Origin of the sequence: Citrobacter portucalensis (assembly GCF_002042885.1) — a bacterium.
GTDB classification, from domain to species: Bacteria; Pseudomonadota; Gammaproteobacteria; order Enterobacterales; family Enterobacteriaceae; genus Citrobacter; species Citrobacter portucalensis.
Genome location: NZ_MVFY01000018.1, coordinates 1 through 54,685, shown reverse-complemented (window position 1 = coordinate 54,685; position 54,685 = coordinate 1). Strand labels below are relative to the sequence as shown.

Genomic DNA, 54,685 nt, shown 5'->3' with positions numbered 1-54,685 from the left:
ATGGGGTGCCGAACCTCCGCAAGGGTGATAATTTGTTGATTTATCGTACGAGTGATGGGCAAGGGAGCGCAAAATATCGCTCAGTAGCCACTTCAATTTGTGTGGTCGAAGAATACAGAAACATTCACGAATTTTCGTCTCTCGCTGATTTTAAAGCATATTGTGCACCATATAGTGTTTTTAGTGATGCAGAGTTGAATGATCTATACCGTAAAAAAAATTACCCATTTATTGTAAAGTTCAGCTATAATTTTCCATTGAAGAAAAAAATTATCAGGCAGAGCCTTATGGATATTACTGGTTATACGGATAGTGATTATTGGGGTTTTTTGAAGCTTACCAATGATCATTTGACCGAGATCCTTAAGGCCGGAGGAGTTAATGAAAGTCTTATTGTCGATTAAGCCAGAGTATGCTGAATCTATCCTCTTGGGTAATAAAAAATATGAGTTTCGAAAAAGCATTTTTAGAAATAAAGATGTTAAAACGGTTGTCATTTATGCGACAATGCCAGTAGGGAAAGTGATCGGGGAATTTGAGATCGATGGTATCTTAGCTCTTGACCCAACCGAGTTGTGGAAAAAAACAAAACGTTATGCAGGGATTTCTAGAGATTTCTTTGATAGCTATTTTTCTGAAAGAGAACGTGGGTTTGCCATTCAGGTAAAAAATCCAAAACGATATGATATTCCTATGAAACTTCATGAGCTTGTACCGGGTGCCGTTCCTCCGCAATCGTTTCGATACATCTAATTATATACGAGCGCACTGCGCTCGTTATTTTTAGGAAAGAATTGATTCTACAATTTCGCTAAAACATTCTTTCGATGGTGAGTTTAGAATTACTAATGGGATTTTTAACTCTTTTGCGACGGCAATTGCATTCTTACGTTCAAGTGCCATAATCTCTTTCGGAGAAAAACTAATATTAGCTTTTCGCTCTATAAATCTTTTTAATATTGTGTCTTCATCGGATTCCACAAGAATTATTCCATCTATTTCCATATCATGAAATATTGAATGGTTAAGCTCGATAAATTTATTTTCTTTTGAAAGTAATACAAAGTGACCATCAAGAAGAAGATCTTGTTCTGTTTTTTTGAAATTAGTTAATTGTTCTATTAGTATTTTTTGATTTTCTTCAGCGTCGTCTGTTTTCTTATCTATCCCCCAGTTTTCTGTTCTTCCTTTTGCTATTAAACTACTGGCGCTATGATGTGCAATGTTATGATTTTCAACAAATTTTCCGCATAAATAACTTTTCCCAACGGCGTGGGCTCCCGCGATAAATAAAATCATATACCCTCCTAAGTCTCATTGTGTTCTTGGTATGAAAAGAAGTATCATGGATGCGCGGTAGTTTCAATAGTAATGGTGATGAAAATGAGAGAATATTCTGCCCTTTCGATTGTAAGTCCGGCAGTTGATAATATATTGTTAGGTTGCAAAAGTGTTGAAATTCGATCTTGGCTTCCTCCCGAGTTACCTATTTATGATTTATTGTTAGTGCAGAATAATAAGTATTTGAATGATGGTGATTCCGACCCCGACGGTGTTGCATTAGCGTTGGTTGATATTTTTACGGTATATGATTGGACGTATAATGATTACCTTCAACGGTCAAATGAAGTGACCTTAGGTAGGAAATGGAAAAAGGGTTATTATATTTGGGAGCTCGAAAATATAAGAAAGATTGAAAATAAGCCGAAGGCTGTAGCACAAAAGGGCATTTATGCTATCAATGTACCTGAGCTCATTCTATGTAAGTCTCAGCGATTGTCTTTCTGAGGTGCATATTAAGGTTTAATCGTGTGCATTGAGGAGCGTATCCCGACTATGCATGAGTTTGCATGCATTTTCATATCAAACTGACAGGACACATTACTAGTGCTATGGCTGCTTTACCGGATAAATGCACCTGCATTAAAACCGACCCATCAAGCGGGCAGGCGAGGCGGGGATAGCATTGCGCGCTGAGCGTGGGATTTAATTTATTTATTCAGCGCCTGAGCGCGTCTCTGTGGCGTTGTTGTGGTTGTGGGTGAGTCACGAGATGAAGCGAAGCGGCGACGGCTTGTCGTGGCGCTGAGGGTGCTGTGTTCGGTGGGGGTAAAGCCGCCACGACGGGCGGCTGTGGGTGGGGTTACTCGTCGTCGGCGAGGCTATATTTTTCAAAGCGGATAATTTCTTCACCCGCCCATTCGTTCAACTCCATAAACCGCGCCTGTAGCGGGGTCAGCTCGTTACGCACAAAGACCTTTGCCACCTTCTCAACGTCACCCACTGAGCCGACGTTCTCAGGTTTGCCGCCCATTAACTGGAATGGGATGCGATGTGCGTCGAGAAGGTCGCCAGCGCTGACTTTCTTGATATTAAAAAAATCATCCTTCGTGGCGACTTCGCTCAGTGGCACAATTTTAATCCCGTCGGCTTTACCATTCGGCGCATAGAAAAACAGATTCTTAAAATTGCCGAGCCCTTTCGAGTCACGCATCGCCTTTCGCAGTGCCTCGACGTCGGTGCTGCTTTGCGCGGCGTCGGTCACATACATGATGTAACCCGCATGCGCGCCGTTCTGATAATACTTGCGACGGAACAGGGTCGCCGATTCATTCAGCCAGGCTGAATTGAGTGCGCTCAGGTATTCCGGCATCCCGTAAAGCTCCTGATTAATATCGGGCTCGAGCAGGTGGAAGACGGAGCCGGGCGCGAACTGGTGCGGCTGTGTGTAGCTCTGAATGTACCAGTAAACGTCATCCTCGATGCCACGGCGGGTGTATTTCGCCGGTGAGGTTTCCAGTTTTAACGGCTTGCCGGTCAGGCTGCGACGCTCTTCGATAAACGCATTACCAAACACCAGATAGTCGAGCGCAAACCGGGTGAAGTCCTGACGGGATAACAGCGGGTGCGGGATGTAGGTCGACACCAGAATATTACGCTTCACGTAAATCGGTGAACTGTGGTGCACGGCGGCGCGCATGCTCTTCGCCAGCCCGGAAAAGCTCACCGGCGGCTCGTACCACTGGCCGTTATCGATACACTCGACGTAATCGAGAATATCGCGGCGGTCGAGTACCGGCGTCGGCTCACCAAAGGTGAATGCTTCCATGCTCTGAGCCGGTGCGGCGGTGTGGTTTTGGGTGCGCGGCGGCTGCTGGCGTTTGTTGCGTTTCTTGCTCATTAGTTCCACTCCATGATGCTGGATGACTGCTCACCGGTCGCGGCGGTCAGCGGCTCATTGATTAATACGTGCATGGTTGCCCAGGCGAGATCGGCGTGACTGGCTTCCTCGGTGCGGCTGGCCTCATAGGTCGAGCTGCGTCCGCTGCTGGTCATGGTTTTGCGGATAGACATAAATGACTGCGTGATATCGGTCGCGCTGACGTCGTACTCGAGGCACCCACGGCGAATGGTGTCTTTGGCTTTGAGCACCATTGCGGTTTTCATTTCCGGCGTGTAGCGGATTTCACGCGCGGCCGGGTAGAACGAGCGCACGAGCTGGAAGACGCCCTGACCGAGCCCGGTTGCATCGATGCCGATATATTCCACGGTGTATTTTTGTGTGAGCTCGCGAATGGATTCGGCCTGTTGGGCGAAGTCCATCCCTTTCCACTGGTGGCGCTCGAGGATGCGGAATTTGCCCCCGGCAACGACCGGCGGCGCGATGACGACGCACCCGGCACTGTCGCCACGTAATGACGGGTCGTAGCCAATCCACACCGGGCGGTGACCGAATGGCCGGTCGGCAAATGGCGCGTAGTCCTCCCATTTCTCGAGGCTGTCGACCATGCAGCGTTGCAGCTCTTCGAACGGGAATACCGACGCTTTATCGTCGACGAACTCGCACATAAACAGGTTGCGGAACTCATCGACACTGTTCTCGCGCTTCAGCGTATCGATGTTGAACAGTGTGCACCCTTTGGCGAGTGCGTCCTCGATGGTGACAATCTGTCGCCACTGGCCGTCAGAACAGGCGACGCCCTTCGCGAGTGCGGCGTGACTGATATCGATATCGACGCGCTCGCTCTTGTCTGAGCGCCCCTTGTTGAACTGCTCACCCGACCAGAACGGGTAAGCGCCGTGCGCCAGCGATGAGGGGGTCGAAAAATAGGTCGTGCGTAAATGCTCCTGTGACGACATGCCACCGGCGACGCGCTTCAGTTTCTGAAAGTTGGGGATCCAGAAAATTTCGTCGACATACAGGTCACCGTTGTGACTCTGTGCCGTGTTGGCATTGGTACCGAGAAACATCAGCTCCGCGCCATTGTTGCCGAGCACAATCGGGTCGCCGGTAAGCTCGACGTCAACCTGTCGGGCAAAGGCGATGATGTATTTACGGAACACGTAGGCCTGTGTCTTACTGGCCGATAAAAATATCTGGTTGTGACCGGTCTTCAGCGCCTGTAACAGCGCCTCACGTGCAAAATAGAACGTCGCACCAATCTGTCGCGATTTCAGGATGTGCCTGATGCGGTGCGCCAGTCCCGCGCGCCACCACTCGAGCTGATAGTCGAAAGACTGCTCGAGGAAAATCTCTTCGAGTTTCTCGATAGCCTCTTCGCTGAAAAAATTCTTTTTCGGCTTCTTCTTTTCCCCTTTGTTGCGGTTGGCCACGTTCGGGTTTAAATCCGCTTCGTTGCCGGTCTGGCCGTAACGGTTAACCCGCGCGAGGCGCTCCATCTGGCGCGCCAGAAAATCCGCGACCTTAAAGTCGTGAGCCGTCAGGTCTGGCTTTGCATAGAGCTGAATGAGTCGCGCCTCGAGCGTGAATTCGACCCGATTTAACGGGGCGGTTTCTTCCCATTTATCACGCTGTTTCCAGCTCTGCACCGTGGGGCGCTTGACCTGTAACTGCTCCGCGATTTGTGGCACGGAATAGCCCTGCCAGAACAAAAGCGCGGCCTGTCGGCGCGGGTCGCTGAGTAGTGATGTGTCGTTGGTAGTGGTCATAAAACCTCACTGTGATGAGTACACGGCAAGGCTAAAGATTCAGGGGGGATGAATCGCTAACCCCCTGTTGTGTCAGGGGTTGCACTTCTGTAACCGGTGGCTGACGAGGGAGGGAGTCGGGAAACTACATCCGACCCGATAACCCAACTCAGGACACCTGACTCATGGCTAAAAAAATTTCGAAATGGTTTCGCATCGGCGTCGAGGGGGACACCTGCGACGGTCGCGTCATCAGTGCGACTGATATTCAGGAGATGGCTGATTCGTATGACCCGCGCGTCTACGGTTGCCGTATTAACCTCGAGCACCTGCGCGGCCTGTTGCCTGACAGCGTATTTAAACGCTATGGCGATGTGGCTGAGCTGAAAGCCGAAGTTATTGACGATGATTCAGCGCTCAATGGCAAGCTGGCATTGTTTGCCAAAATCACGCCGACCGATGACCTCGTCGCGATGAATAAGGCAGGACAAAAAGTCTATACCTCAATGGAAATTCAACCGAACTTTGCCAACAGCGGCAAATGCTATCTGGTTGGTCTGGCCGTCACTGACGACCCGGCAAGCCTCGGTACTGAATATCTTGAGTTTTGCCGTACCGCGAAACACAACCCCCTCAACCGATTTAAAGCCAGCCCTGAGAATTTCTTCTCAGTGGCAACCCTTGCCGAGCTGGAATTCGAAGACCTGCCCGACACCCTGCTGACCAGACTCAGCGACACCGTGAAAGGCATCTTCAGCCGTAAACAGACTGACGACGATGCGCGTTTCGGTGATGTACATGAAGCCGTGACCGCCATCGCCGAGCGGGTGCAGACCGGCGGCGAAAGCGCCGAGGTGCGTTTCAGTGCTATTGAAGCCGAACTCGCCGACGTCAAAAAAGCGCTCGCCGAACAGGCCGACGCCACCTCGCAGCAATTCAGCACCCTGACCACCACGCTGGAAAACACCGAAAGCAGATCACAGGCGCGCCGCAAGTTAAGTACCGGCGGTGACGGTGATTCGGCGGTCTCCACGCTGACCGACTGCTAACCCCTGATAAACCCGAAGGAAAAGAAACGCCATGCGTAAAGACACCCGTTTTAAATTCAATCAGTACCTGAGCCGTATCGCCGAACTGAACGGCATCGAGGTCAGCGACCTCGACAAAAAATTCACCGTCGAGCCGTCGGTGACGCAGACCCTGTTTGACAAAATCCAGCAGTCGTCCAGCTTCCTGAAGCTCATCAACATGGTGACGGTTGGCGAGCTGACCGAGGAAAAAGTCGGCATCGATGTGACCGGCTCCATTGCCAGCACCGCTGATACCGACGGTGGCGTCGAGCGTAAGACCGCTGATTTCGCGAAAATGGATGCGTACCGCTATTTCTGTCATCCGGTGAACTTCGACTATCACCTGAAGTACAACAAGCTCGACCTGTGGGCGCGTTTTCAGGATTTCCAGATTCGGATCCGTAACGCCATCATCAAGCGTCAGGCGCTGGATTACATCACCATCGGCTTTAACGGCGTGAGCCGGGCGGCGACGTCTGACCGTAGCAAAAACCCGTTACTTCAGGATGTGGCTGTCGGCTGGTTGCAGAAATACCGCAACGACGCGCCTGAGCGTGTGATGTCCAGCATCACCGACGCTGACGGTACCGTGATTTCGAACACAATCAAAGTAGGTAAAGGGGGGCATTACGCCAACCTCGACGCGCTGGTCATGGATGCTTTCGAGTCGCTGGTCGCGGAAATTCACCGCGAGAACCCGGAAATGGTTGTCATCTGTGGTCGCCGTATCCTGACCGACAAATACTTCCCGATGATTAACAAGTTCCAGGCAAACAGCGAACAGCTCGCCGGTGAGCTGATTATCAGCCAGAAAACCATCGGCCAGCTTCAGGCGGTGCGCGCGCCATTCTTCCCGGCAAACAGCGTTTTCATCACCACGCTGGATAACATTTCGATTTATCTGTACGAGGACGGTCACCGCCGCCACATCGTCGAAAATCCGAAACTCGACCAGGTGGAAAACTACGAACAGGTCAAAGTCGATTTCGTTATCGAGGACTACGAGGCCGGTTGCCTGATTGAAAATATCGAGATCCTCGAACCGGAAGAACCCGCCACCTCGGAACCAGTGAGCGCGGAAGTCTTCGCGGCGGCAATGGTCAAAGCGATGCAGTCTCTGACAGGCAGCGCACCGGCTGAAACCGGCACAACTGACGGCAAGGAGGCATAACCGATGGCAACCCCCGCACAGCGTCATGCGATGCGGGTCTCGGCTATCAGGGCATCGCAGCGGGATAACGCCCCGCTGCGTCATGCCTCACCTTACGAGCAAATGCTCGTCAAGCTGGCCGCAGACCGCCGGACGCTATCAGCAATTCGTTCTAAAGAACGCAAAGCGGATAAAAAACGCGAATTACTCCCGCTGTACCTGCCGTGGGTCGCTGGCGTACTGGAAAGCGGCACCGGCGCACAGGATGACATTCTGATGACGGTGATGCTCTGGCGTCTTGATGCGGGGGATATCACCGGCGCGATTGAGATTGCGCGCTATGCGCTGCGTTTCGGTCTGTCGATGCCGGAAAATCATTCCCGCACCACCCCATACATGCTGGCCGAAGAGGTCGCACTCGCGGCAACCCGCGCCCGTATTGCCGGTGAGCCGGTCGACGCTGCGCAACTGCTTGAGGTCATCGGGCTGACCGATGCCGCCGATATGCCTGACGAAGTGCGCGCCCGGCTGCATAAGGTCACCGGTCTGACCCTGCGTGATGCCGGTCAGCTTCCTGATGCGCTGGTGCACCTGCAACGCGCCTTACAGCTCGACACCAACGCCGGGGTAAGAAAGGACATTGAGACCCTCACTCGTGAGCTGAGCCCGAAACCGGTCGTCGTCAAAAAAACGGCGCCGAAAGCCGCGAAAAAAGCACCCGCGAAAAAACAAGATTCACCGGTGAAACGAGGGCGGGGACGCCCGAAGAAAGTCGCCGGTTAACAGAACGCGCCCCGCGCCGGGCGGCACGCTGGTCAATGTCGGTGATTCACCGTAACTGCGACCGGCGTCCACCGCCCACCTATTTACTGAGGTACTCATGACCATGATTGTGATGAATAACCCGGCGCAACAGCGCGACCAGATGGTCATCCCGCCGGTGCCGGTCGACGAGCCGGTGATTAAAAACACGGCCTTTTTCCCGGATGTTGATCCGAAGCGTATGCGCGAAGAAATGCGCCTCGAGCAGACCGTGACGCCGGTGCGTCTGCGCCGGGCGATTAAAACCGCGATGGCCGAGACCAATGCCGAGTTAACCGACTGGCGCGACCTTCAGCTCGCCGCCGGTTATCAGCGCCTCGAGGATGTGCCGACGGATGAGCTCGACGGCGAAAGTGTGCGGGTTTTTCACTACTTCAACGCTGTTTGCTCGATGACGACCGCGACGCTGTACGAGCGTTACCGGGGCGTTGATGCCAGCGCCAAAGGTGACAAAAAGGCCGACAGCATCGATGACACCATCGATGAAATGTGGCGTGACATGCGCTGGTCGGTTGCCCGTATCCAGGACAAAGCGCGCTGCATCGTGGGGCAAATCTGATGAACGTCATCGCGCATCAGGGCGACACGCTCGACACGTTATGTAAGCGCCATTACGGGCGCACTGAAGGTGTGGTCGAGGCTGTATTGCTGGCTAATCCGGGGCTCGCTGAGCTGGGTGTCGTCCTGCCACATGGCACGGCGGTCAGTCTGCCTGAAGTCGACGCCGCACCGGTATCGGAGACCGTGAATTTATGGGACTGACTGTGGATAAAATCACAACCTTTCTGACCTACTGGCTGTCAGTGGTGCTGGCGTATTTCGGTACGCAGACACCGGAACGGCTCGCGCTTTATGTCGGGGGAAGCTGCGCCATTTTTACCGCGCTGGTTAACTTCTGGTACCAGCGAAAGAAATACCGCTATCTCGTCTCGATGGGGATTGATAAGGGGGTTATTCGTGGGCTCATTCGTTAAACGTTGCAGTGTGGCCGTCGTGCTGGCGCTGGCGGCACTGGTACCTGATTTTCGTTTGCTTCACACCTCGCCGGAGGGGCTCGCGCTGATTGCCGACCTCGAGGGTTGCCGGTTGCGCCCTTATCAGTGCAGCGCGGGCGTGTGGACGTCAGGCATCGGCCATACTGCCGGGGTGGTACCGAAACGGGATATCACCGAGAAGGAAGCCGCCGCGAATCTGGTCGCTGATGTGCTGAACGTCGAGAAACGACTCTCGGTCTGTGTGCCTGTTGAAATGCCACCCGCCGTCTATGACGCGCTGGTCAGCTTCGCTTTTAACGTCGGTACCGGCGCGGCCTGTCGCTCAACGCTGGTGTATCACCTGAAACACCGGCAATGGTGGCAAGCCTGTGACCAGCTCACCCGCTGGGTGTTTGTGAATGGTGAGCGTAATACCGGGCTCGAAAATCGCCGCTTTCGCGAGCGCGCCTACTGCCTGAAGGGGGCGAAATGAAAACGATAGTCGTGTTGTTAGTGCTGGCGGTGGCCGGGCTGCTCTGGATGCGCCACGAAAACACCACGCTGACCCGCTCCTTTGAGCGGGCGAACAAGGTCGCAGGTGAACAAAAAACGCTGATTACCATGCTGAAAAGCCAGCTTAAAACGGCCTCCCGTGTCCGTGGGGAAAATGAGACCGCTCAGGTCTTACTGCGCGGTGAGCTCATCGATGCCGGAGCGCGGGCGCAACGCCGGGAACAGACCATTACGAGGTTACTCAATGAAAATGAACAGCTTCGCCGCTGGTATAGCGCTGATTTACCTGATGCTGTGCGCCGGTTGCACCAGCGCGCCGCCTGTGCCGACGCCGGTGATTGTTTACAACGCATGCCCGAGGGTCAGTCTTTGCCCGATGCCGGGAAGTGACCCGACCACCAATGGTGACCTGAGCGCGGATATACGCCAGCTCGAAAGCGCCCTCGAGCGCTGTGCGCTACAGGTCAGAACCGTGAAAAACTGTCAGGATAAAATCGATGTACAAGCCGAAGAGTCTGCGAAAAGCCTTAACTGATGCCGTGCCGGTGCTTGCACGAAACCCCGATATGATGCGTGTCTTTATCGACAACGGGAATCTTGCCTCGACGCTGGCGACGTCGCTGTCGTTTGAGAACCGGTACACGCTGAATGTGGTGGTGACCGATTTCACGGATGATATCGAGCTGTTACTCGTCCCGATTCAGGCGTGGTTGCGCATCCATCAGGCTGACATTATGACGACCGATGAAGGGCGTAAAAAGGGATTCACCTATTTTGCCGATATCAACGACAGCACCGATATCAGTATCAGCCTTATGCTGACCGAGCGCACCCTCGTTAAAGAGCAGGGGGATAAGCTCCACGTCGAACAGGCAGAAGAGCCGCAGCCGCCGGAACCCGTTACCCGGCCAGTTGAGCTGTATGTTAACGGTGAGCTCGTGAGTCGATTGCATGAATGACTTTAAACCCTTTGACGATAAGCTCGCGGGGCTGATAGCGGCGCTGTCTCCTGCCGCCCGTCGCAGAATGGCCGCAGATATCGCGAAGACCCTGCGAGCCCGTCAACAGCGCCGGATTAAAACGCAGAAAGCACCGGACGGGACACCTTACGCCGCCCGAAAACGCCAGCCGGTAAAAGCCAAAAAAGGCTGGGTTAAGCGGGAAATGTTCGCCAAACTCCGTACCAGTCGTTTTATGAAAGCCACGGCGGGGAATGACTCGGCGGTCGTGGAATTTACCGGCAAGGTACAACGAATGGCGAATGTGCATCAGCACGGTCTCAAGGATAAGCCTGGGCGAAACAGTGCGCAGGTGCAGTACGACGCCCGACCATTGTTAGGTTTCCAAAGTGACGACTTGGCTATTATTGAAGTTATAATAGCCAAGGGCTTCGATATCTAATCAATTTAACTTGTCTAGAGTGTGTGGCTATTTATCAGGTCGCACACCAGTAAAAACAAAATATTCGAGGTGAATTTTAATGTTTTCTCTTCTTTGTTATAGGGTATGAACCTGAAAGAATGATCTGTTTGATCTCCATGCAGGTTTTTGTTTCTAAGGAAGTAGGCGTAATGATTACAAATTGCATCAACTACTTCGGCATCATTTCTTTGGTTGTTATTTATTTTATTTGCAATATCATTTATTGTTGTGGTTTTTAGGTTGGAGTCGGTCCAAAAGTTTTTTTCAATATCAACGTTCCTCTGAGACACTTCATTTAATCGAAAGTCTTGATATTGAGTAAGGAAGGTAGAGAAATTATTTTCTCGAGTTTTTTTATTTCCTCGTATGATAAATTTATTCTCTAACATCCTCCGCCACCGAGTGGAATTCGATATATCATTACCCGAAATGGCTTGAACGGCATTTACAGAAAGAGGGTAGTTTGCAGGGTTGCTTATTATCTTCCTCCCCATTTCATTAAGACATTCAGCCTCTTGCTTTTCATTGCTGATGACTCGGTAAATTGAGTTATAGGACTTCCATATCTTTTCGAAAATGTCGTTATTGTCGTCACTACAAAGTGAACGGATTAATGTACTCATAGCGTACAGGTATTTATTACTTTCAGGCGTGGCCTCAAAAATTATTGCCACTTTTGCCTTGTTTATCTTTCTTATATTTGGTGCGTTGTTTGACACGTTGAGATTTCGTATCTCATCACCAGAGTATACTTTCTCGATGCTGTCGTCGTTATTATGACATTCTATTTTCAATATTTTAAATATGTTGCCATTCGCGACGCAGTAATAAATATATGATTTAATTACCTGAAAATAAACCTCGCTTTGGTTATTGGTGAATATTTCATCGAAGTTAGGCTTTCCAGAACGGCTACCGGATATTGTGATGGTATCTCCAGTGATCTCTAGTTTGTCAGTGTGATTTCTGGAGAACTTATATTTTAAATTATGACATTCAGGTACGACGGTTGCTGAGTTGTTGTTGAGCGTAATAACTATTCTAAAAGCAATGCGTTTGGAGTTTCCCATTTTTTGTATCCATTTTTTTAGACTTATATCGATAAAAACCGCCTACAAGTTGTGCTAGCGAAGGTACAGCCCCTAGCCTTTGGCATTCGTAGGTAAATTTAGCATTCTAACGTCTATGACAACATTATCACGCATACAAGAAATTTCACGCCTTCTTCGCAACATGATCCGCACCGGCGTCGTCGTCGAAGTCGACCTCGATGACGGGCGCTGTCGCGTCCAGACTGGCGGCATTGTTACCGACTGGCTTCAGTGGCTGACCACGCGCGCCGGTCGCTCACGTGTCTGGTGGGCTCCGTCTGTGGGTGAGCAGGTTTTACTGTTGGCCGTCGGTGGTGAGCTCGACACCGCTTTTGTGCTGCCCGGTATTTTCTCTGATGACCACCCCGCGCCGTCGGCGTCGGCTGATGCTTTTCACATCACCTTTCCTGACGGGGCTGTTATCGAGTACGAACCGGAGACCGGCGCGCTGACTGTGAGCGGTATTAAAACCGCAGACGTTACGGCGTCGGATTCCATCACCGCGACGGTACCGCTGGTGACGGTGAAAGCCGAGACCCGCATTACCCTCGACACCCCGGAAGTCGTCTGCACCAACAAACTGACGACGACGACGCTTGAGGTACAACAAGGTGGCACCATGCGCGGAAACATCGAACACACCGACGGTACATTTAAATCAAACGGCGTGCAGGTCGACGACCACGGTCACGGCGGTGTGCAAAGAGGTGGAGCCTGGACGGAGGACACGAAATGACGACCCGATATATCGGTATGAACAGAGAGACCGGGCGCACCATCACTGACGCCGATCATATCCGTCAGAGCTGTGGCGATATTTTGCGAACGCCGGTCGGCTCTCGCGTGATGCGCCGCGATTATGGCTCGCTGTTGTTCTCCCTGATTGATATGCCGCAGACCGACGCGCTGAGGCTGCAAATTATGTGCGCCTGTTATATGGCGCTGCTGAAGTGGGAGCCGCGCATCAGCATCAGCTCGTTGACGGTAGAACGTCAGTTTAACGGTCAGATGATTGTTGAACTGACCGGCGAGACCCGGGACACCGGCAAAACCCTGTCACTGACTATCCCTGTGAGTTGAATTTATGGCAACCATCGACCTGAGCCAGCTCCCCGCACCTGACGTTGTGGAAACGCTGGATTTTGAAACCATCCTTGCTGAGCGTAAGGCGACATTCGTGTCTCTTTATCCTGAAGACCAACAGGACGCCATTGCCCGGACGCTCGCCCTCGAGTCTGAGCCGGTGGTGAAGTACCTGGAAGAAAACGCCTATCGGGAGGTTATCTGGCGTCAGCGTGTAAATAATGCGGCAAAGGCGGTCACGCTGGCTTACGCAGAGGGCAACGACCTTGACGTCATCGGCGCAAACTTCAACGTCGAACGGCTGGTTATCACACCGGCTGATAAATCGGCAATTCCCCCGGTGGCGGCGGTGATGGAATCAGACTCTGATTTTCGTCTTCGCATCCAGCAGGCTTTTGAGGGGATGAGTGTGGCGGGCTCAACGGGTGCCTATGAATTTCATGGTCGCAGCGCTGACGGGCGAGTCGCGGATATTTCAGTTATCAGCCCGTCGCCAGCCTGTGTGACGATTTCGGTGCTCTCCCGACATGATAATGGTGCCGCATCCGATGAACTCCTGACAGTCGTGCGTAATGCACTTAATGATGAGAACGTCAGACCGGTTGCTGACCGTGTGACAGTTCAGTCAGCTGAGATTGTTGATTACCAGATTCGGGCAACGATTTTTATCTATCCGGGGCCGGAAAGTGAGCCCATCCGGGCGGCGGCTGAAGCGAAACTAAAAGCCTATATCAGCGCGCAGCACCGGCTCGGGCGGGACATTCGGCTCTCGGCCATTTATGCCGCACTGCATGTTGAAGGGATCCAGCGTGTCGAACTTTCCGCGCCGGTCGCTGACATTGTGCTTGATAAGACTCAGGCGTCATTTTGCAGTGATTATCACATTGCGATAGGGGGCTCTGATGAGTAATGCGCGGCTGTTGCCGGTGGGCTCGTCGCCGCTTGAGGTGGCGGCGGCACGTGCATGCGCGGATATCGAAAACACTCCCGTCCCGCTGCGTCGTCTGTGGAGCCCTGATTCCTGTCCTGCAAACCTTTTGCCGTGGCTGGCGTGGGCGTTTTCCGTTGACCGCTGGGATGAGAACTGGCCGGAAAAGACAAAGCGGGATGTTATTCGCAGCGCGTATTTCATTCACTGCCACAAAGGGACGATAGGCGCGGTCCGGCGCGTTATTGAACCGCTCGGCTACATCATCAACGTGACGGAATGGTGGGAGACCGGTGACCCGGCGGGTACATTTCGTCTTGATATTGGCGTACTGGAAAGCGGCATCACTGAGGAAATGTATTTAGAAATGGAGCGGTTAATTGCTGATGCAAAACCCGCCAGTCGTCATCTGATTGGCCTGAATATTATCCAGGACATTCCCGGTTTTATGTATACCGGCGGTGTGAGCTGTGACGGCGATATTATTACGATTTACCCCGGATAAGTGAGGAATAATGAGCACGAAATTTAAAACTATTATCACCACTGCCGGAGCTGAAAAACTGGCAGCGGCCACCGTGCCGGGTGGTAAAAAAGTCAATATTACGGTGATGGCCGTCGGTGATGGCGGCGGTACGCTGCCGGAGCCGAACGCCGGTCAGACAAAGCTCATTAATGAGGTCTGGCGTCATGCGCTGAATAAAATTAGCCAGGACAGCAGAAACAGCAATTACATTGTGGCCGAGCTGGTTATCCCGCCGGAAGTGGGCGGTTTCTGGATGCGTGAGCTCGGTCTTTATGACGATGAGGGCGCTCTGATTGCGGTCGCCAATATGGCAGAAAGCTACAAGCCAGAACTGGCCGAGGGCTCAGGCCGTGCGCAGACCTGCCGTATGGTCATTATTGTCAGCAGTATCGCCTCGGTGGAATTATCCATTGATTCGACCATGGTGATGGCCACACAGGATTATGTCGACGACAAACTCGCCGAGCATGAAAAATCACGCAATCACCCGGATGCCACGCTGAACGAAAAAGGTTTTGTGCAGCTCAGCAGCGCCACCGACAGCACGTCTGAGGCGCTCGCCGCAACGCCGAAAGCGGTTAAGGCGGCGTATGACCTTGCCAATGGTAAATATACGGCTCAGGACGCGAGCACAGCGCAAAAAGGCATTGTGCAACTCAGTAGCGCGACTGTCAGCAGTGACGAGGCTCAGGCCGCGACGCCGAAGGCGGTTAAAATCGCGATGGATAACGCCAACGCGCGCCTTGCGAAAGACCGAAACGGTTCTGATATTCCTAATCCAGCTTTGTTTGTTCAAAACATTGGTTTGCAGGAAACCGTTAACAAGGCCGCTGGGGCAGTACAACGAAGTGAGGTCCAGACTTCGCAGGATGATGTTACTGTCGGAAAATTGCTGGTTAATGGTAGCGCTATTGCTGTTCGTAGTAGTTATGCTGGCAATGGAGGAGCAATAGACGATACTAATGACCTTCCGGGGAATGCTGTATCGTTTGTTTATGGTGGGGCTAAAAACTCCCCAGCCGGAAATTCAGGGTCAATTCTGGATGTTTCCGGGTTTGGTGGCGGTTATAACATCCAGCTCTTTGCTAATTACACAACAGGCGAAATACTGGGATTCCGCACACGTAATGGCGATAATAAGACATGGCATCAGTGGAATTTTGTATATCACACTGGAAATAAACCAACGCCTTCAGATATTGGAGCGCTGCCAATAACGGGAGGTGATTTAAAAGGGCAACTTTCCTTTTCATTCTTGCAACCCAGGGATGGTGCTAACCATTTAATATACAACGGCGATGATAATGGAGTACTGGCTTGCGGATATGGTTATTATCAGGACCGCTTCGATATCCATTTTTATGATGAAAAAGGTGCTTGGGCCTCAAACCCATTAACCATAGGACGCAATGGTAATACGACAGTTAGCGGGAATTTGTCAGGCCGTGCTGTTTATGAAGGTAACACTCGCGTTTATTCACCCAACAACCCGCAGCCCGTTAGCTTTGAGGGTTATGCAACGCAAAGCTGGGTATTGCAGAACTTTGTCCAGAATATCGACCTTACTGCACCGGCTGAAGTTGGATTCCGGGATGGTTGGGGATATCCACGTGGGACAGATGGCGCAGCTATGTACAACTTTAATATGGTTGGTGGGAGCAGCAACGTCGGTAATTTTATCATTCGTTATATGCGAAAACTTGTGAATAACACCTGGTATGTAATTAATTAAAGGTAAATAAAATGCAACGTTTCGGTAAATTCATCCCGTACACTCCTGACACTACTGACCGACCAAAAATTATAGATGGTCAGAATGTTATGTTTTTGCAGGATGACAAAGGTAATGACTGGTATGACGTTGTTGATTTATTTAATGAATCCACAACACTAAAAATCGGGTATGACGATGATGGTCGTGTAAGAACATTCACGACGAATATTCACGCGCTTTTCCCGGTCAATCTCAGTGTCGTCGAGCTTCCAGCAACAAAAGCTAATCTGCGCGTCACGCTGGGTGATGACTGGTTTTATCAAGACGGGAAATTGCAGCAAATTCGCGACTATCTGGCTGACGCTGAAACAGAACGCAACAGCCGCATGAGTGAAGCAACAGCGCGTATTAACTGGCTGGAGGATGCACAAAAAGATGGCGATATTTCAGCCGATGAAGAACAGGAGCTTACGGAATTACGTGCTTATCGTACCGCGCTGCGTCGTCTGGATCTGAGCACTGCCCCGAAAATAAACTGGCCTGATGCTCTGGCATGATAAAAGCGGGTGAAAACCCGCTGTCTTTTCTCTGGCCGGTTGTGCCAGTCCTTATCCAACCCTGACAAATAGCCCCCTGTAAACGTACACCCGACAATATCACTCACCCCAACTAACGGAGTTAAACGGATGAGTGATTATCATCACGGTGTCGAGGTCGTCGAAATTAACGACGGCACCCGCACAATCTCGACGGTATCAACAGCGGTCGTTGGCATGGTCTGCACGGCCAGCGATGCTGACGCCGGGGCATTTCCGCTCAATGAGCCGGTGCTGATTACCAACCCACAAAGCGCCATCGCAAAAGCCGGTACTAAAGGTACCCTGAAAAAATCCTTACAGCTCATCGCTAACCAGTCAAAACCGGTTGTAGTTGTCGTGCGTGTCGCAGAGGGTACCGGCGACGACGAAGAGGCACAGGCACAAACCATTTCTAACATCATCGGCACCACGGATGAGAACGGCAAATACACCGGGCTGAAAGCGCTGTTAACGGCGAAAGCGGTCACCGGCGTGAAGCCCCGTATTCTCGGTGTGCCGGGTCTCGATACTCAGGAGGTGGCGACCGCGCTTGTATCCGTGGCTCAGAAACTGCGCGCTTTCGCCTATGTCAGCGCGTGGGGCTGTAAAACCATTTCTGACGTCATTGCCTATCGTGAGAATTTCAGCGCGCGCGAACTCATGATTATCTGGCCTGAGTTCCTCGGATGGGATACCACGGCCAGCGCCACAAGGACCAGCTACGCGACCGCCATCGCGCTGGGTCTGCGCGCCAAAATTGACAATGACACCGGTTGGCACAAAACCCTGTCAAACGTCGGCGTCAATGAGGTCACCGGTATCAGCGCGTCGGTCTTCTGGGATTTGCAGGAAAAAGGCACCGATGCCGACCTGCTGAATGAGGCCGGTGTTACCACGCTGATTCGTTCTGATGGCTTCCGCTTCTGGGGTAACCGTAATTGCTCTGATGACCCGCTGTTTCAGTTTGAGAACTACACCCGCACGGCACAGGTCATCGCCGACACAATGGCCGAGGGGCATATGTGGGCGAACGATAAGCCCATTACCGCGACACTGATTCGCGACATTATCGACGGCATCAACGCGAAATTCCGCGAGCTGAAAAGCGGCGGTTACATCATCGATGCGACGTGCTGGTTTGACGAAGAGGCCAACAGCAAAGAATCCCTGAAAGCCGGGAAACTGTTTATCGATTATGACTATACGCCCGTGCCACCACTTGAGCACCTGACCTTACGCCAGCGCATCACCGATAAATATCTGGCGAATCTTATCTCGTCCGTCAACAGCAAATAAGGAGCCTGACAAATGGCATTACCGCGCAAGCTCAAACTGATGAACCTGTTTATCGACGGGGTGAGTTATCTCGGCGTCGTGCAGTCCGTCACGTTGCCAAAATTAACCCGCAAGCTCGAGAAGTATCGCGGCGGCGGTATGAATGGCTCAGCCTCGATTGACCTTGGCCTCGATGACGATGCGCTGTCAGCTGAAATCTCGCTCGGCGGTTTTCCTGATGATGCTGTCTGGTCGTTATATGCCGCCACCGGTACGGCCTCCGTGCCGCTACGTTTTGCCGGCTCTTACCAGCGTGATGACACCGGCGAGACCGTGCCGGTTGAGGTTGTTCTCCGTGGCCGTCAAAAAGAAATCGACCTCGGCGAAGCCAAGCAGGGCGAGGACACTGAGTCGAAAATTTCGCTCGAGTGCTCGTACTACAAGCTGACCCTCAACGGTAAAGATATGGTCGAAATTGACACCGTGAACCTCGTCGAAATGGTGAACGGTACCGACATGCTCGAGGCACACCGACAGAATATCGGCCTGTAATTATTGTTCCGGTCAGCATGGCTGGCCGGGCATCCTGAAACCTGAATTTAACGAGGAATATCATGGAAAAAACTAACGAAAATATCGTCACTCTGATTAAACCCATCAAGCGCGGTGAACAGGTTATTACCGACGTCACCCTGTTAAAGCCGTGTGCCGGAACCCTTCGCGGCGTTAGCCTGGCATCAGTCGCAAATTCTGACGTCGATGCGCTGATTAAAGTGCTGCCACGCATGACCATGCCGTCGCTGACCGAGCAGGAAGCCGCCGCGCTGGAGCTGCCCGACCTGCTGTCGTTTGCCGGTAAGGTGGTCGGTTTTTTGTCACCGAGTTCGGCGGCGTAACCTTCCCGAAAAAACTCTCGGTCGATGACCTGATGGCTGACATAGCGGTCATTTTCCACTGGCCGCCATCAGACCTTTATCCCATGAGCCTGACCGAGCTCGTCAACTGGCGCGAAAAAGCGCTACAGCGAAGCGGAAACACGAATGAGTAATAACCTCAAACTCGAAGTGCTGCTGAAAGCTGTCGACCAGGCGACCCGACCCTTTAAAGCGATCCAGACGGCGAGTAAATCGCTGTCTGGTGATATCCGCACGACTCAGCAATCCCTGCGTGATTTGAATGGTCAGGCATCGAAAATCGACGGTTTTCGTAAAACCAGTGCGCAACTGGCGGTAACCGGTCAGTCGCTGGAAAAAGCAAAACAGGAAGCTGAAGCGCTGGCGGTGCAGTTTAAAAATACGGAACGGCCAACAGCGGCACAGGCCAGAGTGCTGGAGTCAGCGAAACGCGCGGCTGATGGGTTACAGACGAAATATAACAGTCTCACGCAGTCAGTTAAGCGGCAACAGGCCGAGCTCGGTAAAGCGGGGATAAATACCCGCAACCTGACGAATGATGAAAACCGCCTGAAAAATAATATCAGCGAAACAACCGCACAGCTTAACCGCCAGCGTGAAGCACTGGCGCGCGTCAGCGCGCAACAGGCGAAACTGAGTGCAGTACAAAAACGCTATCAGGCAGGGAAGGCTCTGGCAGGGAATGCCGCCTCGATGGGCGCTGCCGGGGTAGGTATGGCAACAACAGGTACTCTCGCCGGTGTTGCACTAATGAAACCCGGTTATGATTTTGCTCAGAAAAACTCTGAGCTTCAGGCTGTTCTCGGCGTCGAAAAAGATTCAGCTGATATGGTGGCGCTCCGCAAACAGGCGCGTCAACTCGGTGATAACACAGCCGCGTCGGCTGATGATGCTGCCGGTGCTCAGATTATTATTGCAAAAGCCGGTGGTGATACCGCTGCTATTCAGGCGGCTACGCCAGTGACGCTTGATATGGCGCTCGCAAACCGTCGAACGATGGAAGAGAACGCCGGGTTATTGATGGGGATGCGCTCTGCATTCCAGCTCTCAAACGATAAGGTCGCCCATATCGGTGATGTTCTGTCGATGACGATGAACAAAACCGCCGCCGACTTTGACGGCCTGAGTGATGCGCTGACCTATGCCGCGCCGGTGGCGAAGAATGCCGGGGTCAGTATCGAAGAAACAGCCGCAATGGTCGGCGCACTGCATGACGCCAAAATTACAGGCTCGATGGCGGGTACGGGGAGCCGCGCTGTGTTAAGTCGCCTACAGGCTCCTACGGGAAAAGCGTATGACGCTATTAAAGAGCTCGGCGTAAAAACGGCTGATGGTAAGGGGAACACGCGCCCAATATTTACCATCCTGAAAGAAATGCAGCGGAGCTTTGAGAAAAATAATCTCGGTACCGGTCAGCGCGCTGAATACATGAAAACCATATTCGGTGAAGAGGCAAGCTCAGCTGCTGCTGTATTAATGACTGCAGCCTCAAGCGGTAAGCTGGACCAGCTTACCGCCACGCTTAAAGCATCTGACGGTAAAACGGCTGAGCTCGTCAAGGTCATGCAGGACAACCTCGGCGGCGACTTTAAAGAGTTCCAGTCAGCTTATGAGGCGGTCGGAACAGACCTGTTTGACCAGCAAGAGTCATCCTTGCGTAAGCTGGTACAAACGGCGACCGGGTATGTTTTAAAACTTGATGGCTGGATACAAAAAAATAAATCACTGGCGACGACGCTTGGGGTTATTTCAGCGGCGGCTATCGGTGTTGTGGGGGTTATAGGGGCAATCGGTCTTGTTGCGTGGCCGGTTATTATCGGTATTAACGCCATCATCGCTGCTGCTGGCGCACTTGGTGCTGTCTTTACGACAATCAGTGGCGGAGTTGTCGCCGCAATCGGTGCTATTACGTGGCCGGTCGTGGCCGTTGCGGCGGCGGTTGTCGCTGGCGCGCTGCTGATTCGCAAATACTGGGAGCCTGTCAGCGCCTTTTTCGGTGGTGTTATCGAGGGGCTGATGAGCGCCTTTGCGCCGGTCGGGGAAATGTTCGCGCCGCTGGCACCCGTCTTTGACTGCCTCGGGGAGAAACTTCGCGGCGTCTGGCAGTGGTTTAAAGACCTGATAGCGCCGGTAAAAGCGACTCAGGACACGCTGAACAGTTGCCGTAACGTCGGTGTCATGTTCGGTCAGGCGCTGGCTGATGCGCTGCTGATGCCGCTTAACGCCTTTAACAAGCTGCGAAGCGGGATTGACTGGGTGCTCGAAAAGCTCGGGATTATCAACAAAGAATCCAGCTCGCTTGACCAGACCGCGGCGAAAGCCAGTGCGGCGACGCAGAACAGCTACAGCCCGGCTATCAGCTCTTACAACAGCTATCTGCCGGTCACGGCGCCCGCCGGTAAAACCTACATCGACCAGAGTCGGCCAACCTATCAAATCAACGTGCCGGGAAACGGTATGCCGGGCGGTCGTTTAGGTAATGATTTGCAGGATGCACTAGAAAAATACGAGCGTGAGAAACGCGCCAAAGCCCGCGCAAGCATGATGCATGACTAAGGAGGCCGATTATGATGCTGGCACTAGGTATGTTTGTTTTTATGCGTCAGACGTTGCCCTATCAGAGCATGCAGCGCAGCGCGGATTATAGCTGGGCGTCAAACTCCCGCATCGGGAAGCGTGACGCTTTTCAGTATCTCGGTGAAGGGGAGGACAAAATCACCCTGAGCGGTGACCTTTATCCTGAGCTGACCGGCGGCAAGTTTTCGATGCTGACGCTTTATGCGATGGCCGAGCAGGGGCGAGCATGGCCGCTTATTTCAGGCTCAGGCTGGATTTACGGGATGTTTATTGTCAGCAATGTCTCGGAGACCGGCACGGTATTTTTTGAGGACGGGTCGCCACGAAAAATCAGCTTCACTCTGTCACTGACCCGTGTCGATGAATCGCTCGCGGCGGTCTATGGCGATATCGGAAAACAGGCCGAGAGTCTGGTAGGTAAAGCGGGCGATCTGCTGTCTAAGGTGGGGGCTTAATCATGCTGGATATTATCACCGGCGCGGGGGGCACACTGACGCCCGATTTTATGCTGACACTGGAAAGCAAAGATATCACCGGCAATATCAGCGACCGGCTGATTAATCTCTCGATGACGGATAACCGGGGCTTTGAAGCTGACCAGCTCGATATTGAACTCGATGATTCTGACGGGCTTGTCGCGCTGCCGATTCGCGGCGCGGTGCTGTCATTGTATCTCGGCTGGAAAGGCTTCGCGCTCGTTGGTAAGGGGCGATTTACCGTCGATGAGGTGGAGCACCGGGGGGCACCGGATACGGTGACCATTCGCGCCCGTAGCGCTGATTTTCGCGGAACGCTCAATTCACGCCGCGAGGAATCATGGCACGACACCACACTCGGCGTTATCGTCAGCGCGATAGCCGTTCGGAATAAATTAACGGCCAGTGTCGCGGATTCTCTTGCCGGGATAAAAATTCCGCATATCGACCAGTCGCAGGAATCCGACGCTGTTTTCCTGACTCGCCTCGCGGAACGCAACGGCGGCGCGGTATCGGTCAAGGCGGGTAAATTGCTGATGCTCAAAGCGGGAAGTGGTACGACGGCCAGCGGAAAAGCTATCCCTCAGATTACTATCCAGCGCAGTGACGGCGACCGGCATCAGTTTGCTATTGCTGACCGTGGTGCTTACACGGGCGTAACGGCTAAATGGCTGCACACCAAAGACCCAAAACCGGCGAAGCAAAAGCAAGCGGTGAAGCTGAAGCGCAAGCCAAAAGAGCAACACCTCCGGGCGCTACAGCACCCGAAAGCAAAAGTCGTGAGCAGTAAAACCGCAGCGAAAAAGAAGAAAGAGCAGGAAGCCCGCGAGGGTGAATATATGGCCGGTGAGGCTGACAACGTTTTCGCACTGACGACCATTTACGCGACAAAGGCGCAAGCGATGCGCGCGGCTCAGGCGAAGTGGGATAAATTACAGCGTGGCGTTGCGGAGTTCTCAATCACGCTGGCAACTGGTCGGGAAGATATTTATCCCGAAATGCCGGTCAGGGTCTCGGGCTTTAAGAGCGTCATCGATGACCAGTCGTGGATAATCAGTAAGGTGACCCATAATCTAGGCGGGAATGGCTTCACGACGACTGTAGAGCTCGAGGTCATGCTTTCTGGCATAGAATATGAGTCGGAAGAAAATGGTTCTCAAATGGTGAATAACTGAGTATTATTAATTCACTTTTTGTGAGTGCGTGGGGGGTGGCATGTTCCATTGTCCAAAATGCCAGCATGCAGCGCATGCTCGTACCAGTCGCTATCTTAGCGAGAATACTAAAGAGCGTTATCATCAATGTACGAATATTAATTGCAGTTGCACATTCGTAACGATGGAGTCTGTAGAACGTTTTATCGTTACACCGGGAACAATAATTCCGGCGCCACCTCACCCGTCGGTGAGTGGTCAGCGGCCATTGTGGCTCTGATAAATTTTCTTTAAAGACCCGCCGCGCGCGGGTTTTTTTATGTGCTCATGAAAGTGGTGGTAAAAAATCCACCGCCATTTCATCGCCACTCGAAAACAAGATAACAAAAAAGCCACTCGCTAGAGTGGCTTAATTATATGATTATAAAGCTAAAATTTGGTGGCCCCTGCTGGACTTGAACCAGCGACCAAGCGATTATGAGTCGCCTGCTCTAACCACTGAGCTAAGGGGCCGTGGCGGTGGATTATAAAGTAACTCCGCGTTGCAATCCAGACATAAGAGTACGGATGCTGTTTTTATAAACAATGTATTTTCAGTCCGTTATACTGGTTCCTCTGATGTATTATTCGGAGTAATTATGGTTAAGGACATACTGGCACCGGAGCTGCGGGTGGTGTTTTGCGGCATCAATCCGGGGCTTTCTTCCGCAGGTACAGGATTCCCCTTTGCGCACCCCGCTAATCGCTTCTGGAAGGTTATCCATCAGGCGGGATTTACCGATCGCCAGCTTAAACCTGAAGAGGCACAGCACCTGCTGGAATTCCGCTGCGGCGTGACTAAGTTTGTCGACAGACCAACGGTACAAGCCAATGAAGTGAAGCTACAAGAGATGCGTAGCGGCGGTCGTCTGCTTATTGAGAAAATAGAAGAGTATCAGCCAGCCGCGCTCGCTATCCTTGGGAAACAGGCATTTGAGCAGGGGCTTAGCCAGCGTGGGGCGCAGTGGGGAAAACAGACGCTGACCATTGGCGCGACGCAGATTTGGGTATTGCCGAATCCCAGCGGATTGAGCCGGATTACACTGGATAAGCTGGTGGAGGCGTATCGCGAGTTGGATTATGCGCTGGTCATGCGCGGGATGTAAAGAAAAACGCCACCTTGCGGTGGCGTTTGAACTTATACGGCGAGATTAATCGTCGAGGAAGCTACGCAGTACTTCAGAGCGGCTCGGGTGGCGCAGTTTACGCAGCGCCTTCGCTTCGATCTGACGGATACGTTCGCGGGTAACGTCGAACTGTTTACCCACTTCTTCCAGCGTGTGGTCGGTGTTCATATCGATACCGAAACGCATACGCAGAACTTTCGCTTCACGGGCGGTCAGACCAGCCAGAACGTCGTGCGTTGCGGCACGCAGGCTCTCGGTGGTCGCAGAGTCCAGCGGCAGCTCGAGGGTGGTATCCTCGATGAAATCACCCAGATGCGAATCTTCATCGTCGCCGATCGGCGTTTCCATGGAGATAGGCTCTTTAGCGATCTTCAGCACTTTACGGATCTTGTCTTCCGGCATCAGCATGCGCTCAGCCAGTTCTTCTGGCGTCGGCTCGCGGCCCATCTCTTGCAGCATCTGACGGGAGATACGGTTGAGCTTGTTGATAGTCTCAATCATATGTACCGGGATACGGATGGTACGCGCCTGATCCGCGATCGAACGGGTGATCGCCTGACGGATCCACCAGGTTGCATAGGTGGAGAACTTGTAACCACGACGGTATTCAAACTTATCAACCGCTTTCATCAGACCGATGTTACCTTCCTGAATCAGATCCAGGAACTGCAAGCCACGGTTGGTGTATTTTTTAGCGATAGAGATAACCAGACGTAAGTTCGCTTCAACCATCTCTTTTTTCGCACGGCGGGCTTTCGCTTCACCGATGGACATGCGACGGTTGATATCTTTAACCTGCTCGATGGTCAGGCCGGTTTCTTCTTCAATCTGCTGCAGTTTCTGCAGGCCGCGGTGAACGTCATCTGCAACGTCGTGCAGTTTTTCAGACCACGGTTTGTTCATCGCGATTGCCGCGTTGAACCAGGTTTCACTGGTTTCGTTGCCAGTGAACAGGGTGATGAAGTTTTTCTTCGGCATTTTGCACTGCTCAACGCAGAGCTTCATGATCAGACGTTCCTGAGTACGCACGCGGTCCATCATGACGCGCATGCTGTTTACCAGGTAGTCGAACTGCTTCGGCACCAGGCGGAACTGTTTGAACACTTCGGACAGCTTCTGAATTTCTTCCTGCGCGGCAGCATGGCTGCGGCCTTTCGCTTTGATGGTGTCGCGAGTGATTTCGTACTGAGTACGCAGTTCACCGAATTTTTCACGCGCTAACTCAGGGTCGATGCTGTTGTCATCATCGCTGCTGTCGTCGTCGCCATCTTCTTCATCTTCGTCTTCATCGTCATCCATCTCTTCCTGAGAGAGTTCAGAACCGACGTGGGTCGCCGTTGGCGCCATGTCTTCTTCCGCGTTTGGATCGACAAAGCCAGTGATCAGATCGGAAAGACGTGCTTCTTCAGCTTCTACGCGATCGTACTGCTCAAGCAGGTAGGTGATAGCTTCCGGGTATTCGGCAACGGAGCATTGAACCTGGTTAATCCCGTCTTCGATGCGTTTAGCGATGTCGATTTCGCCTTCGCGGGTTAACAGTTCAACGGTACCCATTTCACGCATGTACATGCGGACCGGGTCAGTCGTACGACCGATTTCGGACTCAACGCTGGACAGAACCTGGGCAGCCGCTTCTTCCGCGTCTTCATCGGTGCTGTTGGAGGTTTCAGCAAGCAGCAGATCATCGGCATCAGGTGCTTCTTCCATCACCTGAATACCCATGTCATTGATCATTTGGATGATGTCTTCGATTTGATCTGAATCGACGATATCTTCCGGCAGATGGTCATTGACCTCGGCATAGGTCAGATAGCCTTGCTCCTTACCACGTTGGACAAGAAGCTTCAGCTGTGACTGCGGGTTTTGCTCCATAAGACGGTATCCACACTTAATTCGTTTGATTGGTGTTGGGCGGTAAAACCGCCAACGGCAAAACGAGGGCATACTTATATTTTGCCGCTGCCTCTCCGTGCGGCTGTCGGGGGCTTCCCGATCGATATTCGGCAGTTAAGCCGTTAAATACTTCATCTTTCACGTTGTCTCTGCGTTAGCTGTGTTCGTTACTCGGCTCATCCTGAGCCTCGCCCCTTACGGGGCCGCCGCAAGCAGCGTTCAAATCCGCTCCCGGCGGATTTGTCATCCTGGTCATGTACTTATGTACACTCCCAGGCGTTCGTTCACTTGCTGCCTTGATACAACGCGAATGATTTTGTCTTTGTTTTGTCTTTCTCTTATTTCTTGGCCAGTTCCTGGTTCAGTGTCCAGAGTTCCCGGCGTTCTTCGCTGCTTAAACCGTGTGTGCGCTCACGAGCTATCAACTCTTCCTGGCGCAGTTCAAGCATCGAATCAAACATATGGTTGAGTGAGTCGGTGAAGGTTTTTTCCGCGATATCTTTATCTGCTATATCGTCCCACATCGACAGTTTTTCAAGGGTCGCAGCATCATTTGTGCCACGGTAGTGTTCTAAAAGTTGCCCGGTGGTCAGACCTGGCTGAGCCAGACAAGTGTTGACCAGTTCTCTGAATAAGCCAAGTCCAGGCAGCTTATTACTATCCAGTGCGCCTAACGGTGGAACCAGCGGGGCGAGGCCCGGGTTCTGTACCAGCAACCCTATAAGTATACGCATGGTCGTACGTTTTAGCTGTGGAACAGGGCGGGAAGCCCCATTTTCTGCCAGTTTAGGCATTAAACGTTCAAGCTGGCTGTCATCCAGAATGCCGAGCTTGTTCCCCAACTCCTGTCGCAAGTAAATGCGCAACGTTTCGCCTGGTACCTGAGTAATCAGCGGTAATGCCAGCGTACTGAGCTGTGCGCGTCCGTCCGGGGTACTCAAATCCACCTGCGGCAGCAGGCTGTTAAATAAAAACGCGGAGAGCGGCAGCGCCTGCTCCATCCGGGCTTCAAAGGCCTCTTTCCCTTCTTTACGCACCAGCGTATCGGGGTCTTCGCCGTCAGGTAAAAACATGAAGCGTAGCTGGCGTCCGTCTGTCATATAGGGCAGTGCGGTTTCCAGCGCGCGCCATGCTGCGTCACGTCCTGCTCGGTCGCCGTCGTAACAGCAAATTACGTTGTTCGTCGCGCGGAACAACAGTTGGATGTGATCGGCAGTAGTTGACGTCCCTAGGGATGCCACGGCGTAGTTAATGCCGTATTGCGCCAGCGCCACCACATCCATATAGCCTTCTACCACTAACAGGCGCTGTGGATCGGCGTTATCCTGCTGGGCTTCATAAAGGCCATACAGCTGGCGACCTTTATGGAAAATATCGGTTTCCGGGGAGTTCAGATATTTCGGCAGGGCATCGCCCAGCACGCGTCCACCAAAACCAATGACCCGACCACGTTTGTCGCGAATGGGGAACATCACCCGTTCGCGGAAGCGATCGTAACTGCGTCCCTGATCGTTGGTGACCAACATCCCCGCATCGACCAGCGATTTGCGATTCTCAGCATTGCCGCCAAACCGTTTCAGGACGTTGTCCCAGCCGGGGGGCGCAAAACCAATAGCAAAACGGGTGATAACGTCGCTACTTAATCCTCGCTTTTCCAGGTACTGGCGCGCAGGGGTAGCGGCGGGCTGCATCAAAGACTGTTGATAAAAAGTGTTCAGGCCGTCCATCAATTGATAAAGGCTTTGCCGTTGATGGCGCTCTATCTGACTGGGGCCACTGCCTGCTTCATAGGGCACTTCGAGGTTGTGCATTGCGGCCAGTTCTTCGACGGTTTCCACAAACTCGAGCTTGTCGTAGTTCATGAGAAAGTCGACGGCGTTGCCATGCGCGCCACACCCAAAGCAGTGATAAAACTGTTTTTCACCGTTTACGGTGAAAGAGGGGGTCTTTTCGTTATGGAACGGACAGCACGCGTGATAATTTTTGCCCTGCTTTTTCAGCTTTACCCGCGCGTCGATGAGATCGACGATGTCGGTTCTTGCCAGCAGGTCATTGATAAAAACGCGAGGAATTCGTCCAGCCATAAGCCCCTGTTTTTTGATGACTCATATACACAAAATCATTCAGGATGCATCAAGGCGGCAAGGAAGCGAATCCTCAGGAGCGTACAGCAGTACGTGACTGGGGTGAGCGACTGCAGCCAACACTGAGGCAGCTTGAATGATGACGTGTATAAACGAAAATAAGCCGCGCATTCCTTCCGGAAGCACGGCCTTACAACTACAACTCAGTCTGAATTGAGAGCTTTGGCTCTCAATGGATTAGTACAGACGAGTACGGCGTGCGTTTTCGCGAGCCAGTTTCTTCGCGTGACGTTTCACAGCAGAAGCTTTAGCGCGCTTACGTTCGGTAGTCGGTTTTTCATAGAACTCACGACGACGAACTTCCGCCAGAACACCTGCTTTTTCGCATGAACGCTTGAAGCGACGCAGTGCTACGTCGAACGGCTCGTTTTCACGTACTTTAATTACCGGCATGTAACTCTCACCTTTAATAAATTCGGTTTGCCGCTGGCATCAACGCCAGCTTATTTCAAAATGGTGCGGAATTTTACTGCAATTGCTGCTGCTTTGTAAAGCACCGACGCGATTTTGAAAGGGACTTTTATAAGGACAAGGAGTATACACGAGCGAAACTCCTGGGGCGAACAAAGTTTTACATCAACCCGCATTGGTCCTACACTGCGCGGTAATAGAGCGAGGTAAAACAAGTCATGCGTGTACTGGGTATTGAAACATCCTGCGATGAAACCGGCATCGCCATTTACGACGATGAAAAAGGTCTTTTAGCCAACCAATTGTATAGTCAGGTGAAATTACATGCTGACTACGGCGGCGTAGTGCCTGAACTGGCCTCGCGCGATCACGTACGTAAAACCGTACCGTTGATCCAGGCCGCGCTGAAAGAAGCGGGACTGACGGCAAAAGAGATCGATGCGGTGGCGTATACCGCAGGTCCTGGTCTGGTTGGTGCGCTGCTGGTTGGCGCAACCGTAGGACGTTCGCTGGCGTTCGCCTGGGGCGTACCGGCAATTCCTGTGCACCACATGGAAGGGCATCTGCTGGCGCCAATGCTGGAAGATAATCCCCCTGCGTTCCCGTTCGTCGCGCTGCTGGTTTCCGGCGGTCACACGCAGCTGATCAGCGTCACCGGTATCGGTCAGTATGAATTACTCGGCGAATCGATTGATGATGCCGCTGGAGAAGCGTTCGACAAAACCGCCAAGCTGCTGGGGCTGGATTATCCTGGCGGCCCAATGCTGTCAAAGCTGGCTTCGCAAGGCGTTGAAAAACGTTTTGTCTTCCCGCGTCCGATGACTGACCGTCCGGGGCTGGATTTCAGCTTCTCAGGTCTGAAAACCTTCGCTGCGAATACCATTCGTAATAACGAAAATGACGATCAGACCCGCGCTGATATCGCCCGTGCGTTTGAAGACGCGGTAGTTGATACGCTGATGATCAAGTGCAAACGCGCGCTGGATCAAACCGGTTTTAAACGTCTGGTGATGGCGGGGGGCGTGAGTGCGAACCGTACGCTGCGCGCAAAACTGGCCGAGATGATGCAAAAACGTCGTGGCGAAGTGTTTTACGCGCGTCCGGAATTTTGTACCGATAACGGGGCGATGATCGCCTACGCGGGCATGGTGCGCTTTAAAGCGGGTGCAACGGCGGATCTTGGCGTGACCGTGCGCCCACGCTGGCCGCTGGCGGAATTACCGGCAGCATAAGTTTTTTTGCCCGGTGGCGCTGCGTTTACCGGGCTTACAAAACCGTAGGCCGGGTCAGGCGAATCCGCCGCCCGGCGATAGCTCTCACTACATCCGCAACATTCCTTTCTCTTCCAGAAACGCGATAATTTTTTCCAGGCCTTCTCCAGATTTTAAATTACTAAACGTCCATGGATGTTCGCCGCGCATGCGCAAGGTATCGCGCTCCATCACCTCCAGCGATGCGCCGACGTAAGGGGCCAGATCGGTTTTATTGATCACCAGAAAATCGGATTTGGTGATCCCTGGACCACCTTTACGCGGGATCTTCTCGCCTTCGGCAACATCGATCACATAGATTGTCAGATCCGCGAGTTCCGGGCTGAAGGTGGCGCTCAGGTTATCACCGCCGCTTTCCACAAAAATCAGATCCAGATTGCCGAATTTCTCGCTCAGCGCTTCTACGGCGGCCAGATTCATCGACGCATCTTCGCGGATGGCGGTATGCGGGCAGCCACCGGTTTCCACGCCGACGATCCTCTCTGGCTCCAGTGCGCCCGCCTCGGTGAGAATGCGCTGATCTTCTTTGGTGTAGATATCGTTGGTCACCACCGCCAACTGATAGCTGCTGCGCATGGCTTTGCATAACACTTCCAGCAGCGCCGTTTTGCCCGAGCCGACCGGGCCGCCAACGCCCACACGCAGGGGATGCTTGTAGTTACTCATTTTTTCTCCTCAGGAGCGGAATAATCGGGAATATTGGGTTTCATGCCGGGCAGACGCGATAGCGGCCAACGGCGTTGCGGAGCCGAGGCTGGTGTCAGGACACGTCAGCGCCTGTGCCAAACCCTGCGCATAGCGATCGCAGAGCGCAATAATCAAACGCTGGGCCGCCTGTTGTCCAAAAGGAACCAGCTTGACGCCAGCCATGACAGCGCTCTCAATCCAGCTGTAGCCGAGGCTTAACGCCAGCTCCGTCAGTGGAATTTTCCAGCGCACGCCCAGCCAGGCCATGCCGCAGAGTTGGCTGTCGACAAAGAGGGTGCGCCATTCTCGCGAGCAATCCGACTCCCAGTCGGTGACCAGCCGCGTAAATGCCGCCCCCCGACTACGTTCTTCATCCCGCAGTTCGCGGGTTTCGCGACAGGCCAGCAGGTAAGCGCTCCAGCGGCGTGCTGCGTCGAGATCGTCCTGCTCGCAGGCGCGATACAGTCTCGCCAGCAGCGGTAGGTCAACGGTAAAAAAGTTCTGCTCCATCTGCTGGATTTGCCAGGCAGAGAAGTCATCGACGCTTTTCACCCAGCCGATTTCCACCGCCCACTCCAGACCCTGGGACCAGGTAAATGACCCTACCGGGAGCGCGCTGCTGGCGAGCTGCATCAGACGTAGCTGTTGGCTGTTATGCATCAGTGCGCATGACCATGGTGATGCCCGTGTGATTCACTGGCATAAGCGCCTGCTTCAGGTTCAAACGGCAACTGGGCGAACGTCACCTCAAGGTTGAACTGGCGCAGCATGTCGTCCAGCACATGATCGTGATGGTAACGCAGTTCATCAGGCAGGATTTGCAGCGGAACGTGGCGATTACCGAGGTGATAACAGGCTTTGGCGAGCAGGAAAGGATCGGTGCAGCGCACCACGGAAACCGACTCCGGTGCGGCGATCACTTCGATCACTTCGCTGCCATCTTCGGTACTTAGCAGATCGCCACCGCGCAGCAGCAAACCACGCGGTAGCATTAGCCCGGCTTCGCGACCGTCGTTCAGTGCTACCCTGGCGCGACTTTTTACCCGGACATCAATGGGCAGCGTGACGCTTGCAGTAACGCGGTGAGCGTGGTCAAGGCGTTGGGTCAGATAGATCATCGTTACTCCTCAAAACAGAAAATAGCGTTGCGCCATCGGCAAAACATCTGCCGGTTCGCTGGTGATAAGTTCGCCATCAATACGCACCTCGTAAGTCTGAGCATCGACGGTGATATTGGGTTGCAGGCCGTTGTGGATCATGTCGACCTTTTTCACCGTCCGGCAGCCTTTGACGACGGCGATAGCGCTTTGCAGATTGAGCTGCTGCGGGATGTTTTGCGCGTCAGCGGCCTGCGAAATAAAGGTCAGCCGGGTGTGGTGCCGCGCTGCGCCAAGCGCGCCGAACATCATGCGGTAATGCACTGGCTGCGGGGTGGGGATCGAGGCGTTGATATCGCCCATTGGCGCGCAGGCAATCATCCCTCCCTTGACGATCGTCGCCGGTTTTACGCCAAAAAAGGCGGGCGACCACAGCACCAGATCGGCCAGTTTGCCAGGCTCAACGGAGCCGACTTCATGGGCGATACCGTGGGTTAATGCCGGGTTGATGGTGTATTTGGCGACGTAGCGTTTAACGCGCAGGTTGTCGTTGTCACCGGTTTCTTCTGCCAACGGGCCACGCTGAACCTTCATGCGGTGCGCCACCTGCCAGGTACGCAGGATCACTTCGCCCACGCGCCCCATCGCCTGTGAATCGGACGAGGTTAGGGAAAACGCGCCAATGTCATGCAGCACATCTTCGGCAGCGATTGTTTCCCGGCGAATGCGGGATTCGGCAAAGGCCACGTCTTCGGCGATATCCGGATCGAGGTGGTGGCAAACCATCAGCATGTCGAGATGCTCGTCGATGGTGTTGACGGTATAGGGCAGCGTCGGGTTAGTGGAGGATGGCAGAATATTCGGATGCGCGCAGGCGGTGATGATATCCGGCGCATGGCCGCCGCCCGCGCCTTCAGTGTGAAAAGTATGAATGGTGCGATCGCCAATCGCCGCCAGCGTATCTTCAACGAAACCGGACTCGTTGAGCGTATCGCTATGCAGCGCGACCTGGATGTCCATCTCGTCGGCTACGGTCAGCGCGCAGTCGATAGCGGCAGGCGTGGCGCCCCAGTCTTCATGGATTTTCAGGCCAATTGCGCCCGCGCTGATTTGCTCGCGTAGGGCGTCAGGGTTTGAGCCATTACCTTTGCCCAGTAAACCGATGTTAACCGGCAACGCATCTGCCGCCTGCAGCATGCGCGCGATATACCACGGGCCCGGTGTGCAGGTGGTGGCGTTGGTTCCTGCGGCCGGACCGGTGCCGCCGCCGATCATCGTCGTCACCCCAGAAACCAGCGCCTCCTGCGCCTGCTGTGGGCAAATCCAGTGAATATGCGTATCCACGCCGCCCGCGGTGACGATCTTACCTTCTCCAGCGATGACTTCAGTTCCTACGCCTATCGGGATCGTGACATTGGGTTGAATATCGGGATTACCTGCTTTGCCGATGGCGAAGATCCTGCCGTTTTTGATGCCGATATCCGCTTTCACGATCCCCCAGTGATCGACGATCAGCGCGTTGGTGATCACCAGATCCACGCATGCATCGGCGCGCATTTGTCCCTGGCCCATGCCGTCGCGGATCACTTTTCCGCCGCCGAATTTGACCTCTTCGCCGTAGGTGGTGAAGTCTTGTTCCACCTCGATCCACAGGTCGGTATCCGCCAGGCGCACTTTATCGCCGGTGGTTGGGCCAAACATGTCGGCGTATGCCTGCCGGGAAATGTCACTCATTATCTGCCTCCAGTGCGCCCATCACTTCGCTGCGAAAACCCACGATCCTTTGTGCACCAGCAACGCGCACCAGTTCGACTTCGCGTTTTTGTCCCGGCTCAAAACGCACCGCTGTGCCCGCAGCAATGTTCAGACGAAAACCGCGTGCGGCCAGCCTGTCAAAGCGCAGCGCCGGGTTCACTTCGTAAAAGTGGTAGTGCGATCCCACCTGGATGGGTCTGTCGCCATGATTTTCCACCACGATCGTGCAGATCTCTCGCCCCTGATTAAGTGCGATACTGCCTTTTGCGATCTGATATTCACCTGGGATCATTGCCGCTCCTTAGACGATCGGATTGTGGACGGTGACCAGCTTCGATCCGTCCGGAAATGTGGCTTCAACCTGAATATCCGGGATCATCTCCGGTACGCCTTCCATCACCTGATCGCGGCGCAGGACGTGACGCCCGTCTTCCATCAGCGCGGCCACGGTTTGCCCGTCCCGCGCCCCTTCCATGATGAAAGCGCTAATTAGCGCCACCGATTCCGGGTAGTTCAGCTTCAGCCCGCGGGCCAGGCGACGTTCCGCCACCAGCGCGGCGGTAAATAGCAACAGCTTGTCTTTTTCTCTGGGAGTCAGTTCCATAAGGGTTCTCTTAGGTTTGCCAGATTCGCGGGAGTACGGGCGCTTTGTGTGTCAGCAGCGGGCGCAGAAATTGCCAGATGTCGCGCATAACGCGCTGGACAACCAGGTTGTCGCTAGCAAGAAAACGGATTGTCAGCAGCGAATCGTTAAGCGTTGCCCCGGCGTAATCGCCAAGCGCCGTAAGCCGCTCCCGCGTGCCCTCGAGCATATGTTCGCTGGCCGGATAACACAGCAACGTGCCGACCCAGGGATGATGTGCGACGCCGCTCAGATTCCCCTCCTGCAACTGCAAGCGTTCTATCAGCAGTGGCTGCCCATCTCGCCATACTTCCTGGCGGTTTTGCAGCGTGCCGTAACTGAAGGTCTCCTGCATAACCGGTCGGCCAAGACACAGCAGATCCCAGGCCAGCAGGCGGCTTGCGGATGTCAGATGAAAGACGGTCTGAATAGCGGCGTTGGCGCCGGGAAAGAGGATCGTATCCTGCGGCAGCCACTCCAGCGTCGCGTGGGGTGCGAGGGTAAAATGCTGGCGCAGCAATGCCTGCGGTCCACGGCTGCGGTAAAACTTTCCCGCGCCAGGCTGGGTGATTAACGCGTGGCTGTTTTCGTCGAGCGTTACGGCGATATGGAGCTCATCCCCGCCGACGATCCCCGCCGGTGGATGAAGCAAATAGAGATGGCAAACGTCCTCTTCCGGGTAAAACGGGCGTTGAACCGTCAATGGACCATGATGACGCGCCGAGGCGAGCACCGTTTTGTGCCCGGTGCAGGTAAAATGCAGATCCAGTTCGGCCTGCCAGCCCAGTGTGAGTGTCTCGTGCGCAACCGTGTCCAGAGCGTTTCCCCTATCAGCATGAGGGTGTTTGCATACAAAAAAGTATGCCTCAGCGCATCGGGAAATCGATCATATGAGAAGCTTATGGATAAAGGGGCGACAATACGTCGCCCCACCAGGGTTTTACAGTAAAACGAGGGGCATCCAGACCAGACCGGTAATCACCAGCAGCACGAGGAAAATCAGGCCAAAAATAGCACCGAGTCGCCAGTAATCCACTGTTGGTAAATAGCCGCTTCCGTAGTAGATAGGGCTAGGGCCGGTGGCGTACGGGGTCAGAATGCTGCCCAGACCAATGGCGGCGCCAACCATCAGGCAGAAGACCGGTAGCGGGATTTCCGGCATTGCCAGCGCGGCGGCAATCATCATCGGTGCGAGGGCGGAGGTATAGGCTGTGGCGCTGGCAAAGAAGTAACGCAGCAGATAGAACACCACGATCAGCGCTACCATCACCATCATCGGCGAATAACCGCTCAGCCCGTTTGCCAGCAGCTTGCCGAACCAGGTAATAAAACCGGTGTTATTGAGCCCGGTGGCCAGCGTGATCAGCGAGGCCAGCCAGAAAAAGACGTTCCATGCGGCTTTATTGCTGACGATGTCATCCCAGCTAATGATGCGCAGCACCAGCATCAACGCCACCACGCTGTATCCGACCATCGCAGCGTCAATATAATCGCCGCCGAAGATCCACAGCACCAGCGCGCCGACCATCAGCACCAGCATCTTTTTCTCGCGAGCGCAGAGCGGTCCCATCGCTTTTAGTTCGGTATCCGCCCAGCGTGGAACCTGATCACCGGATTTCAGCACCGGTGGATACAACACGTACGCCAGCCACGGCACAATCAGCACCAGCAAAATGCTCAGCGGCAGCATGCCTAAGAACCAGTCACCCCAGCTCAGCGCGGTGTGGGACGCGCCTTTCATCAGACCGATCAACAGCAGGTTCGGCGCCATTGCCGTTAAGAAAATGGCGCTGGTAACGCAGTCAGCGACAATGCCCATCCACATGATGTACGAGCCAATAGAGCGTGAACTGGCGCTATTGGGTTGTGAGTTATACAGCGGCGGCAGGTTGCGGATAATCGGGTAGATTATTCCGGCCCCACGGGCGGAGTTGGAAGGTGTGACGGGAGCGAGGATAAGTTCGGAGAACATCACCGCATAGCCGAGAAACAGCGTCCTATGCCCCATCTTTTTCACCAGCATCAGCGCGATTCGCCGACCGAGTCCGGTTTTCTCATAGCCAGTACCAAACATAAAGGCCGCGAAGATCAGCCAGATGACCGAGTTTGAAAAGCCAGATACCGCCCACGACAGCGATTTGGCGGTAAATTTAAAACTGTCCTGCGCGAGTTGCTCCGGGCTGAACAGCAGCCACGGTGAAAGGACGGCGATGATCGAAATGCCAATCATCGCCACTACCGCGCCAGGTACAGGTTCCAGAATAAGCCCGACAATCACACCGGTAAAGACGGCAAAATAGAGCCAGGTGTGGCTCTCAAGACCGGTGGGGACGGGTAGAACAGCAATAATGGCGATGACCACCAGCGGAGCCAGGTATCGCCACCAACCAGCTAAAGGTGCCATTGTTGTATCCCTACGAAAGGGGAGAGGCGTAGCGCCTCTCCGGGAGGGTTATTTGATGTAATGCACGTGCTCGCAGATTTCATCGACGATAGGGTCGCGACGTTCAGCGAACAGCTTTTTGTTTTCAGCGATCAGGTTATTGCCGTGGGTATCGATGGAAACGATCAGCGGGCCGAACTCTTTTACCCGACACACCCACAGGGACTCCGGCATGCCGAGTTCCGTCCAGTGCACCTCTTCGATCTCCTCAACCTGGGTTGCCGCCACGACCGCGCAGCCTGCCGGGAAGATGACGTGCAGCGCTTTAAACTGCTTGCAACCTTCTTCCGTCAGCGGTCCCATGCCGCCCTTGCCGACTACCAGTTTGACGCCAGTCTGTTCGATAAAGTCTTTCTCAAACGCTTCCATACGCATGCTGGTGGTTGGGCCGACGGAAACCATTTCCCATTTTTCACCGTTCTTACGTACGATCGGGCCCGCGTGGAAAATGGCTTTGCCGTTCAGGTCATAAGGAATCGGGCGCTTCAGTTCGATCAGGCGGCGGTGGCAAACGTCACGGCAGGTCACCAGCGTACCGGTCAGGTAAATGACATCGCCAACGCGAATGTCTGCCAGATCTTCGGCTTTGATCGGGGTTGTGAGGATCTTTTTCATAACGCGCTCCGGGTGTGAGACAGGTTTTCGAAGGAGAGGTCAGCATGAACCAACAGCGTGCCGCGACGGTGGGCCCAGCAGCCAGTAGAGACGGCAACGCCGATAGTCGACGGGTGGCGCGCGGCGGATTCGATATGCACGCCCATCACCGAGCTATTACCGGTCAATCCTTGCGGACCAATGCCCAGACGGTTAAGTCCTTCTTCCAGACGCAGTTCCAGCTCGGCCGCTTTCGGATTCGGATGACGTGAGCCGATAGGGCGCAGCACCGCTTTACGAGAAAGAACGGCGGCGGTTTCTACGGAGGTGGCAATACCTACGCCCACCAGCACTGGCGGACAGGCGTTGACTGCCAGCGTGGAGATATTTTCAAAAACAAATTTCACCACACCTTCGTAGCCCTCAGAAGGCATTAACACTTTCGAGCGTCCCGGCAGCGTACAGCCGCCGCCTGCCATGTAGACTTCGATTTCCGCGTCATCGTTATCAGGGATGATGTCCCAGGTGACCCACGGCACACCGGTACCTGTATTTTTGCCGGTATTCACTTCGTCAAAAATCTCGACCGCGTTATGGCGCAGCGGCGCTTTTACCGTGGCGTCTTCAACGGCCTGCTTCAGAATGCTTTGCAGTTTGCCGAGGAGCGGAAAACGGGAACCGACCTTCACGAAGAACATAATCTCGCCGGTGTCCTGACAGGCTGGGCGGTTCAGGTCGATAGCTTTCTGCATGTTGTCAAACATGGTGTGGTAGATGATTTTACCCATCGGCGAGGTTTCGCCTTCACGCAGCTGTTTTAATTTATCCACGACGTCATCGGGCATGCGGGTAGAAATCATGGCGGTAAAATCAGCGACAATGTTCGTCAGCGTATTTATCGCATTTTGGTTATTTTGATTGCTCATCTTGTTAACTCCAGTTCTTTTATTTATCTGGAAATAAATTCTCCGCCACAAACTACCACTAAAAATGTGGATTAATATTATTTGCCACTGTGAATATCTAATTAACAGTTCGTGAATGATGTCCGGATAAGGCAATAAAAATTGCGCAAAGGCAGGGTTTAAGACGCATGAGAGAATTACACTGCGGTGAACAACATTACGGATAGACCGATCATGCTGAACACGTATCCCCTTGCGAAAGACCTGCAGGTGTTGGTTGAAATTGTGCATAGCGGTAGCTTCAGCGCCGCCGCCGCGACGCTGGGGCAAACGCCGGCGTTTGTGACAAAACGCATTCAGATCCTAGAGTCCACGCTTGGGACGACGCTGCTAAGCCGCTCTGCGCGTGGTGTAGCGCTCACGGAAAGTGGTCAACGTTGCTATGAACATGCGCAGGCGATCCTCGCGGGCTATCAGCATCTGGTCGATGACGTCACGCAACTCAAAACGCGCCCGGCAGGGATGATTCGTATCGGCTGTAGTTTTGGCTTTGGGCGCAGTTATATTGCACCGGCAATTACCGAATTGATGCATAGCTACCCTGAATTACAGGTGCATTTTGAGCTTTACGATCGGCAAATTGATTTGGCGCAGGATAATATCGATTTAGATATTCGTATTAATGACGAGATACCGGATTATTATATTGCGCATTTGTTAACGAAAAACAAAAGAATATTGTGTGCGGCCCCACCGTATTTACAAAAATACGGTGAGCCGATGACGTTACAGGAATTAAGTCGTCATGATTGTCTGGTCACCAAAGAACGCGATATGACTCACGGAGTGTGGGAACTGGACAATGGTCAGGAGAAAAAGTCGGTCAAGGTGGCGGGACATCTTTCCTCTAACAGCGGTGAGATTGTGTTGCAGTGGGCGCTACAGGGAAAAGGGATCATGCTGCGTTCTGAATGGGATGTGCAGCCGTTTCTGGCCAGCGGTGAACTGGTGCGTGTGCTGCCGGACTATGCGCAGAGCGCCAATATCTGGGCGGTTTATCAGGAGCCGCTGTATCGCAGCGTGAAGCTGCGCGTGTGCGTGGAATTTCTGGCGACGTGGTGTCAGAACCGATTAGGCAAACCGGTGGAGGGGTATCACATCCCCCACGCCGGATAAGACGCCGTTGCGTCGCTATCCGACAATAAATTCACTCGGGGTCTCGTTCGCGTTTTTTCTTCAGTTTGGTCCAGATCTTCGGCTCCTGACGACGCCACAGACGCTGAATGTTGTCATGGTGACGTAGCAGAATTAAGCACGACAGCATGGACACCGGAAAAGTGAACTGGGGATTGAACCACCAGACGTAAAAAGGGGCGATCAACGCGCTGACGATAGCGCCTAACGACGAGTAGCCGCTCAACAAGACGGTCAGCAGCCAGGTCCCTGCCATCACGCCAGTTAAGTCCCAACCAATCGGCGCAATCGCGCCAAAGGCTGTGGCAACGCCTTTCCCACCTTTAAAGCCGAAGAACACCGGCCAAATGTGGCCCAGACAGGCGGCGATTGCGATCAATCCCAGCCAGAAGGGGCTGACGCCTAGCGCATAGGCACCCCAGACGGGTAACATACCTTTCAGGACGTCGAAAATCAGTACCGCGACGGCGGCTCCCTTGCCACCGATGCGCAGCACGTTTGTCGCGCCCGGGTTCCCAGAGCCGCTGTCGCGCGGGTCCGGCAATCCAGCAAGGCGGCATACCAGAATAGCACTGGAAATTGAGCCACAGAGGTACGCGAAGATAATCATTCCAGGCGCGATTGCACTCATAAGCTGTTCCGTTTTGAAAATGTCGTGTAAAACGCTACTTCTGTGGATAATACGCATATTTCGCCGGAAGTGGTATCCGGGTTAGCCAAAAAGCAGGCAGGTCGTGATGGATATTGTATTTATAGAGCAACTTTCTGTAATCACCACTATTGGTGTTTACGACTGGGAACAAACGATCGAACAACGGTTGGTGTTCGATATCGAAATGGCATGGGATAACCGCAAATCGGCTAAAAGCGATGATGTGGCTGATTGCCTGAGCTATGCTGATATTGCTCAAACGGTTGTTAATCATGTGGAAGGTGGGCGCTTTGCGCTGGTAGAACGGGTTGCGGAAGAGGTGGCAGATCTCCTGCTTAGCCGCTTTAATTCTCCCTGGGTACGGATCAAACTCAGTAAACCTGGCGCGGTAGCCCGTGCGGCGAACGTCGGGGTTATCATTGAGCGTGGCAATAATCTGAAAGAAAATAATTAATTTAATAATTTCTAAAACAAACGGGTATAAAAGGGTCCTTTCGTCGGCTCTTTTTTGCCGTGGTTTCTCTATCTAGGGGTTTATTAATGAGTGATATGCACTCGCTGCTGGTGGCGGCAATTTTGGGTGTGGTCGAAGGATTGACGGAATTTTTACCCGTTTCCAGTACTGGCCATATGATTATTGTTGGCCACCTGTTGGGTTTTGAGGGTGACACTGCAAAAACATTCGAAGTGGTTATCCAGTTAGGTTCTATCCTGGCCGTTGTGGTGATGTTCTGGCGACGTCTGTTTGGCCTGATCGGCATTCACTTCGGCAAGGCTCCGCATGAAGGCACTGGCAAAGGTCGACTGACGCTGGGACATATCCTGTTGGGGATGATTCCAGCCGTGGTACTGGGGCTAATCTTCCACGACACCATCAAATCGCTGTTTAACCCGATCAACGTGATGTATGCGCTGGTGGTGGGGGGTGTACTGCTGATTGCCGCAGAATGCCTGAAGCCGAAGGAGCCGCGTGCGCCGGGGCTGGATGATATGACCTATCGCCAGGCGTTTATGATTGGCTGTTTCCAGTGTCTGGCGCTGTGGCCGGGTTTTTCTCGCTCCGGGGCGACGATTTCTGGCGGCATGCTGATGGGCGTGAGTCGTTACGCGGCCTCTGAATTCTCCTTCCTGCTGGCCGTGCCGATGATGATGGGCGCGACGGCGCTGGATCTCTACAAGAGCTGGTCTTTCCTCAGCGCATCAGATATCCCGATGTTTGCAGTCGGATTTGTGACGGCGTTTATCGTGGCGCTGGTGGCGATCAAAACCTTCCTGCAACTGATTAAACGCATCTCGTTCATTCCGTTTGCGATTTACCGCTTTATTGTGGCGGCTGCCGTTTACGTCGTGTTCTTCTGATGACTTACCGTGGTGCCGGATGGCGGCGTTCTGCCTTATCCGGCCTACGGGTTATATCCGTTTCGAACCTGTAGGCCGGATAAGCACAGCGCATTCGGCAACGCAGTGTCTACGCTTTCGGGCAACGCTGCTCCTTCCAACTGGCTACTGCCGCGATGCGACGTCGGGTCAGTTCTTCACGAATTGCCTGACCTTTGAATCCAGCTTCAACCACGTCTTTCGTTGGCACCGCCTGCGCAACCTGCCAGGCTTCGCGCAACAGCCTGCCTTGCGGATAATCTGCCGCTTCAAAACCGGTTCGCCCACGCACATCGGCCTCGCTGGTGAGGGCGATTTGCTCCACGCGCTGCGGTTTGCGCCAGGCATCGATGGAATCAAACAGCTTAACGATGGTTTTCGGCTGCAGGATCGGGAAGGTATGAATGAGGTCGTGGAACTCGGAAACCAGTTTGGCTAAATCACGGATGTCATTCGGCACGCGCAGGCGCTGGCACAGTTGTTCGACAAGCTTAACACCTGCCGGACCGTGGCCGTGATGGCGCGGCCACAGCGCTTTAGGCGTCAATGCCTTGCCAAGATCGTGGCACAGCGTAGCAAAACGCACGTCGACCTCCGGACTTAACATGGCTGCCATCGACAGCGTCATCAGCGTGTGAATGCCGGTGTCGATTTCCGGATGCCACTGTGCGGGGGCTGGAACGCCAAACAAAGCATCCACTTCCGGAAACAGGACGCGCAGTGCGTCGCAGTCGCGCAGGACCTGGAAAAATACCTGTGGGTTACGGGTGGTTAATGCGCCTTCGGTTTCTTTCCACACCCGCTCTGGTGTCAGATGCTCCAGTTCACCAGCGGTGGTCATGTCACGCATCAGCGTCATGGTTTCGTCAGCGATACGAAAACCGAGGTGCGCATAGCGGGCAGCAAAGCGCGCCACGCGCAGCACGCGCAGCGGATCTTCGCTAAAGGCAGATGAAACATGGCGCAGCAGACGGTTTTCCAGATCGTCGCGTCCGTTATACGGGTCGATAATCTCCCCGTCGTCATCGCGGGCGATTGCGTTGATGGTCAGGTCACGACGCTGAAGATCGGCCTCCAGCGTGACATCTGCGGCGGCATAGCAGGTGAACCCGGTATACCCCGAGCCTGACTTACGTTCGGTACGCGCCAGCGCATACTCTTCGCGGGTTTGCGGATGCAGAAACACGGGAAAATCGCGGCCTACCTGCTGGTAGCCCGCGTCGAGCATCTCTTGCGGCGTGGCGCCAACAACAACCCAATCTTTATCTTTAATCGGTAGCCCTAATAACGCATCCCGAACAGCACCACCGACCAGATAAATCTTCACGCCACTTTCCTTTTGCAAACTATGATCCCTTAATCATATGTCAGTGTGGCGGAGAAGGCGATTCAGTTCATCCAGCGATCTTTGCGTTTACGGCTTGGGATCATGTGTGGCAGAACCAGGCCGAGCAGCAGACCAAGACCCAACACGCCGCCACCGTACATAAACCACTGCATGATGATGGTGCGCTGTTTGTCATCAAGCTGAAGGTTGGCTGCGCTGACCTTCTTTTGCGCCACGATAAGCTCGTTTTTCAGCTTCTGGTTTTCTTGTTTCAGTCCGTCGATCACGCTGTCGCTTTGCGCGACCTTTTGCTGCATATCGGCGGTGCGCTGGTTCCACGTGGTATCGATATTATTGAGCTTATCGGTCAAGGTCTTAACCTGGTTTTCCAGGTCGGGAACGCGGGTACGCAGGCTCGGCGTACTGTTCAGCTCTTTCAGCGGGATCCAGGCGGTACGACCGGTGCTGTCTTTCACCTGGCCGTAGTTAGTGTTGGCATCGGTCTGTAATAGCGTGACTTCCTCGCCGGCGTTAACCGTACCCACGAGGCGATAATTATCTCCCGGACCGCTGCGGACCCAGGTGTTCAGTTCGTCAGAGACATAGCGCTTTTCTTCGGCATGAGAGACTGCAGTGGCGCTAAGTGCGAGTAAAGTTAATCCAATCAGGCGTAATTTTGGCATCAGGCTGTCGTTATTGTCATAGAAAGTGGAACGATAGTAGTGGCATCAGTGTCTCTACGCAAAGCATTCGACATCAATCGGAATCATCTGTGTCCTTTTTGCCACCACTCGAAACTTTTACGCCCGTCAAATTGCTCGTTGCATGGCAATTTGGCGCAAAATACTATCTACTGACCATAAATAACGAACTTAGTTCGCAGTCAGTTTTCTCAACTGTGACATAACCCATAAGTACAAGACCATGGCTCAGGAAATCGAATTAAAATTTATCGTCAATAGTGACGCTGTAGATGCGCTACGTGAACGTCTGAATACGCTGGGGGGAGAGCATCATGCGCCCAGTCAGTTGCTGAATATCTACTACGAAACACCGGATGCGTGGTTGCGTGGTCACGATATGGGGCTGCGTATTCGCGGTGAAAATGGTCATTACGAAATGACCATGAAAATTGCCGGACGCGTGACGGGCGGACTGCACCAGCGGCCGGAATATAACGTTGCGCTAAACGCGCCTGAGCTGGACCTCACCTTGTTCCCAACGGAAGTCTGGCCTGACGGCGAGCTGCCTGCTGAACTTGCTTCTCAAGTGCAGCCGTTGTTCAGCACCGATTTTTACCGTGAGAAATGGTTGGTTGATGTTGATGGCAGCCGGATTGAAATGGCCCTCGATCTGGGGGAGGTGAAAGCGGGCGAGATTGCAGAACCTATCTGTGAGCTTGAACTTGAACTGCTAAGCGGCGATACCCGTGCGGTACTGAAGCTGGCAAACCAGCTGGTTTCGCAAACCGGTTTACGCCAGGGTAGCTTGAGCAAAGCAGCGCGCGGTTATCACCTGGCTCAGGGGAATGCGCCGCGCGAACTCAAACCGACACGCATTTTGAAAGTTCCGGCGAAAGCGAGTATTGAGCAGGGGCTGGAAGCGGCGCTGGAGCTGGCATTATCACAGTGGCAGTACCATGAAGAGCTGTGGGTGCGCGGCGTTAAAGGGGCGAAAGCCGAGGTGCTGGCGGCTATGGGCCTGGTGCGTCACATTCTGATGCTGTTTGGCGGTAATGTGCCGCGAAAAGCGAGCGCTCACTTACGTGATTTGTTGACCCAGTCGGAAGCGATCATTTCGTCGGACGTTTCTGCTGTTTCGGCGGTTTACAGCACGCAAACGGCAATGGCCAAGCTGGCGCTGACCGAATGGCTGGTGACCAAAGGATGGCAGCCGTTCCTTGATGCGAAGGCGCAGGGAAAAATTGCCGACTCCTTTAAGCGTTTCTCGGATACCCATCTTTCACGCCATGCCGCTGAGCTGAAAACCGCTTTTGCGCAGCCGCTGGGCGATCAGTACGCCGATCAGCTTCCACGTTTGACGCGCAACATTGATAGCATGCTGATGCTGGCGGGATACTACGATGAAAATGTCGCATCAGAATGGATCGCCAACTGGCAGGGTTTGCGCCACGCCATTGCGGCCAACCAATATATTGAAATTGAACACTTCCGCAACGAGGCAATCGCGCTGGAACCGTTCTGGCTGCACAGCGGAAAACGATAATCAGGGCCGAGGCCGGGATGCCTGATGGCGCTGCGCTTATCAGGCCTACGCGATGTGTGTAACTGTCATGTAGGCCGGATAAGGCGAAAAGACGCATCCGGCACCATTCAAAGGATAACCCGTAAATGAAGCAGCTCTCTTCACCGTTACAGCAGTACTGGCCGACCGTTGTTGAGCGGTTGCCAGCAGCAATATCTGAGTCCTCGCTTAGCGTTCAGGCGAAGTCAGTACTTACATTCAGCGATTTTGTCCGTGACAGCATTATTGCCCATCCCGAATGGCTGTCTGAGCTGGAAAGCGCTCCACCCCTGGCGGATGAATGGCAACACTATGCCGACTGGTTACAGCAAACATTGGCTGACGTTAGTGATGAAAACACGCTGATGCGTGAGTTACGCCTGTTTCGCCGTCGCATTATGGTGCGTATCGCCTGGGCACAGACGCTGTCGCTGGTGACTGAAGAGAGTATTTTGCAGCAGCTAAGCCATCTGGCTGAAACGTTGATCGTCGCCGCGCGTGACTGGTTATACGCCGCCTGCTGTCGCGAATGGGGTACGCCCTGTAATCCTGAAGGTGTGGCGCAGCCGCTGCTGATTTTAGGCATGGGGAAACTGGGTGGCGGCGAGCTGAATTTTTCCTCCGATATCGACCTGATTTTTGCCTGGCCAGAACATGGCAGCACACAGGGCGGGCGACGCGAGCTGGATAACGCCCAGTTCTTTACCCGTATGGGCCAGCGGCTCATTAAGGTATTAGATCAGCCCACAATGGATGGGTTTGTCTATCGGGTGGATATGCGTTTACGCCCGTTTGGTGACAGCGGTCCGTTGGTACTGAGCTTCTCTGCGCTGGAGGATTATTACCAGGAGCAAGGGCGCGACTGGGAACGCTATGCGATGGTCAAAGCCCGCATTATGGGCGATGCCGACGGCACTTACGTCAGCGAGCTTCGTGCCATGCTGCGGCCTTTTGTTTTCCGTCGCTATATTGATTTCAGCGTGATCCAGTCGTTGCGTAACATGAAAGGGATGATTGCGCGTGAAGTGCGCCGCCGTGGTCTGAAAGACAACATCAAGCTGGGGGCGGGCGGTATTCGCGAAATCGAATTTATCGTGCAGGTATTCCAGCTGATTCGCGGCGGACGTGAACCGTCGCTGCAATCCCGCTCGCTGTTACCGACGCTTAGCGCCATCAATGCGCTGCACCTTCTGTCTGATACCGATACGGAACAACTGCGAGCAGCCTATCTCTATTTACGCCGCCTGGAAAACCTGCTGCAAAGCATCAATGATGAACAGACCCAAACGCTGCCAGGCGATGAACTGAATCGCGCGCGGCTGGCGTGGGGGATGAACGTTGATGACTGGCAGCAATTAACTGATGTGCTGGCCAATCATATGGACAACGTACGCCGGGTATTTAACGAGCTGATTGGCGATGACGAAGCTGAAAGCCAGGAAGAGTCGCTCTCAGAACAGTGGCGCGAACTGTGGCAGGATGCATTACAGGAAGATGACACCACGCCGGTGCTGACGCATCTGGCGGATGACGATCGCCGGCGCGTGCTGTCTCTGATTGCTGATTTCCGCAAAGAGCTGGATAAACGCACCATTGGCCCACGCGGACGCCAGGTGCTGGATCATTTAATGCCGCATCTGCTGAGCGATGTCTGTACGCGTGACGACGCCTCAGTCCCGCTATCGCGCATTACCCCTCTGCTGGTGGGGATCGTTACCCGTACGACCTATCTGGAACTGCTGAGCGAATTCCCCGGGGCGCTGAAGCATCTGATTTCGCTCTGTGCGGCCTCGCCGATGGTCGCCAGCCAGCTGGCGCGGTATCCGCTGTTGCTCGATGAACTGCTGGATCCGAACACCCTGTATCAACCTACCGCGACGGATGCTTACCGTGATGAGCTGCGCCAGTATTTGCTGCGCGTGCCGGAAGATGACGAAGAGCAGCAACTTGAGGCTCTGCGCCAGTTTAAGCAAACGCAGCTACTGCGTATTGCCGCGGCCGATATCGCCGGTACACTGCCGGTGATGAAGGTGAGCGATCATTTAACCTGGCTGGCGGAAGCTATTATTGATGCGGTAGTCCAGCAGGCGTGGACGCAGATGGTCGCGCGCTACGGTCAACCCACTCATCTTAGCGAACGCGAGGGGCGTGGTTTTGCCGTCGTCGGCTATGGCAAACTGGGCGGTTGGGAGTTGGGTTACAGCTCGGATCTCGATTTGATCTTCCTGCATGACTGTCCGATGGACGTGATGACGGACGGTGAGCGTGAGATTGACGGGCGACAGTTCTATCTGCGTCTGGCGCAGCGCATTATGCACCTCTTTAGTACCCGTACTTCGTCCGGTATTTTGTACGAAGTGGATGCGCGTTTGCGTCCGTCAGGAGCGGCGGGGATGCTGGTGACATCAACTGACGCTTTTGCCGATTATCAGCGTAACGAAGCCTGGACATGGGAGCATCAGGCTCTGGTGCGTGCTCGCGTAGTGTACGGCGACCCGCAGTTGACCTCTCAGTTTGATGCGATTCGTCGCGATATCATGACCCTCGTCCGTGATGGGAAAACTTTGCAGACCGAGGTGCGCGAAATGCGTGAGAAAATGCGTGCCCATTTGGGCAATAAGCATCGCGATCGTTTTGATATCAAAGCGGATGAAGGCGGCATCACAGACATTGAGTTTATTACGCAGTATCTGGTGCTGCGCTATGCGCATGAAAAACCGAAGCTGACGCGCTGGTCGGATAACGTGCGCATTCTGGAATTACTGGCGCAAAACGACATTATGGACGAGCAGGAAGCGCTGGCGCTTACCCGTGCTTATACGACGTTGCGTGATGAACTTCATCATCTTGCGTTGCAGGAACTTCCGGGCCATGTGGCGCTGGAGCACTTTGACGCTGAACGTACGCTGGTGCGTGACAGCTGGCAGAAGTGGCTGGTTGCCGAGTGAAGTGTGCTATTATCGCGCGCAAATTTTAAGACCCTCAGAGAATCTCTCAGGAGACAGGAATGAAAGTAACGCTGCCAGAGTTTGAACGTGCAGGAGTCATGGTTGTCGGTGATGTGATGCTGGATCGCTACTGGTACGGTCCTACCAGCCGTATTTCACCTGAAGCGCCGGTTCCGGTGGTGAAGGTCGATACCATCGAAGAACGTCCCGGTGGCGCAGCAAACGTGGCGATGAACATTGCCTCTCTGGGAGCGAATTCGCGTCTGGTGGGCCTGACCGGTATTGACGACGCGGCGCGTGCGCTGAGCAAAACGCTGGCGGATGTGAACGTAAAATGCGATTTCGTTTCCGTGCCGACCCATCCGACGATCACCAAACTGCGCGTGCTTTCCCGCAACCAGCAGCTGATTCGCCTGGATTTCGAAGAAGGTTTTGAAGGTGTGGATCCGCAGCCGCTGCACGAACGTATTAACCAGGCGCTGGGTTCTATCGGTGCTCTGGTGCTCTCCGACTACGCCAAAGGCGCGTTGGCAAGCGTGCAGCAGATGATTGCTCTGGCGCGTAAGGCTGGGGTGCCGGTGCTTATCGATCCGAAAGGAACCGATTTTGAACGCTACCGTGGCGCAACGCTGCTGACGCCGAACCTGTCTGAGTTTGAAGCGGTGGCGGGCAAGTGCAAAAGCGAAGATGAACTGGTTGAACGCGGCATGAAAGTGATTGCTGATTTCGACCTTTCCGCACTGCTGATCACGCGATCCGAGCAGGGGATGACGTTGCTGCAACCGGGCAAATCTCCACTGCATATGCCGACGCAGGCGCAGGAAGTGTATGACGTGACCGGTGCAGGCGATACGGTTATCGGCGTGCTGGCGGCGACGCTGGCGGCGGGTAACTCACTGGAAGAGGCGTGCTATTTTGCTAACGCCGCAGCCGGTGTTGTCGTTGGTAAGCTGGGGACCTCCACCGTTTCTCCGATTGAACTGGAAAACGCCGTGCGCGGTCGGGCCGATACTGGCTTTGGCGTGATGAGCGAATCTGAGCTGAAACAGGCCGTTGCCAGCGCCCGCAAGCGCGGCGAGAAAGTGGTAATGACCAACGGTGTGTTCGACATCCTGCATGCGGGCCATGTTTCCTATCTGGCGAATGCGCGCAAGCTGGGCGATCGCCTGATCGTGGCGGTCAACAGCGATGCTTCGACCAAACGTCTGAAAGGTGAAACGCGTCCGGTCAACCCGCTGGAACAGCGCATGATCGTGCTGGGCGCGCTGGAATCCGTCGACTGGGTGGTCTCTTTTGAAGAAGATACGCCGCAGCGTCTGATTGCTGACATTCTGCCGGATCTGCTGGTCAAAGGCGGCGACTATAAGCCGGAGCAGATTGCGGGTAGTGAAGAGGTGTGGGCGAACGGCGGTGAAGTGCTGGTGCTGAACTTCGAAGATGGCTGCTCCACGACTAATATCATCAATAAGATCCAGAAAGACAGCGATAAATAACACCTGAAAAGTTTGCCGGATGGCGGTGTAAACACCTTATCCGGCCTACGTGACGTAACGTTTGTAGGCCGGATAAGACGCTTTCGCGTCGCCATCCGGCATTTTTACGTTTTATTCTTGAGCCGCAGCGCCTCTTTCCCTGATATACCCGCCATATTTCATGCCCTCTTAGATTTCATAGGAAACTGTGAACCCGCGCAGTAGTTTTGCGCACAATATGTACAGAATAACTTCGTATCCAGGGAAATACTGAAATTAGAAAAAGCATATGGCCTTAGCAGATATTCAATAACTGGAGGGTATGCTCATGAACAGCAATATGTATTCACTGAACAATTTCGATTTCCTGGCCCGTAGTTTTGCCAGGATGCAGGCTGAGGGCCATCCCATTGATATCCAGGCGATAACCGGGAATATGGATGAAGAACATCGTAGCTGGTTTTGCAAACGCTATGCGCTGTACTGCCAGCAGGCGACGGAAGCCAGGAAGCTAGAACTGGAACACTAACAGAAAAACGGGCCTTGCGGCCCGTTGTCGTTTTTACTCTTGCGGATCAACTGACGGGATCGCGGGGGCAGGCTTAACGTCTGCCGTTTTATCACGTGATTCAAGCTCAGTCAGACGTTGCTCAAGCAGCGCCAGCTTTTCACGCGTGCGCAATAAAACCTGAGTCTGTACATCGAATTCTTCGCGGCTTACCAGATCCAGACGGGTCAGCTGTGACTGCAGCGTTTGACGAATTTTCTTCTCGACGTCTTCGCCAAACTCGCGGATCCCTTTCGGCATCGACTCGTGAACCTGACGAGCAATCTGCTCAATTTTTTTCGGGTCAATCATTGTGGTTTCCCTGAACTGGTACGTGTTGCTGCCTATTGTAGTGCGAACTGGCACAGGCATAAACCAGAATTGTGTGAAGCTAAGACGAGTAAAGGCGTTGATGAAGGTAATCAATAGCGTTATAGTTAACCCGCTTATTCTCAGGGCGGGGCGAAATTCCCCACCGGCGGTAAATCAACTGATGTTGAAAGCCCGCGAGCGCTTTTTGTTACGGCAAAAAGGTCAGCAGATCCGGTGTAATTCCGGGGCCGACGGTTAGAGTCCGGATGGGAGAGAGTAACGATCCAGTCGGGCATGGACCCGCTCACGTTATTTTTTTGCCGCTTAGACGGTACTCCTAAGACTGCCCTGATTCTGGTAACCATAATTTTAGTGAGGTTTTTTTACCATGAATCAGACGCTACTTTCCTCTTTTGGTACGCCTTTCGAACGTGTTGAACATGCGCTGTCTGCGCTGCGTGAAGGACGCGGTGTAATGGTGCTTGACGACGAAGACCGTGAAAACGAAGGCGATATGATTTTCCCGGCAGAAACCATGACCGTAGAACAGATGGCGCTGACCATCCGTCACGGTAGCGGTATTGTTTGCCTGTGCATCACTGAAGACCGACGCAAACAGCTCGATCTGCCAATGATGGTGGAAAATAATACCAGCGCTTACGGTACCGGTTTTACCGTGACCATTGAAGCCGCAGAAGGCGTAACCACCGGCGTTTCCGCAGCAGACCGTGTTACTACGGTGCGTGCGGCAATTAAGGATGGCGCAAAACCTTCCGATCTTAACCGTCCGGGGCACGTTTTCCCGCTGCGTGCTCAGGCAGGCGGCGTGTTGACCCGCGGTGGTCATACTGAAGCAACCATCGACCTGATGACGCTGGCAGGGTTTAAACCAGCCGGTGTGCTGTGCGAACTGACCAATGATGACGGCACCATGGCCCGTGCGCCAGAGTGCATCGAATTTGCCGGTAAGCATAATATGGCTGTAGTGACTATCGAAGACCTGGTGGCTTACCGTCAGGCGCATGAGCGCAAAGCCAGCTAATTGCTGACTACCGCGACAACCGTGGTAGGGATAAAAAAACCGAAGTCAGTTTCCTGGCTTCGGTTTTTTGTTATTACAACCTGGCTATTTTTTTCTGGCCAGTTTAAGTGCCCAGGCTCCGCTCATTACCAGCAACAGCACTAAACATAAACCAAAAGCGAGCAGGCAAGCCTGCGCCATATTCATAAAATGCCATGGCGGGAGCAGATACCAGCCTTCGGACTGCTGGTACAGATCGACAAACCACTTTTGCATACTGCTAAGCGCTACGCCATCAGGAACGACAGGCGCGTCATAGCCGCAATCTCCAGTGGGCTTAAACCATTCTGGAGCCCAGTTTGCCAGCGGCAAATTGAAAGGGAATGTCGGATCGGTGGAACATCCCTGTACGCCAAAGAGCGAATCCGGGTCCGGGTTATGTACCGCATAATGAATGCCATTAAGTTTGATGGAGAACTTAATGCCCATAATGCTGCCATAAAATGCCGCAATGCAGCCGACCAGTTTTAGAATGAGGTTTTTAGGGTTTATTGCCGCGATCAGCCCACCGAAAACCATCACAAACATGGCAAAGCGGATGTATACACATTGCTCGCAAGGGGCCATGTAGAGATAGATTTGGAAGAACGAGTGCGCCAGAATAATTAACCCACCCATGGCACAAGCCATTAGCAACCACAAAAAGCGTCGCTCCTGCCATCTCACCAGGGTATTAACCGGTGCGGTACATAAGTCTCGCCACAATCCTTTGATAAAATCCATAGCCGGTTCCCTGTTTATTTTGTCGCCAGTTCTCTGACAAGCTCAGCCATGGAATCAATCGATTTGATGCTTTTGGTGTAGATCAGGTACTTACCATTGACGACGTAAGCCGGAACCCCCTGGATTTTGGCAACATCATAAGCCGCTTTCCATTTTTCCAAGGTCTCCTGGACTACGGGTTCTTTTAAGGCGTTCTCGAAGTCTGCTTGACTCATACCCGCAGCATCCAGCCCTGTTTTGATGAATGAAGCGGGATCTTTACCGTCAGACCAGCGTTCTTTCTTATCGTGGTAGGCAGTGTAGTAAGCAAACTTAGCTTTTTTGAACTGTGATTTGGCATCAAACAATGAAATTCCTGCGGCCTGATCCTTAGCAATCATTACTGCAAATACTTCACTGGCCTGTTTGCCGTATTCTCCTTTGGTCTCGAGATGAAACGGTGTGAAGGCGACGAGATCGGCAACTTTATCTGACACCGGGCCGGTCACGGCTTTATCATATTTGTAGCAGAATGGGCAGGCGTAGCTGAATACTTTGATCAACGTTTTATCAGCATTGGGAATCGGTTTCTCCAGCACCATATAGTCAGTACCTTCAGTAAAAGCCGATGCTGCAAATGGTGAAACCAGCGCTGCCGTTAATACCACGCTTTTAAATAATGAAGTAATCCATTTAGATGACATAATTAATCCTTAATCTAACGAAATTATTTAAACATTTGTTGTGGGCGAACCAGTAATGCGCGGTAGTGCGTTTGGTTTGGTTTATCGGAAAGGACATCAATTTCGACTTTGACTTCTTTTGTTTTGTAGTCAATTTCGTTGATTTTGCCGATTGTTGGCTGTCCAACGTCAAATAAATTAATAGAACCACCAAATCCAAACATCGTGTCGCGGTCTTTTTGATATTCAATTACCGACGTGATAGGACTGTAGAAATCATAACCGCGCTCTTTCCCGTATTCCCAAACTTGCTGAACGGTTCCTTTTTTCTCGTCAATTTTATATTCGACGAATCGGGAGTATTTCATTGTTGGTAGAGCCGGTTGTTCGAGTCCACGGCCATCGCCATTGTCAAAGATGGTTAGCGTTCCTTTGCTGGAGAGCCAGGCGGTGTGTTGGGTGTAGGTAAAATCGAAATCAGTATTCTCGCACTTACCGTTTTCATCACACTTCAGCGCGTTGCCCTTATCATCAACCGGTTTTAACAGTTTGCTTGCCAGCGCCTTATTCCAGCCTTTAGACGGTGCCAGGATCCATTTCACCTGTTTATCGCGACCGATTTTGACGACACCCTGATGGCGGGAAGAAAGAATGATGGAGTCATCTTTAGCGTCATAGGCAATGGAGTTGACGTGAGCCCAGTTACGGCCCGCACCAACGCCGAGGGCGTCACCATAGGGGGTATCTGGCTCCAGTTTCGCCTGTTGGCCTGCGTGAGCGAGATCCACGTTGACGCATACCGCGCCTGCGTCCAGCGCACCCAGCAGCGCGTCACGCATCGGGTCGAGAATTTGTGTCAGATCCCATACGTCAACAACACGTCCAGATTTATCGACTTCAATAATCTGGTCGCGGATGGTATGTACGTGAAGGCCATCTTCTTTGCGGTAATCGCGTTTACCCACGCGAAGCAGTACGGTGCCGTTCACTGTTTCGACCGACTCATGTGAAGCATCCAGGAATCCGCGAGGCAGCTTATGGTCGGCCAGAACTTGCCCCAGCATATCGAATTCATACCAGTGCTGGCCCTGGACGGCGGTGAAGGTGCCTCGCGGTGTTTCACGAATACCCATCAGGTAGCCGCGCTTGTTGATATCCATGTCATGGCCGTCATAGAAGGTGTCCTGATCCAGCCACCACCGATATTCACCTTCCGTATCGACAACAAAGGTAAAGGGTGCGATATCAAAGGGGAGTGCGCCGCCAGCTGGACCCGCATCCAGGATGCCGGCATTTTTATCTTTTTCGCCATGCCAGTGGAATTCTGCACCCTGCGGGGTAAAGGTGTGGGTATTCACCAGATAAAGACGATCTTCAAAACCCGGTGCTACTTTAATCACTTTTGTTTGCTGCAAATCAGATATTGAGCGGTTATCCATGTAGTGATTTACGATGGCTGATGTTTGCACCACATAATCATCTTTCATGGCCTTACCGTTTTCTTTATATTCAACGGTTACCTTATTTGCGAACTTTTGATAAAGGCCAAAAATAGGAATGCCATCGTACGTGGCGAGTGACTCTTTGCCGACGGTATAAGTCACCGGAACGCCTTTTTCACCTTTACCATGGACGGTAACTTTAACATCTGAAATAACGTGGCTATCTAATTCAACCAGCGCAGTAAGCGGGGCATTTCCATAAGGGTCAACTACTATTGCGCCCAATTTTCCTGCAGGTTGGGCCGGTTGAAAACCAGCGGCAAGAGAGTTTCCTGCTGCTAATCCAAATGTCAGTGCCAGAGTCCCTGCCAGAAGTGTTTTTCGGTACTGTGTAAACATGGATATATCTCCTTATATTACCTATAAATATAATCTTGCTGAATATATTATGTTTTTACGGTTTTGATAAAATAAAGCAGCATTGCTAATACTACTTTTGTAATGCATTAATTAATATTGA

Annotated in this window: 62 protein-coding genes, 1 tRNA gene and 1 riboswitch (1 of these 64 cut by a window edge); of the genes, 38 read left to right on the top strand and 25 right to left on the bottom strand. The window is 53.2% G+C overall.

Features of this window, described 5'->3' with window-relative positions; all coding sequences use genetic code 11:
* Positions 1-404 carry the 3' portion of a hypothetical protein gene (locus BZK40_RS24665; protein ID WP_172111195.1) on the top strand. Its footprint begins 178 nt before the window's first position, so only the last 404 of its 582 coding nucleotides appear in the window; its start codon lies off the left edge, out of view; it ends in the stop codon at positions 402-404.
* Positions 382-753 carry an ASCH domain-containing protein gene (locus BZK40_RS21090; RefSeq protein ID WP_079935242.1) on the top strand — a complete coding sequence of 124 codons (372 nt, stop codon included), beginning with the start codon at positions 382-384 and terminating at the stop codon, positions 751-753. The genes BZK40_RS24665 and BZK40_RS21090 overlap by 23 nt, the downstream gene beginning before the upstream one ends.
* Positions 754-783: 30 nt before the next feature.
* Here BZK40_RS21090 and BZK40_RS21085 read toward each other — a convergent pair whose 3' ends face one another.
* Positions 784-1,299 carry an ATP-binding protein gene (locus BZK40_RS21085; RefSeq protein ID WP_079935241.1) on the bottom strand — a complete coding sequence of 172 codons (516 nt, stop codon included), beginning with the start codon at positions 1,297-1,299 and terminating at the stop codon, positions 784-786.
* An 84-nt stretch (positions 1,300-1,383) separates the two neighbouring features.
* Between BZK40_RS21085 and BZK40_RS21080 the strand changes: the two genes are divergently transcribed.
* A complete protein-coding gene (locus BZK40_RS21080; protein WP_079935260.1) occupies positions 1,384-1,788 on the top strand; it encodes an ASCH domain-containing protein in 405 nt (134 codons plus the stop codon).
* Positions 1,789-2,143: 355 nt separating this feature from the next.
* Here BZK40_RS21080 and BZK40_RS21075 read toward each other — a convergent pair whose 3' ends face one another.
* Positions 2,144-3,181 carry a phage portal protein gene (locus tag BZK40_RS21075; RefSeq protein ID WP_079935240.1) on the bottom strand — a complete coding sequence of 346 codons (1,038 nt, stop codon included), beginning with the start codon at positions 3,179-3,181 and terminating at the stop codon, positions 2,144-2,146.
* A complete protein-coding gene (locus BZK40_RS21070; RefSeq protein WP_079935239.1) occupies positions 3,181-4,950 on the bottom strand; it encodes a terminase ATPase subunit family protein in 1,770 nt (589 codons plus the stop codon). Before BZK40_RS21070 ends, BZK40_RS21075 begins: the two co-directional genes overlap by 1 nt.
* A 164-nt stretch (positions 4,951-5,114) precedes the next feature.
* Between BZK40_RS21070 and BZK40_RS21065 the strand changes: the two genes are divergently transcribed.
* The 11 genes from BZK40_RS21065 to BZK40_RS21015 all read left to right on the top strand — a co-directional run bounded on the left by BZK40_RS21065 (position 5,115) and on the right by BZK40_RS21015 (position 10,859).
* Positions 5,115-5,978 carry a GPO family capsid scaffolding protein gene (locus BZK40_RS21065; RefSeq protein WP_079935238.1) on the top strand — a complete coding sequence of 288 codons (864 nt, stop codon included), beginning with the start codon at positions 5,115-5,117 and terminating at the stop codon, positions 5,976-5,978.
* A gap of 31 nt (positions 5,979-6,009) precedes the next feature.
* On the top strand, positions 6,010-7,170 hold the full coding sequence (locus BZK40_RS21060; RefSeq protein ID WP_079935237.1) for a phage major capsid protein, P2 family: 1,161 nt from the start codon (positions 6,010-6,012) through the stop codon (positions 7,168-7,170).
* A gap of 3 nt (positions 7,171-7,173) precedes the next feature.
* A complete protein-coding gene (locus tag BZK40_RS21055) occupies positions 7,174-7,932 on the top strand; it encodes a phage terminase small subunit (protein ID WP_079935236.1) in 759 nt (252 codons plus the stop codon).
* 97 nt (positions 7,933-8,029) lie between these two features.
* Complete coding sequence (locus tag BZK40_RS21050) at positions 8,030-8,530, top strand: head completion/stabilization protein (RefSeq protein WP_079935235.1); 501 nt, start codon at positions 8,030-8,032, stop codon at positions 8,528-8,530.
* Positions 8,530-8,733: a tail protein X gene (locus BZK40_RS21045; protein ID WP_079935234.1), complete on the top strand. Its 204-nt coding sequence runs from the start codon at positions 8,530-8,532 to the stop codon at positions 8,731-8,733. The genes BZK40_RS21050 and BZK40_RS21045 overlap by 1 nt, the downstream gene beginning before the upstream one ends.
* On the top strand, positions 8,724-8,945 hold the full coding sequence (locus tag BZK40_RS21040) for a phage holin family protein (RefSeq protein WP_000524754.1): 222 nt from the start codon (positions 8,724-8,726) through the stop codon (positions 8,943-8,945). Before BZK40_RS21045 ends, BZK40_RS21040 begins: the two co-directional genes overlap by 10 nt.
* A complete protein-coding gene (locus BZK40_RS21035) occupies positions 8,929-9,438 on the top strand; it encodes a lysozyme (protein WP_079935233.1) in 510 nt (169 codons plus the stop codon). The genes BZK40_RS21040 and BZK40_RS21035 overlap by 17 nt, the downstream gene beginning before the upstream one ends.
* A complete protein-coding gene (gene lysB / locus BZK40_RS24895; protein ID WP_079935232.1) occupies positions 9,435-9,848 on the top strand; it encodes an Rz-like lysis system protein LysB in 414 nt (137 codons plus the stop codon). Before BZK40_RS21035 ends, lysB begins: the two co-directional genes overlap by 4 nt.
* Positions 9,748-9,993 (top strand): Rz1-like lysis system protein LysC, encoded by a 246-nt coding sequence (gene lysC / locus BZK40_RS24710; protein ID WP_079935231.1) that lies wholly within the window; start codon positions 9,748-9,750, stop codon positions 9,991-9,993. The genes lysB and lysC overlap by 101 nt, the downstream gene beginning before the upstream one ends.
* Positions 9,956-10,417 carry a phage tail protein gene (locus BZK40_RS21020; protein ID WP_079935230.1) on the top strand — a complete coding sequence of 154 codons (462 nt, stop codon included), beginning with the start codon at positions 9,956-9,958 and terminating at the stop codon, positions 10,415-10,417. Before lysC ends, BZK40_RS21020 begins: the two co-directional genes overlap by 38 nt.
* Positions 10,410-10,859 carry a phage virion morphogenesis protein gene (locus tag BZK40_RS21015; protein WP_079935229.1) on the top strand — a complete coding sequence of 150 codons (450 nt, stop codon included), beginning with the start codon at positions 10,410-10,412 and terminating at the stop codon, positions 10,857-10,859. Before BZK40_RS21020 ends, BZK40_RS21015 begins: the two co-directional genes overlap by 8 nt.
* A gap of 14 nt (positions 10,860-10,873) precedes the next feature.
* On the opposite strand, the gene BZK40_RS21010 is transcribed toward BZK40_RS21015, so the two are convergent.
* Positions 10,874-11,950: a hypothetical protein gene (locus BZK40_RS21010; RefSeq protein WP_079935228.1), complete on the bottom strand. Its 1,077-nt coding sequence runs from the start codon at positions 11,948-11,950 to the stop codon at positions 10,874-10,876.
* A gap of 115 nt (positions 11,951-12,065) precedes the next feature.
* Here BZK40_RS21010 and BZK40_RS21005 point away from each other — a divergent pair, with 115 nt between their 5' ends.
* The 14 genes from BZK40_RS21005 (at position 12,066) to BZK40_RS20940 (ending at position 23,476) form a co-directional block, all read left to right on the top strand.
* Positions 12,066-12,707 (top strand): phage baseplate assembly protein V, encoded by a 642-nt coding sequence (locus BZK40_RS21005; RefSeq protein ID WP_079935227.1) that lies wholly within the window; start codon positions 12,066-12,068, stop codon positions 12,705-12,707.
* Positions 12,704-13,051, top strand: coding sequence for a GPW/gp25 family protein (locus BZK40_RS21000; RefSeq protein ID WP_023223227.1), 348 nt, complete (start codon positions 12,704-12,706; stop codon positions 13,049-13,051). The genes BZK40_RS21005 and BZK40_RS21000 overlap by 4 nt, the downstream gene beginning before the upstream one ends.
* Positions 13,052-13,055: 4 nt before the next feature.
* On the top strand, positions 13,056-13,964 hold the full coding sequence (locus BZK40_RS20995) for a baseplate assembly protein (protein ID WP_079935226.1): 909 nt from the start codon (positions 13,056-13,058) through the stop codon (positions 13,962-13,964).
* Positions 13,957-14,487 carry a phage tail protein I gene (locus BZK40_RS20990; protein ID WP_079935225.1) on the top strand — a complete coding sequence of 177 codons (531 nt, stop codon included), beginning with the start codon at positions 13,957-13,959 and terminating at the stop codon, positions 14,485-14,487. The genes BZK40_RS20995 and BZK40_RS20990 overlap by 8 nt, the downstream gene beginning before the upstream one ends.
* 10 nt (positions 14,488-14,497) lie before the next feature.
* Positions 14,498-16,240 carry a phage tail protein gene (locus BZK40_RS20985; protein WP_079935224.1) on the top strand — a complete coding sequence of 581 codons (1,743 nt, stop codon included), beginning with the start codon at positions 14,498-14,500 and terminating at the stop codon, positions 16,238-16,240.
* An 11-nt stretch (positions 16,241-16,251) separates the two neighbouring features.
* Positions 16,252-16,779 carry a tail fiber assembly protein gene (locus tag BZK40_RS20980; protein WP_079935223.1) on the top strand — a complete coding sequence of 176 codons (528 nt, stop codon included), beginning with the start codon at positions 16,252-16,254 and terminating at the stop codon, positions 16,777-16,779.
* Between the two features lie 129 nt (positions 16,780-16,908).
* Positions 16,909-18,096 carry a phage tail sheath protein gene (locus tag BZK40_RS20975; protein WP_079935222.1) on the top strand — a complete coding sequence of 396 codons (1,188 nt, stop codon included), beginning with the start codon at positions 16,909-16,911 and terminating at the stop codon, positions 18,094-18,096.
* Between the two features lie 12 nt (positions 18,097-18,108).
* Positions 18,109-18,627, top strand: a complete 519-nt coding sequence (locus BZK40_RS20970; protein WP_079935221.1) for a phage major tail tube protein — start codon at positions 18,109-18,111, stop codon at positions 18,625-18,627.
* 62 nt (positions 18,628-18,689) lie between these two features.
* A complete protein-coding gene (locus tag BZK40_RS20965; protein WP_079935220.1) occupies positions 18,690-18,971 on the top strand; it encodes a phage tail assembly protein in 282 nt (93 codons plus the stop codon).
* Between the two features lie 32 nt (positions 18,972-19,003).
* Positions 19,004-19,123, top strand: a complete 120-nt coding sequence (locus BZK40_RS20960; protein ID WP_079935219.1) for a GpE family phage tail protein — start codon at positions 19,004-19,006, stop codon at positions 19,121-19,123.
* The gene (locus BZK40_RS20955; protein ID WP_079935218.1) at positions 19,116-21,545 is read left to right on the top strand and encodes a phage tail tape measure protein; all 2,430 of its coding nucleotides are present in this window, start codon (positions 19,116-19,118) and stop codon (positions 21,543-21,545) included. The genes BZK40_RS20960 and BZK40_RS20955 overlap by 8 nt, the downstream gene beginning before the upstream one ends.
* Before the next feature lie 11 nt (positions 21,546-21,556).
* On the top strand, positions 21,557-22,021 hold the full coding sequence (locus tag BZK40_RS20950; RefSeq protein ID WP_023252154.1) for a phage tail protein: 465 nt from the start codon (positions 21,557-21,559) through the stop codon (positions 22,019-22,021).
* Positions 22,022-22,023: 2 nt separating this feature from the next.
* Entirely contained in the window at positions 22,024-23,217 is a 1,194-nt protein-coding gene (locus BZK40_RS20945) for a phage late control D family protein (RefSeq protein ID WP_079935217.1), read from the top strand.
* A gap of 40 nt (positions 23,218-23,257) precedes the next feature.
* The gene (locus BZK40_RS20940; RefSeq protein WP_023223216.1) at positions 23,258-23,476 is read left to right on the top strand and encodes a DNA-binding transcriptional regulator; all 219 of its coding nucleotides are present in this window, start codon (positions 23,258-23,260) and stop codon (positions 23,474-23,476) included.
* A gap of 157 nt (positions 23,477-23,633) precedes the next feature.
* Here BZK40_RS20940 and BZK40_RS20935 read toward each other — a convergent pair.
* Positions 23,634-23,709, bottom strand: a tRNA-Ile gene (locus tag BZK40_RS20935).
* Positions 23,710-23,834: 125 nt separating this feature from the next.
* Between BZK40_RS20935 and mug the strand changes: the two genes are divergently transcribed.
* On the top strand, positions 23,835-24,341 hold the full coding sequence (gene mug, locus BZK40_RS20930; RefSeq protein WP_079935216.1) for a G/U mismatch-specific DNA glycosylase: 507 nt from the start codon (positions 23,835-23,837) through the stop codon (positions 24,339-24,341).
* A gap of 45 nt (positions 24,342-24,386) precedes the next feature.
* Here the strand turns inward: mug and rpoD are convergent, their stop codons facing one another.
* The 3 genes from rpoD to rpsU form a co-directional block, all read right to left on the bottom strand.
* Positions 24,387-26,234, bottom strand: coding sequence for an RNA polymerase sigma factor RpoD (rpoD, locus tag BZK40_RS20925; RefSeq protein WP_003024699.1), 1,848 nt, complete (start codon positions 26,232-26,234; stop codon positions 24,387-24,389).
* 359 nt (positions 26,235-26,593) lie between these two features.
* Entirely contained in the window at positions 26,594-28,339 is a 1,746-nt protein-coding gene (gene dnaG, locus BZK40_RS20915) for a DNA primase (RefSeq protein ID WP_003828467.1), read from the bottom strand.
* Positions 28,340-28,576: 237 nt separating this feature from the next.
* Positions 28,577-28,792, bottom strand: a complete 216-nt coding sequence (rpsU, locus tag BZK40_RS20910) for a 30S ribosomal protein S21 (RefSeq protein WP_001144069.1) — start codon at positions 28,790-28,792, stop codon at positions 28,577-28,579.
* Positions 28,793-29,028: 236 nt separating this feature from the next.
* Between rpsU and tsaD the strand changes: the two genes are divergently transcribed.
* Positions 29,029-30,042 (top strand): tRNA (adenosine(37)-N6)-threonylcarbamoyltransferase complex transferase subunit TsaD, encoded by a 1,014-nt coding sequence (gene tsaD, locus BZK40_RS20905; protein WP_003024694.1) that lies wholly within the window; start codon positions 29,029-29,031, stop codon positions 30,040-30,042.
* 87 nt (positions 30,043-30,129) lie between these two features.
* Here the strand turns inward: tsaD and ureG are convergent, their stop codons facing one another.
* The 10 genes from ureG to ttdA form a co-directional block, all read right to left on the bottom strand.
* Entirely contained in the window at positions 30,130-30,747 is a 618-nt protein-coding gene (ureG, locus tag BZK40_RS20900; protein WP_079935215.1) for an urease accessory protein UreG, read from the bottom strand.
* Positions 30,748-30,756: 9 nt separating this feature from the next.
* Positions 30,757-31,428, bottom strand: coding sequence for an urease accessory protein UreF (locus tag BZK40_RS20895; RefSeq protein ID WP_060683212.1), 672 nt, complete (start codon positions 31,426-31,428; stop codon positions 30,757-30,759).
* The gene (ureE, locus tag BZK40_RS20890; RefSeq protein ID WP_057067195.1) at positions 31,428-31,886 is read right to left on the bottom strand and encodes an urease accessory protein UreE; all 459 of its coding nucleotides are present in this window, start codon (positions 31,884-31,886) and stop codon (positions 31,428-31,430) included. Before ureE ends, BZK40_RS20895 begins: the two co-directional genes overlap by 1 nt.
* Before the next feature lie 9 nt (positions 31,887-31,895).
* Positions 31,896-33,599: an urease subunit alpha gene (gene ureC, locus BZK40_RS20885; protein ID WP_079935214.1), complete on the bottom strand. Its 1,704-nt coding sequence runs from the start codon at positions 33,597-33,599 to the stop codon at positions 31,896-31,898.
* On the bottom strand, positions 33,592-33,912 hold the full coding sequence (locus tag BZK40_RS20880) for an urease subunit beta (RefSeq protein WP_071446135.1): 321 nt from the start codon (positions 33,910-33,912) through the stop codon (positions 33,592-33,594). The genes ureC and BZK40_RS20880 overlap by 8 nt, the downstream gene beginning before the upstream one ends.
* A gap of 9 nt (positions 33,913-33,921) precedes the next feature.
* Positions 33,922-34,224, bottom strand: a complete 303-nt coding sequence (locus BZK40_RS20875) for an urease subunit gamma (protein ID WP_003024678.1) — start codon at positions 34,222-34,224, stop codon at positions 33,922-33,924.
* A 10-nt stretch (positions 34,225-34,234) separates the two neighbouring features.
* Complete coding sequence (locus tag BZK40_RS20870; RefSeq protein ID WP_216350549.1) at positions 34,235-35,059, bottom strand: urease accessory protein UreD; 825 nt, start codon at positions 35,057-35,059, stop codon at positions 34,235-34,237.
* A 123-nt stretch (positions 35,060-35,182) separates the two neighbouring features.
* Positions 35,183-36,646 (bottom strand): anion permease, encoded by a 1,464-nt coding sequence (locus BZK40_RS20865; protein WP_079935213.1) that lies wholly within the window; start codon positions 36,644-36,646, stop codon positions 35,183-35,185.
* 48 nt (positions 36,647-36,694) lie between these two features.
* Positions 36,695-37,300: a L(+)-tartrate dehydratase subunit beta gene (gene ttdB, locus BZK40_RS20860; protein WP_003828447.1), complete on the bottom strand. Its 606-nt coding sequence runs from the start codon at positions 37,298-37,300 to the stop codon at positions 36,695-36,697.
* A complete protein-coding gene (gene ttdA / locus BZK40_RS20855; RefSeq protein WP_079935212.1) occupies positions 37,297-38,205 on the bottom strand; it encodes a L(+)-tartrate dehydratase subunit alpha in 909 nt (302 codons plus the stop codon). The genes ttdB and ttdA overlap by 4 nt, the downstream gene beginning before the upstream one ends.
* A 213-nt stretch (positions 38,206-38,418) precedes the next feature.
* Between ttdA and ttdR the strand changes: the two genes are divergently transcribed.
* Positions 38,419-39,360, top strand: a complete 942-nt coding sequence (gene ttdR / locus BZK40_RS20850) for an L-tartrate utilization transcriptional activator TtdR (protein WP_032945042.1) — start codon at positions 38,419-38,421, stop codon at positions 39,358-39,360.
* Positions 39,361-39,391: 31 nt separating this feature from the next.
* Here ttdR and plsY read toward each other — a convergent pair whose 3' ends face one another.
* Complete coding sequence (gene plsY / locus BZK40_RS20845) at positions 39,392-40,009, bottom strand: glycerol-3-phosphate 1-O-acyltransferase PlsY (protein ID WP_003828443.1); 618 nt, start codon at positions 40,007-40,009, stop codon at positions 39,392-39,394.
* Between the two features lie 106 nt (positions 40,010-40,115).
* Between plsY and folB the strand changes: the two genes are divergently transcribed.
* On the top strand, positions 40,116-40,484 hold the full coding sequence (gene folB, locus BZK40_RS20840; RefSeq protein WP_003024659.1) for a bifunctional dihydroneopterin aldolase/7,8-dihydroneopterin epimerase: 369 nt from the start codon (positions 40,116-40,118) through the stop codon (positions 40,482-40,484).
* A gap of 86 nt (positions 40,485-40,570) precedes the next feature.
* Complete coding sequence (gene bacA / locus BZK40_RS20835) at positions 40,571-41,389, top strand: undecaprenyl-diphosphate phosphatase (RefSeq protein WP_003828439.1); 819 nt, start codon at positions 40,571-40,573, stop codon at positions 41,387-41,389.
* A gap of 109 nt (positions 41,390-41,498) precedes the next feature.
* On the opposite strand, the gene BZK40_RS20830 is transcribed toward bacA, so the two are convergent.
* Positions 41,499-42,734, bottom strand: a complete 1,236-nt coding sequence (locus tag BZK40_RS20830; RefSeq protein ID WP_048215522.1) for a multifunctional CCA addition/repair protein — start codon at positions 42,732-42,734, stop codon at positions 41,499-41,501.
* Positions 42,735-42,796: 62 nt separating this feature from the next.
* Positions 42,797-43,417, bottom strand: a complete 621-nt coding sequence (locus tag BZK40_RS20825) for a TIGR04211 family SH3 domain-containing protein (RefSeq protein ID WP_003828434.1) — start codon at positions 43,415-43,417, stop codon at positions 42,797-42,799.
* Positions 43,418-43,658: 241 nt separating this feature from the next.
* Between BZK40_RS20825 and BZK40_RS20820 the strand changes: the two genes are divergently transcribed.
* From BZK40_RS20820 to glgS, 4 genes are all read left to right on the top strand, one after another.
* Positions 43,659-44,960 (top strand): CYTH domain-containing protein, encoded by a 1,302-nt coding sequence (locus tag BZK40_RS20820; protein WP_079935211.1) that lies wholly within the window; start codon positions 43,659-43,661, stop codon positions 44,958-44,960.
* Positions 44,961-45,085: 125 nt separating this feature from the next.
* The gene (gene glnE, locus BZK40_RS20815; RefSeq protein ID WP_079935210.1) at positions 45,086-47,926 is read left to right on the top strand and encodes a bifunctional [glutamate--ammonia ligase]-adenylyl-L-tyrosine phosphorylase/[glutamate--ammonia-ligase] adenylyltransferase; all 2,841 of its coding nucleotides are present in this window, start codon (positions 45,086-45,088) and stop codon (positions 47,924-47,926) included.
* Positions 47,927-47,985: 59 nt separating this feature from the next.
* Complete coding sequence (gene hldE, locus BZK40_RS20810; RefSeq protein ID WP_079935209.1) at positions 47,986-49,419, top strand: bifunctional D-glycero-beta-D-manno-heptose-7-phosphate kinase/D-glycero-beta-D-manno-heptose 1-phosphate adenylyltransferase HldE; 1,434 nt, start codon at positions 47,986-47,988, stop codon at positions 49,417-49,419.
* Between the two features lie 301 nt (positions 49,420-49,720).
* Complete coding sequence (glgS, locus tag BZK40_RS20805) at positions 49,721-49,927, top strand: cell surface composition regulator GlgS (protein WP_008785836.1); 207 nt, start codon at positions 49,721-49,723, stop codon at positions 49,925-49,927.
* 33 nt (positions 49,928-49,960) lie between these two features.
* Here the strand turns inward: glgS and ubiK are convergent, their stop codons facing one another.
* Positions 49,961-50,257 (bottom strand): ubiquinone biosynthesis accessory factor UbiK, encoded by a 297-nt coding sequence (ubiK, locus tag BZK40_RS20800; RefSeq protein WP_020996337.1) that lies wholly within the window; start codon positions 50,255-50,257, stop codon positions 49,961-49,963.
* A 132-nt stretch (positions 50,258-50,389) separates the two neighbouring features.
* A riboswitch (FMN riboswitch) is annotated at positions 50,390-50,539 on the top strand.
* Positions 50,540-50,645: 106 nt separating this feature from the next.
* On the opposite strand from ubiK, the gene ribB reads away from it, so the two are divergent.
* The gene (gene ribB / locus BZK40_RS20795) at positions 50,646-51,299 is read left to right on the top strand and encodes a 3,4-dihydroxy-2-butanone-4-phosphate synthase (RefSeq protein ID WP_003828424.1); all 654 of its coding nucleotides are present in this window, start codon (positions 50,646-50,648) and stop codon (positions 51,297-51,299) included.
* Between the two features lie 84 nt (positions 51,300-51,383).
* Here ribB and dsbI read toward each other — a convergent pair whose 3' ends face one another.
* Genes dsbI through assT form a run of 3 tightly spaced genes read right to left on the bottom strand, consistent with a single transcriptional unit; the run spans position 51,384 to position 54,564 of the window.
* Entirely contained in the window at positions 51,384-52,061 is a 678-nt protein-coding gene (gene dsbI, locus BZK40_RS20790) for a protein-disulfide oxidoreductase DsbI (RefSeq protein WP_048236780.1), read from the bottom strand.
* Between the two features lie 14 nt (positions 52,062-52,075).
* Positions 52,076-52,744, bottom strand: a complete 669-nt coding sequence (locus BZK40_RS20785) for a thiol:disulfide interchange protein DsbA/DsbL (protein ID WP_079935208.1) — start codon at positions 52,742-52,744, stop codon at positions 52,076-52,078.
* A gap of 23 nt (positions 52,745-52,767) precedes the next feature.
* Positions 52,768-54,564 (bottom strand): arylsulfate sulfotransferase AssT, encoded by a 1,797-nt coding sequence (assT, locus tag BZK40_RS20780; RefSeq protein WP_048215529.1) that lies wholly within the window; start codon positions 54,562-54,564, stop codon positions 52,768-52,770.
* Positions 54,565-54,685 lie beyond the last annotated feature (121 nt).

Excerpts from the sequence above, each read along its gene's own strand:
- BZK40_RS21090 (WP_079935242.1), top strand. The coding sequence starts at position 382 with ATGAAAGTCTTATTGTCGATTAAGCCAGAGTATGCTGAATCTATCCTC.
- BZK40_RS21085 (WP_079935241.1), bottom strand. The coding sequence starts at position 1,299 with ATGATTTTATTTATCGCGGGAGCCCACGCCGTTGGGAAAAGTTATTTA.
- BZK40_RS21080 (WP_079935260.1), top strand. The coding sequence starts at position 1,384 with ATGAGAGAATATTCTGCCCTTTCGATTGTAAGTCCGGCAGTTGATAAT.
- BZK40_RS21075 (WP_079935240.1), bottom strand. The coding sequence starts at position 3,181 with ATGAGCAAGAAACGCAACAAACGCCAGCAGCCGCCGCGCACCCAAAAC.
- BZK40_RS21070 (WP_079935239.1), bottom strand. The coding sequence starts at position 4,950 with ATGACCACTACCAACGACACATCACTACTCAGCGACCCGCGCCGACAG.
- BZK40_RS21065 (WP_079935238.1), top strand. The coding sequence starts at position 5,115 with ATGGCTAAAAAAATTTCGAAATGGTTTCGCATCGGCGTCGAGGGGGAC.
- BZK40_RS21060 (WP_079935237.1), top strand. The coding sequence starts at position 6,010 with ATGCGTAAAGACACCCGTTTTAAATTCAATCAGTACCTGAGCCGTATC.
- BZK40_RS21055 (WP_079935236.1), top strand. The coding sequence starts at position 7,174 with ATGGCAACCCCCGCACAGCGTCATGCGATGCGGGTCTCGGCTATCAGG.
- BZK40_RS21050 (WP_079935235.1), top strand. The coding sequence starts at position 8,030 with ATGACCATGATTGTGATGAATAACCCGGCGCAACAGCGCGACCAGATG.
- BZK40_RS21045 (WP_079935234.1), top strand. The coding sequence starts at position 8,530 with ATGAACGTCATCGCGCATCAGGGCGACACGCTCGACACGTTATGTAAG.
- BZK40_RS21040 (WP_000524754.1), top strand. The coding sequence starts at position 8,724 with ATGGGACTGACTGTGGATAAAATCACAACCTTTCTGACCTACTGGCTG.
- lysB (WP_079935232.1), top strand. The coding sequence starts at position 9,435 with ATGAAAACGATAGTCGTGTTGTTAGTGCTGGCGGTGGCCGGGCTGCTC.
- lysC (WP_079935231.1), top strand. The coding sequence starts at position 9,748 with ATGCTGTGCGCCGGTTGCACCAGCGCGCCGCCTGTGCCGACGCCGGTG.
- BZK40_RS21020 (WP_079935230.1), top strand. The coding sequence starts at position 9,956 with ATGTACAAGCCGAAGAGTCTGCGAAAAGCCTTAACTGATGCCGTGCCG.
- BZK40_RS21015 (WP_079935229.1), top strand. The coding sequence starts at position 10,410 with ATGAATGACTTTAAACCCTTTGACGATAAGCTCGCGGGGCTGATAGCG.
- BZK40_RS21010 (WP_079935228.1), bottom strand. The coding sequence starts at position 11,950 with ATGGGAAACTCCAAACGCATTGCTTTTAGAATAGTTATTACGCTCAAC.
- BZK40_RS21005 (WP_079935227.1), top strand. The coding sequence starts at position 12,066 with ATGACAACATTATCACGCATACAAGAAATTTCACGCCTTCTTCGCAAC.
- BZK40_RS21000 (WP_023223227.1), top strand. The coding sequence starts at position 12,704 with ATGACGACCCGATATATCGGTATGAACAGAGAGACCGGGCGCACCATC.
- BZK40_RS20995 (WP_079935226.1), top strand. The coding sequence starts at position 13,056 with ATGGCAACCATCGACCTGAGCCAGCTCCCCGCACCTGACGTTGTGGAA.
- BZK40_RS20990 (WP_079935225.1), top strand. The coding sequence starts at position 13,957 with ATGAGTAATGCGCGGCTGTTGCCGGTGGGCTCGTCGCCGCTTGAGGTG.
- BZK40_RS20985 (WP_079935224.1), top strand. The coding sequence starts at position 14,498 with ATGAGCACGAAATTTAAAACTATTATCACCACTGCCGGAGCTGAAAAA.
- BZK40_RS20980 (WP_079935223.1), top strand. The coding sequence starts at position 16,252 with ATGCAACGTTTCGGTAAATTCATCCCGTACACTCCTGACACTACTGAC.
- BZK40_RS20975 (WP_079935222.1), top strand. The coding sequence starts at position 16,909 with ATGAGTGATTATCATCACGGTGTCGAGGTCGTCGAAATTAACGACGGC.
- BZK40_RS20970 (WP_079935221.1), top strand. The coding sequence starts at position 18,109 with ATGGCATTACCGCGCAAGCTCAAACTGATGAACCTGTTTATCGACGGG.
- BZK40_RS20965 (WP_079935220.1), top strand. The coding sequence starts at position 18,690 with ATGGAAAAAACTAACGAAAATATCGTCACTCTGATTAAACCCATCAAG.
- BZK40_RS20960 (WP_079935219.1), top strand. The coding sequence starts at position 19,004 with ATGGCTGACATAGCGGTCATTTTCCACTGGCCGCCATCAGACCTTTAT.
- BZK40_RS20955 (WP_079935218.1), top strand. The coding sequence starts at position 19,116 with ATGAGTAATAACCTCAAACTCGAAGTGCTGCTGAAAGCTGTCGACCAG.
- BZK40_RS20950 (WP_023252154.1), top strand. The coding sequence starts at position 21,557 with ATGATGCTGGCACTAGGTATGTTTGTTTTTATGCGTCAGACGTTGCCC.
- BZK40_RS20945 (WP_079935217.1), top strand. The coding sequence starts at position 22,024 with ATGCTGGATATTATCACCGGCGCGGGGGGCACACTGACGCCCGATTTT.
- BZK40_RS20940 (WP_023223216.1), top strand. The coding sequence starts at position 23,258 with ATGTTCCATTGTCCAAAATGCCAGCATGCAGCGCATGCTCGTACCAGT.
- mug (WP_079935216.1), top strand. The coding sequence starts at position 23,835 with ATGGTTAAGGACATACTGGCACCGGAGCTGCGGGTGGTGTTTTGCGGC.
- rpoD (WP_003024699.1), bottom strand. The coding sequence starts at position 26,234 with ATGGAGCAAAACCCGCAGTCACAGCTGAAGCTTCTTGTCCAACGTGGT.
- dnaG (WP_003828467.1), bottom strand. The coding sequence starts at position 28,339 with ATGGCTGGACGAATTCCTCGCGTTTTTATCAATGACCTGCTGGCAAGA.
- rpsU (WP_001144069.1), bottom strand. The coding sequence starts at position 28,792 with ATGCCGGTAATTAAAGTACGTGAAAACGAGCCGTTCGACGTAGCACTG.
- tsaD (WP_003024694.1), top strand. The coding sequence starts at position 29,029 with ATGCGTGTACTGGGTATTGAAACATCCTGCGATGAAACCGGCATCGCC.
- ureG (WP_079935215.1), bottom strand. The coding sequence starts at position 30,747 with ATGAGTAACTACAAGCATCCCCTGCGTGTGGGCGTTGGCGGCCCGGTC.
- BZK40_RS20895 (WP_060683212.1), bottom strand. The coding sequence starts at position 31,428 with ATGCATAACAGCCAACAGCTACGTCTGATGCAGCTCGCCAGCAGCGCG.
- ureE (WP_057067195.1), bottom strand. The coding sequence starts at position 31,886 with ATGATCTATCTGACCCAACGCCTTGACCACGCTCACCGCGTTACTGCA.
- ureC (WP_079935214.1), bottom strand. The coding sequence starts at position 33,599 with ATGAGTGACATTTCCCGGCAGGCATACGCCGACATGTTTGGCCCAACC.
- BZK40_RS20880 (WP_071446135.1), bottom strand. The coding sequence starts at position 33,912 with ATGATCCCAGGTGAATATCAGATCGCAAAAGGCAGTATCGCACTTAAT.
- BZK40_RS20875 (WP_003024678.1), bottom strand. The coding sequence starts at position 34,224 with ATGGAACTGACTCCCAGAGAAAAAGACAAGCTGTTGCTATTTACCGCC.
- BZK40_RS20865 (WP_079935213.1), bottom strand. The coding sequence starts at position 36,646 with ATGGCACCTTTAGCTGGTTGGTGGCGATACCTGGCTCCGCTGGTGGTC.
- ttdB (WP_003828447.1), bottom strand. The coding sequence starts at position 37,300 with ATGAAAAAGATCCTCACAACCCCGATCAAAGCCGAAGATCTGGCAGAC.
- ttdA (WP_079935212.1), bottom strand. The coding sequence starts at position 38,205 with ATGAGCAATCAAAATAACCAAAATGCGATAAATACGCTGACGAACATT.
- ttdR (WP_032945042.1), top strand. The coding sequence starts at position 38,419 with ATGCTGAACACGTATCCCCTTGCGAAAGACCTGCAGGTGTTGGTTGAA.
- plsY (WP_003828443.1), bottom strand. The coding sequence starts at position 40,009 with ATGAGTGCAATCGCGCCTGGAATGATTATCTTCGCGTACCTCTGTGGC.
- folB (WP_003024659.1), top strand. The coding sequence starts at position 40,116 with ATGGATATTGTATTTATAGAGCAACTTTCTGTAATCACCACTATTGGT.
- bacA (WP_003828439.1), top strand. The coding sequence starts at position 40,571 with ATGAGTGATATGCACTCGCTGCTGGTGGCGGCAATTTTGGGTGTGGTC.
- BZK40_RS20825 (WP_003828434.1), bottom strand. The coding sequence starts at position 43,417 with ATGCCAAAATTACGCCTGATTGGATTAACTTTACTCGCACTTAGCGCC.
- BZK40_RS20820 (WP_079935211.1), top strand. The coding sequence starts at position 43,659 with ATGGCTCAGGAAATCGAATTAAAATTTATCGTCAATAGTGACGCTGTA.
- glnE (WP_079935210.1), top strand. The coding sequence starts at position 45,086 with ATGAAGCAGCTCTCTTCACCGTTACAGCAGTACTGGCCGACCGTTGTT.
- hldE (WP_079935209.1), top strand. The coding sequence starts at position 47,986 with ATGAAAGTAACGCTGCCAGAGTTTGAACGTGCAGGAGTCATGGTTGTC.
- glgS (WP_008785836.1), top strand. The coding sequence starts at position 49,721 with ATGCTCATGAACAGCAATATGTATTCACTGAACAATTTCGATTTCCTG.
- ubiK (WP_020996337.1), bottom strand. The coding sequence starts at position 50,257 with ATGATTGACCCGAAAAAAATTGAGCAGATTGCTCGTCAGGTTCACGAG.
- ribB (WP_003828424.1), top strand. The coding sequence starts at position 50,646 with ATGAATCAGACGCTACTTTCCTCTTTTGGTACGCCTTTCGAACGTGTT.
- dsbI (WP_048236780.1), bottom strand. The coding sequence starts at position 52,061 with ATGGATTTTATCAAAGGATTGTGGCGAGACTTATGTACCGCACCGGTT.
- BZK40_RS20785 (WP_079935208.1), bottom strand. The coding sequence starts at position 52,744 with ATGTCATCTAAATGGATTACTTCATTATTTAAAAGCGTGGTATTAACG.
- assT (WP_048215529.1), bottom strand. The coding sequence starts at position 54,564 with ATGTTTACACAGTACCGAAAAACACTTCTGGCAGGGACTCTGGCACTG.